The organism is Kordiimonas sp. (assembly GCF_048264555.1).
In the GTDB taxonomy this organism is placed as follows: Bacteria; Pseudomonadota; Alphaproteobacteria; order Sphingomonadales; family Kordiimonadaceae; genus Kordiimonas.
Window position 1 is genome coordinate 113510 of record NZ_JBLXCX010000006.1, and the last position, 56174, is coordinate 169683.

The following is a 56174-nucleotide window of genomic DNA, read 5'->3' on the forward strand; positions in this document are numbered from 1 at the left end:
GAGGTTACACAGGTTGCTGTCGGTGTGATCCGCACGATTGGTGAAGCAAACGAGCGTTTGAATCACGTGATGGTCAATGTTTCCTCTGCCGTTGAGGAGCAGCAAGCGACGACCAACGAGATCAGCAGAAGTGTGCAGTTCACCTCTGAGGGAACCCAGCGTGTGACGGCTGAAATCCATGAAGTCGCTGCAGGCGCAGAGAAAACAGGCTCGGCATCTGCCGATGTGATGTCTGCCGCTGAACAGCTTGAGCTTCTGGCTGCGAGCATCAAACGCGAGGTGGACAAATTCCTCACAGATGTACGAACCGTTTGATAAAGGCCAACCTCAAGGGAGGCCGTTTCCTAGGTGTTTCTGTTTTGTGATCTTTTTGTGATTCGGGTGTCACAAATCGGACGTGGGACGATAAAGCAAGGTCTGGTGACGCCTGATTTCGCTCAGGTGACATATTAAGTTTTCTTTAAAAACAATATGATATGAGAAATGTCGCGGTTTCGTAACAAATGTCATAAATCTTAAACATAAATAGACATCAATGCGCGTCGACACACAACGCGAATATCTTATGGAAGACCGGAAAAGGTCATCCGCTATAGGATAAATTGCGGTCTTACCGAGCGGAGAGGCAGTTGGGTGCCGACCGCTGCCAAAGAAGGAATAGGACAAGAAGATGATGAACCGGAAAAGACTGTCCGTGTTGCTTGGCGCAACAGCTATCACAGCAGTCCTGGCTCAGCCAGCTGGCGCACAATCCATTGACGAACTGAAGCAACAACTGGCGTCACTTGCGAAGCGCATTGAGGAGCTTGAGGCTAAACAAGCTGCCGCTGATAAAGCCGAGGTAAAGCGCCCGAAAATCTCGAAAGATGAGCCAGCATTCGGATTGGCGACCGATGACGGGCTTTTTGAGGTGAACCTTCGCGGCCGCATCATGGCGGATGCTGGCTGGGTAACCGATGGCGACGATAGCATGAATGTGAAGGCGACCGAAATGCGCGCTGCGCGCATCGGCGTCGAAGGTAAAGCTTGGAAAGACGTTAAATATGTCATCGAAGCTGAGTTTGCCGGAAACGAGGTTAGCCTCGCGGATGCGATCATCGAATATAAGACATCAACGGGCACGTGGAAGTTTGGCCACTACAAGCCACCTGTATCGCTCGAAGAGATGACATCAAGCCGCCACACCACCTTTATGGAACGTGCGTCCTTTACCGATGCGTTTGGCCTCGGTCGCAACGTCGGTATCGGCTACAAAAATGGCGGTGATACCTGGACGTTCAACCTTGGGGCTTTCCGCGGCAAGAACGATGGCGGTCTTGAGGACGAAGGTTACCTGTTTGCCGGTCGGGCGACTTATGGTCAGGAGTTTGAAGGCGGCAAATGGTTGCTTGGTGCATCTGCGCGTGTACAGGACGCAGGTGACGGGGCTTACCGCTACCGCCAGCGCACACACTCTCACCTCGCTGGGCGTCTTGTGGATACTGGCACGATCACGGGTAAGGACGCGCTCTTTGTGCTCGAGGGCGCTATGCAGTATGGCCCGTTCCATGTGGCGTCTGAATGGGCGAACCTGACAGCTAAGGACGCTGCAGCAGATGGCGGCAACGCCACACTGTGGGGCGGCTATATTGAAGCTGGTTGGTTCATCACGGGTGAGTCCAAAACGCTAAATCTTGGCAAGGGCGCATGGGATCGGCCTAAAGTGAACAACCCGGTTCACAAAGGCGGCATGGGTGCATGGCAGGTCGCAGCACGTTTTGACCGGCTTGACCTGACGGGTGACGGTGTGTACGGCGGCGAACAGGATACATACCTCCTGGGCGTGAACTGGTACCTGAACCGTCACACGCGTTTCACGGCAAACTATGCCCACATGACAATTGATAAAGCATTCAATGTTGCTGCTAATGGCGGCGACGGAGAGAACGACGCTGATGCCTTGACGCTTCGGTTCCAGATCGACTGGTAACCAAGGCTTAGGTGCAAGCGATAAAGGCGACGGCTCTCCCCGGGCTGTCGCCTCTTTTTTTATCAGGCTTACCCAAGTATTAATTCGCAACCATGGGTGATGAATGCCGAAAGAAAATGTCACTTGAACTAAGCTATAAGTAATTATAAATACGCAACTTCTTGAACACAAAACTGTCATGGAAGCCATGGTAAAGACCTCTCATATCAACCGGCATAGCCGAATGCGACGACACGTAAGATCCTGATCTTAAACGTGTTGTAATGCTCTTGGTGCTTTTTGCACCGCTGATATGGGAAAAGCCGATGATCAATTTTGATCAAGAACGGCCCTTTGACGGAGTGCAGATTGAAGCACTTCTCGATGCGGCTTTTGGACCTGACCGGTTCAACAAATCCTCTTATAGCCTTAGGGAAACTGTCGCACCACTTGCGTCGCTCTCGCATGTTGCGCGCGCAGAAGGTCGTATCGTCGGTACAGTGCGGTTTTGGCCGGTGCTGATCAAAGACCTCTTGCGGGGTTCCTGTGAGAAGGCATTGCTTCTGGGGCCACTGGCTGTTGCACCATCCATGCAGAAATATGGGATTGGTAGCCAGTTGATGAACCGCTCTCTGGCGGCGGCATCGCTTGCTGGCCATAGACGTATCCTGCTGGTCGGTGACATCGACTATTACTGCCGGTTCGGATTCAAGAATGTATTGCCAAACTATATCACCATGCCGGGCGGCAAGGATGCTCGTCGGCTTCTGGTGCGGCAAAACACGTCATTGCCCTCTCTTCCAGCTGTAGGGAAGATTATCTCTGCGGATTCGGTATCTGTTATGCCTGTGGGGTCAATAGCTGCGGAATACGAGCGCGGCCTGCCGGTCGCAGCAGCATAATATTATCGTGGGTCTGTGTATTGTATGACCTGCTCCTTTCTATACAATAGGGGCAGGAGATAGCTATGGCACCGGATCGCACGAGCGCAAAAATCAAGCTTGAGGACATCATCAAACAGGTGGAAGGCCAGCGCTTCCCACCCGTTGAGAAGTGGAATCCTGAGTTTTGCGGTGACATTGATATGCGTATCGCCCGAGATGGGACATGGTTCTATATGGGAACGCCGATTGGCCGCGAACGCATGGTTAAACTGTTTTCCACAGTCCTCCGAAAGGACGATGATGGTAAAACCTATCTGGTTACGCCCGTCGAGAAGATCGGTATTACGGTTGAGGATGCCCATTTCATTGCGACCAGCATGGAGGTTATCGAGGAAGGTGGACAACAGCTCCTCAAGTTTACGACAAACGTGGGTGATGAGGTGATCGCGGGCGAAAAACACCCCATCAGAGTTGAGGTTGACGATGAAAGCAAGGAACCACGACCTTATATCCTTGTACGTGGCAGGTTAGAGGCTCTTATATCCCGCAACGTTTTCTATGAGCTTGTAGATCGCGCCGAGACGAGGAAAGAGGGCGGAAGAACCTATCTTGCGATCAAAAGCGGAGATACGACTTTCTCTTTAGGTCAACTTGATGATGGTGATGTGTGAAGAACTGGCTTGCAGATGCTCTGAAAGACGATAACCCGGCGGCCAGAGGCCGACGTTCTGACTATGACCTCAACCGCGATGCAAAGCTACTTCTGCAAAAGGATAAGCCAATCCGGGATGCGGCGGTGTTGGTTCCCATCGTTGACCATGCGGAGCCCACCATTCTCTTGACCAAGCGTACCGAACATCTGAGCAAACATGCGGGCCAGGTCAGTTTTCCTGGTGGAAAAATAGATGATACCGATGCTGACGCCGTTGCCGCTGCTCTCAGGGAGGCAGAAGAGGAAATAGGCCTAACCTCAAATCACATAGAGGTCTGCGGTTTTCTCGATACCTATCGTACGGGGACGGGGTTTGAGATTGTACCTGTAGTGGCATTGGTGCAGCCCGGTTTCGAATTAATACTTCAGGAATCTGAAGTTGAAGCTGCGTTTGAGGTCCCGCTCGACTTTATTCTCAATAGGGATAACCACAGGCGGCAGAGTGCTGTTTGGCAAGGGGCCAGGCGAGAGTATTATGCGATGCCGTATGGAGACTTCTTCATTTGGGGCGCGACGGCGGCTATGCTTGTAAACCTATGTGAGGTAATGGAAGCCTCACTACATAAAGCGCCAGCAATGTGGGGGAACGTTTCGGTATGACCATCATTATACTCAGGATTGCCTTGCTGCTGATGCCACTCGTGGCTGTTATTTTTTGGCTGCGATGGCGGCTGAAAAAAGATCAAACCGAAGAGGAGCGCCAGCAAGACATCTCTCGCCTTCAGAAAACACTGGGGGTATTGGTGTTGGTGGCGTTAGTGGCGGGTGTATCCCTCCGGCTTCTGGATGACCGCACAGGCGATGCCCGAACCCGCTATATTCCGCCCCACAGTGAAGACGGTAAAGTCGTGCCTGGCCGTTTTGTGTCGGATGACGACGAAGAGCCAGAAGAGGGCAAAGAGGGTGGCGAAGAAGATCCACGCTGATTGGCTCGCTCGGCCACTTGTAAAGCAAGTTTTGGAGGTGTTGGGCCCTGACAATATGCGATTTGTCGGGGGTGCTGTCCGTGACACGTTTTTGGGGCGACCGATCAAAGATATTGACGCGGCTTGCCGGCATCATCCGCAAGTAACCATGAAGCTGCTTGAACGATCAGGTATCAAGGTTGTGCCGACGGGCATCGCCCATGGAACGGTGACAGCGGTGTTGGATGACGAGACAATAGAGATAACAACGCTTAGAAGTGACGTAGAAACCGATGGTCGCCATGCCAAGGTCGCCTTTACAGAAGATTGGCAGCAGGACGCTTCCCGGCGAGATTTCACCTTCAATGCACTCTATCTTTCGTCATGCGGGGAAATCTTTGACCCGTTCGGCGGTATCGCGGACCTGGAGGCGGGGCGCGTGAGATTTATCGGCGTTGCCGAAGAACGTATTTTGGAAGATGCGCTCCGGATCATGCGGTTTTTCCGGTTTCATGCGTGGTACGGAGCAGGGGCGCTCGATGACGAAGGGCTTGCCGCTTGCCAGAAGCATATTGCACTACTCGAAAGCTTGTCTGGCGAAAGAATTAGAGACGAGCTTATAAAGATATTTGCAGCATCTGACCCGCTAGCCAGCCTTTGTGCCTTCGTTGATATTGGAGGGGTGGATGTTCTGAAACTTGGGCCGGTTAACACGGCACGCTTGAAAACCTACATTGCTCGCGAACAACGACGACAACTCGCACCGGACCCCATCCTACGTCTTGCGTGTTGGCTTTCAGTGAAGCGAGGAGACGTGAAAGCGCTGGCAAGCCATCTTCGATTCTCAAACAAAGAGAGGAGCCGATTGCATGCGGCCCTTGAAGGGTTATCAGTCGCTCCTCTTCAAAGCCCATCTCAACTCCGCGCGCTCTACTATCGGTTTGGGCGCGACGCGGCTCATATTGCTGTCATGGCCGGTGATGAAGAACCAAGTGACCTGTATTTTGACGTTCTCGATAACTGGCAAGTACCAACCTTGCCGGTCAAAGGTGGAGATCTCGTTGCTCTCGGAAAGCCTGAGGGGCCAGAGATTTCGAGGTGTTTGAGGAAGTTAGACATGCTCTGGGTCGAAAGTGATTTTTCGCTTTCGAGGGACGACCTGCTAGCACAAATATAAAAGGCGGACATGTGCCCGCCTTCAGTCAAAAAAGGTTAGGTGAAGTTGAAGGTTACCTCGATTTCTCCAGCCTGTTCAGCTTCTTGTCTTGCCAGTATTTTGTGCCGTGTAATGAAGCCTGAAGCATCAATCCACCATCCGTGAACTGATAGACGCTCACCTTTTTGCGCACAGAGGCAGCTTCGCCGATCTCGCCGCCTTTGTCGCCGGAGCGGGCTGCTGCGTCGGCTTCGCCGGTAAAGTCCCATCCGTGTTCAATGAAATCATTCAGAGAATCACGGCTATGAAAAATAAATACAGCGCGGAAGTCTTTGATACCGAGACCAATGCCAACACTGGCCGTCGCCATTTTCATATAAGTATCGCTACCCGACTTCACGTCGCGAACCACACCACGACCACCACCAGCTCCAAGAAGGAAGATTTGTACCCCAACGTTGGAGAACACGGCATATCCCTCGGCTTCATCGATCTCTGCACGGGCCTGAGGGCGCTGGTCAAATAGCTCGGCCAACACTTCTTCGCGCATCACCTGGATCTTCTCGCGCTTCTCAGCCGGGCTATCCGCGCGAGCGGGCAGGGCGAGCATCATCGCAATTATAATACCGCCTAGTAATTTGTTGGTCATGTATCTACCTCGTTTGTTTCGGCGTAATTTATCACATATTTGACAAGGCTTATGACTATTTTGTGGCGGTATTAAACCGAGACCATGAGAGGTTAAGAGTGCTTTAAAATCTTGGTGAGAGCAGTTTCAAAAACCTCAGCGCTGCAAGCACGACGGATTTCGGCATATGCGTCTTGCTGAACTGTGTGCCATTTTTTGGGATCTGAATATAAGGAGATGCATTGACGAGCGAATTCCACCGGTTGATCAGGCGCGGTAACGAAGGGCTGGACATCGTTCGGGTGTGGCATTTGTGAGGCGAGTAGGTCCGTAATAACACAGGGAATTCCACCATTCATGGCGTGGCGTACCTTATACGGCACACCCGCAGCCACTCTCGTGGGCGCAACAAACACTCTATACTTGTCATAGTAGGGCTGAAGCTCATCCACCGGCCCGAGTATTTTGGCCTCGCGCTTCACCACTTCGGGGAAAACCACGTCTTTTCCGATGAACCCCGCAAGATGGAATTCAGCGGAGGGTAGAGCCTCCTTTACGATGGGCCACACTCGTTTCGAAAACCAATTGATCGAATCGATATTTGGATTCCGGTTAGTATGAACAGCACCGCAGAAAAAGAAATGTTCACGTTCAGCATATGACGATGTATCGAGCACGGGCCGGAAAATAGATTCAAGCTGATTGACGCTAACCTCAGGTAAGACTTCCTGAGCAAGATTCGCTTCGAACTCAGATACGCAGACGATGGCGTCAAAACCCTGTGATAGGGTTAATTCCTCTTTTGCCGCTGCAACGCATGATGCGCGGTTTTCTGCGAGTTGAATATTTTGTCGGAATGATAGAGGGCGAAGGCTTGCAATAGCTTCAGTATCTGAAATGAGACGTCGTTTTGATGGAGCCCGGCGTTTCCATTCAAGAAGTACATCTTTAAAAGCTTTAACATTTCGAGGGCGGGACACCCAAATGTGAGAGAGGTGAGGACCGAGGTTTCCAATCAATTGTGGTAGGTCGATGTTTTTAATGTACCTGATACGTGAGTGCCCACGTCCTGCTTCAAATACCTCTTTATCTGTTGCACGCCCGGCTTGAAGGTAGAGAGTGACATTGAAGCCACGATCTATGAGCGCATGGTATATATCGGCGGCACGGCAGCAACCCGCCCCATATTTGGGGTAAGGTGCTAGGTCATCGATAATAATTATTTCTTTACGCGGTGCCATGGTGAGGTCCCTTTGAGTCCTGGGAGGCAGTGGGTTACGAACACTATTATTGTTTCAGGTAAGTTTAAAGGCTTTTTAAAGGTCTAAGGTATTGATTCGTATAGGTGATTCAATACTTAACTTGATGTCAGGCTAAAAACAATAACTGCGTACCGAGCAGCTTTCCCAATGAACACCAGAGCCAGAAAAATGAGAAATTTAGTGCGTAGAACTCCAGCGACAAGAGTGAGTGGGTCGCCAACTACCGGAAGCCACGCAAAAAGCAGTGAGTATTTTCCGAATCTTTCGAAATATTTGCGCCCGCGCTCAAGTTGACTGGGAGTGAAAGGAAACCAGCGCCGGTTCTGGTATTGGGTGATACGGTGCCCGAGCCACCAATTGAGACATGAGCCAGTTACATTGCCAAGTGTGGCCACGATGAAAAGGCCGAGAGGGGCTCCAGTTTCAGCAAGAAGAAGCGATGCGAGGGTAAGCTCGGACATTGCCGGCAGCAGCGTCGCTGCCACAAATGCGTTGAGGAAGAGGGCGGCGTATATACTGAGCTCTGTCAGGGCCATTTGGCTTCAGGGGGCAGGGACATTAAGATGGCTTCTACATTGCCCCCGGTTTTAAGGCCAAAGGTGGTGCCTCTGTCGTAGACCAGATTGAACTCGGCATAATATCCGCGATATTCCAGCTGTTTTTCGCGCTCTTCGTTTGTCCAAGCTTCGTTCATATGTCGACGAATGAGCATAGGGTATACATCGTTGAAAGTTCGCCCCACATCTTTGGTGAATTCAAAATCTGCATCCCAGGCGTTGGTGTTTAACCTGTCATAGAAAATACCGCCTTCGCCCCGCGCGCGGTTCCTGTGCGGAATGTAGAAATATTCGTCGCACCATTTTTTGAAGCGCTCATAGTAGTCTGGTCCATGACTGTCACAGCATGTTTTGAAAGCTTTGTGGAAATCGGCGGTATCCTGTTCGATCGGAAGAGGCGCATTCAGATCGGCGCCGCCACCAAACCAGTGCTGAGTGGTCACAATAAAGCGGGTGTTCATATGCACAGCAGGTACACGTGGGCTGTTCATATGAGCGACGAGGGATATACCGGTGGCGAAAAAGCGTGGGTCTTTGTCCGCACCTGGTATGCTCTTGGCAAATTCCGGTGTGAAAGTCCCGTGCACTGTGGAGATATTTACACCCACTTTCTCAAAAACTCGTCCGCCCCGCATGATTGACATGGTGCCGCCGCCGCCTTCGGCGCCATCTGTTTGGTTGGTGCGATCCCAGGTTTTGCGTTCAAACCGTCCTGGCGTTCGATCTGATAGGGGACCTTCGTTGTCATCCTCTATGGCCTCGAAGCTGGCACAGATATCGTTTCTGAGTTTCAGAAACCATGCCGCAGCGGCCTGTTTTTTGTCTTCGATATCCATACTAATTTCCTTTGGGCCATGTGCCTGTTTGTCGTAGGGCTTCGCCTAGAACCATCCCCATTGAGATAGCGACGTTGATCGAGCGCATTTTTGCATCCATGGGAATCACAACACAGGCGTCTGCGGTTTTGTGTACGATTTCGGGGACACCTGACGATTCACTGCCCACCATCAGGATGTCATTAGTCGTAAATTCGAAGTCGGTGTATGCAGTCTCGCCTTTTGTGGTCAAGAGGATAAGCCGCTGTCCGCTGGCCCTCCGAGCTTCCTCAAACCCCTGCCAGTCAACATGCTGTATCATTATTACCGCCTCTGCGTAATCCATCGCCGAGCGCTTTAATGCCCGGTGGGAAAAGGGGAAGCCGCAGGGCTCGATAATATGCACGGGCACATCCATGCAGGCGCCGAGCCGCAGCAGCGTGCCGGTGTTTTGTGGTTGATCGGGTTGAAAAAGCGCTATTTCCATGGCGCGCAAGCTATATTCTCTCCCCTCATGATGCAATGACACACTATTCAAGCGGACAATTTTCTGCCATTTTTTTAGGAAATCGGAGGATAAACCCTTGCCTCTTTTCGCGCGTCCGACTAAACCAATCCCAATTCGCTGGGCAGGGGCTGTCTGGCGGTAGAGTTTATGGCTGGCGACGCTGCGGCCTTGTGACGCAGAGATTTGCCACCATGCAGAGGTAGAATTACGTTCGGGAATCAGACGACTGATCGCCTTTCGCATCACGTTCCTGTCAGGGAAGATTAGATGAGCACTATCAACGAGACTATCGAAGCAGAAGACGACGCCACACGGCGGGATTTTCTTCACGTAGCGGCCGCGGGTATGGCCGGTGTGGGCGCTGTAATGGCGGCCTGGCCTTTCATTGACCAGATGAACCCAGCGGCGGATACACTCGCGCTGGCATCGGTGGAAGTAGACCTCAGCGCTATTGGCGAAGGGGAAGCTGTGGTACTCAAGTGGCGTGGGAAACCGGTTTTTGTCCGGCACCGTACCGCTGCTGAAATTGAAACCGCACGCGAAGTTCCGCTGGAAGCGCTGGTTGACAAGCAAACCGATGCCGAGCGTGTTCAGGAAGGCCACGCTGACTGGCTCGTTGTCATGGGCGTGTGTACGCACCTTGGTTGTGTGCCTCTTGGCACCAAGTCAGGTGATGAGCGCGGCGAGTTTGGCGGTTGGTTCTGCCCTTGCCACGGGTCACACTATGATACCTCGGGCCGCATTCGGAAGGGCCCGGCACCAAAGAACCTTGAGGTGCCGACGTATACCTTCCTTTCTGATACAACACTCCAGATCGGGTAAGGGGGCAAGTCATGGCTGAATGGAATGCTGCAAAACCCAAAAATGCTGTTGCTGCATGGGTTGAAGAACGCCTGCCGATACTCTCGCTGGTGAATAATGTTGTAGGCCCTGATACGCCTACACCTCGCAACCTGAACTATTGGTGGAACTTTGGGTCCCTGGCGGGCCTGATGCTCGTAGTTCAGATCATTTCCGGTATCGTGCTTGCTATGCACTATACACCGCACACATCCATGGCGTTCGATAGTGTTGAACGTATCATGCGCGATGTGAACTACGGTTGGCTCATTCGTTACATGCACGCGAACGGTGCGTCCTTCTTCTTTATTGCCGTATACATCCACATTTTCCGCGGTTTGTATTTCGGCTCCTATAAGGCGCCGCGCGAAGTGTTGTGGATGCTGGGTGTTGTGATCTTCCTCCTGATGATGGCGACTGCTTTCATGGGGTACGTATTGCCTTGGGGGCAGATGTCCTTCTGGGGTGCAACTGTGATCACGAACCTCTTCTCGGCTATCCCTGTGGTAGGTGAGAGCATTGTGACCCTGCTTTGGGGCGGTTTCTCGGTTGATAACCCAACATTGAACCGTTTCTTCAGCCTTCACTATCTGCTGCCATTCGTGATTGCCGGTGTGGTTATTCTTCACCTGTGGGCGAAGAAAATCTCCGACAGTGGCAACCCGCTGGGTATTGAGGTGAAGTCAGGCGCTGACCAGATTCCGTTCCACCCGTTTTATACGATTAAAGACGCATTTGGTGCGGGCGTGTTCTTCCTCGTGTTTGCCGCATTCTTGTTCTATATGCCAAACGCGCTGGGCCACCCGGATAACTATATCCCTGCTGACTCGATGGTTACGCCGGACAGCATCGTGCCGGAATGGTACTTCCTGCCGTTCTACGCGATCCTGCGCTCGATCACGTTTGACCTGGGTATCCCGTTCACTGATATCGTGTTCATTGAAGCTAAGCTTCTGGGCGTGCTGGCAATGTTTGCGTCGATCCTTGTGTGGCTTTTCCTGCCATGGCTTGATACTTCCAAAGTGCGCTCCGGCAAATTCCGGCCAACCTTCCGCTGGTTCTTCCTCTTCCTCGTGATCGACATGTTCGTGCTCACGATCGTTGGCGGCAAGAAACCAGAAGGCATCTGGCCGCTCGTTGGTTTGCTTGGCACGATCTACTATTTCGCTCACTTCCTGGTTATTCTGCCGCTTCTCGGTAAGATCGAGAAAACGCTGCCACTGCCAGAAAGCATTGCCAACCCAGTTGTAAAAGCAGCTGAGTAAGGGGATTCACGATGAAACTAGTTAAGAACATTGCGATTGCCCTGACCGCTGCTGCGGCTTTTGCTGGGGCGTCTTTCGGGGCCGGTGCGGACAAGCACCCGATGCAGATGGAATGGGAGTTTGAAGGCCCGTTCGGCAAGATGGACATGTCATCTGCCCAGCGTGGTTGGCAGGTGTACAAGCAAGTTTGTTCTGCATGCCACAGCCTGAAGTACTTCCGCTTCCGTAACCTTGCTGATCTTGGTTACGAGGAAGATATGATCAAGGCATGGGCTGCTGAGTACGAAGTGGCTGGTGAAATTGATGATGCTGGCGACCCGACTGTTCGTGCAGCTCGTCCTGAAGACGCGTTCCCAAGCCCGTTCCCGAACGATAATGCGGCTCGTGCATCCAACGGTGGTGCGCTGCCACCTGATCTTTCACTGATGGCGAAAGCTCGTCACGACGGCCCAAACTATATCTATAGCCTTCTGGTTGGTTATGAAGATGCGCCGGCTGGCCGTGATATGCCTGCGGGTAAGCAGTATAACCCTTATTTCAAGGGTGGAGCGATCTCCATGGCGCCGCCACTTGCAGAAGGTATCGTTGAATATGAAGACGGTACTGCCGCAACACCTGAGCAGATGGCAAAGGATGTGACCAACTTCCTCATGTATGTGGCTGAGCCTAAGCTTACAGCGCGTCACCACATGGGCCTTAAAGTGCTGTTGTTCCTCGGCATCCTTACTATCATCCTATACTTCTCCATGAAGAAGATCTGGAAGCCGGTAAAGAGCGGTAAAAACTTCTACGAAGACAAATAAGTCTCCTGAGAAACTTGAGATAATAGGGGCTGCCCAGCGGGCGGCCCCTTTTCTTTTGGCACGACACTCGAAACCATTTAATCTGCCATAAACAGATTCAGGGGGAAGATATGAAAAATATTGTTCTGGCAGGTATGTTTGCAGTTATGGGCAGTTTTGGTGCGTTTGCCGAAAATGAACAGGCAAGCTTGCCTTTTTCAAAAGCGGTCCGGGTGGGGGACACGCTCTATTTATCAGGGGAACTTGGCGCAAAGCCGGGGACCATGTCACTTGTGCCTGGCGGCATTGGCCCAGAGACCAAACAGACAATGGATAATATCAAGGCGACGCTTGAAGCCAACGGTTCCGATATGAACCACGTGGTTAAATGCCTGGTTATGATGGCGGACATTAAAGAATGGGCCGCGATGAATGAAGTGTATCGCACCTATTTTTCAGGCCGGTTTCCCGCGCGCAGCGCGATGGGGGCTTCAGGTTTGGCGCTTGGCGCCAGGGTCGAGATTGAATGTATCGCGACGGTTAAAAAATAACTTCTGATCAGCCCGCCTTAATCGCGCGGGAGATGCCCGGGTGTTTAGCCTACGGACTTGGAGGGGATGTGCTTGCCTGTGCCGTCGCCCTTTGCGTGCCACTGCCGGCCACGGTTTTCAGCCATCTTGCGGGTTACTTCTTTGCTAAGGTCAAGCTGGTTTAGTTCCAGAAGGCGGTACAGAAGGATGACGATGTCAGCTGTTTCTTTCCCGATCTCGTCCTTGTCGCCCATCTCGGTGGCCGCAATAAGCTCTTCCATCTCATCCATCGCGCGCCGGACAAGAACGGTCTGATCCTTGACTGGGCCGAAGGTTTCTTCAGCCCAGCAAGCGATGCTTTCTTGGGTCTCAGCCACGGCCTTCAAGAACCGATACCAGATCAAAGGCGGTATCATGTTTCGCAACAACTTCGGCAAGGTCGCCTGTGTGAATGTCGAACAGTAGCCCTTCAACCGCAAGGCTGCCGGCACCAACTCTCTCCTTCACGAACGGGAAGGTCATAAGATTCTGCACCGACAGATGGATGGCCGCGCGCTCAAGCAGTTGTTTGCGCTTTTCGGGGTCCTTCGTTGCGAGGCTATCGCCATGGGTATCCATCCAGCTATGAAGAGGGCGCATCCATTGGCCTACAAAGCTGTCTGCGGGCATGTTGCGGTCAATAACGCTGGCAACACCGCCACACCCGGCATGGCCCATCACAACAACGTTCGCAACTTCAAGCACGGTAACCGCAAATTCGATCGCAGCGGATGTCCCGTGGTGCCCTTCATCCTGCTCGTAAGGCGGTACCATCGCGGCAACGTTTCTCACAACAAACAGGTCACCAGGGCCAGATGTGAGAATGTGTTGGGGTAAAACCCTGCTGTCAGAACAAGCGATAACAAGAGTATGTGGGCTTTGTCCTTCTGACGCTAGTTCTTCATAGCGGGCGCGATCACGTTCGAACGTTTCCTCGCGAAAGGTGCGGTAGCCTGTTAGCAGCCGTTCGTCGATTACCATGTGTCTAATACCTCGTGTTTTGTGATGCCCCTTCATAGGGCGGTTGCGAGTTATTCTCCAGCATTTTTAGCGGCGTGAAGCCAATGCACTGCATTGGAAGAACGTACGGCATCGAGCAGCAATTGGATCAGCGGTGAAATATGAAATTCTCAATACAGGCAGAAGGCGCCCCCGCGCCAAGGTCAATATAGTGCATGTCCTTGATGCTATCCCGGTGGAAGCTCGCGCTTTCGCGTTCGCTATTGTCATCATAGGGGATGCGTGCCCGGCCATACACCAGTAGGTATTTGGCTTCACCGTGGTCGTCCGCAAGAGGGTACTGCAGTGATTGATATTCGTATCTGGCGCCAGAAGGTGTGGCAATGACATCGCTCACAAAAGCACCGCAAGGAGTACCAAGAATATAAGCATGAAAAACCGAAAGTGGTTTCACAAAGGCCGAAGGCAGGAGATCATAATAATTCTTACCAGTTACCTTGATGCCTGAAACCCGCTCAATACCGGCCCCGTAGAACAGCACTTGCATATCTTCATGCCCCCGCATCTCGCCGATACCGATATAGTGCAACATTTCTCCCATGCGGGCAGGGGTGATATCTCGTTTGGCGGGTATTAGAGGGTGCGAGGTACGCGGCAGTGTTTCCCAACACTTTCGAAATTCGTCAAATTCCGGTGCAAGCTCAATCATTGATGAGGATTTCCTTCTTTCCCCATCATGCCCGCAATTGTCTTATTTTTCAATCTGGCGGAGGACAGCTTCGCGTTCTTCAGTATCTACGATGTTGAGAAGAACTTCCCAAAAGCCCGCCACAGCCTCAGGTCCGGCGCGCTTGTAGGCTTCAGCCACCCGGTGACGCTGACTTTCAAACAGCTCTTTTTCGAAAGCCTTGCCTTTCTCCGTGAGGTAAAGAAGTCTTTGGCGGCGGTCTTCAAGGCCAGCGTCTTGCTGGACATAGCCGTCTTCCACAAGTTGTCCCAAAACGCGTGACAGGCTCTGTTTAGTGATGCGTAACAGGTTCAATAGGCCTGATACCGTGGTGCCTGGGTTGCGTCCCACAAAATAGAGCACCCTGTGATGGGCGCGACCGAAGCGTGATTGCGCCAGAATTTCATCAGGATCCCGCGTGAAATCCCGGTATGCGAAATACAGAAGCTCAACCCCGCGGCGAAGCTCTTCCTCGCGTAAATAAAGGTTGGATTGTGGTAGTTTTCGTTGCATATCTGCTCAGATGAATTTATGTCAGCTTTGTTGACATAATAATGACAGAATGTTACACCGATCAAGTAAAAAGAGACATATTCTTATGTGTTTGGTGTTTTCGGAGAACAGAAATGGCAAGTGCGCCCTATAATGACCGTGATGGCTGGATGTGGATGGATGGCGAGTATCTGCCTTGGAGAGAGTGTAACGCGCATGTCCTGACGCACGCCTTGCATTATGGCGGCGCAGTTTTTGAAGGCCAACGTGCTTATAATGGCACCATCTTCAAGTTGAAAGAGCATACAGAACGGCTTTTTAACTCAGCAAAAATCCTCGGATATGAAATCCCCTATACGCAGGACGATATCAACAACGCCTGTAAGACCCTCCTTGAGAAGAATGAACTGGTTGACGCTTACTGCAGGCCGATTGTTTGGCGCGGTAGCGAAATGATGGGGGTTTCCGCCCAGCAGAACACCATTCATGCTGCAATCGCTGTATGGGAATGGCCGTCATACTTCTCGCCGGAAGCACGCCTGAAAGGGTTGAGGCTCGATATTTCAACCTGGCGTCGTCCAGCCCCGGATACAGCACCTACTAATGCGAAAGCGTCCGGCCTTTATATGATTTGCACCATGTCGAAACACGCGGCAGAGGCGAAAGGCTATCATGATGCGTTGATGTTCGATTATCGCGGGCAGGTAGCAGAGGCGACAGGCGCGAACATCTTTTTCGTGCAGAACGGTGAACTGCATACACCGAAGCCAGATTGTTTTCTTGATGGTATTACCCGCCGCACGGTGATTGACCTCGCTAAGAAGCGTCAAATCAAGGTGGTTGAGCGCGCGATTATGCCGGACGAGATGGCAGGTTTTGAGCAAGCCTTCCTGACGGGTTCGGCTGCGGAGGTAACGCCACTGTCCGAAATCGGCCCTTATAACTTTGAAGTTGGGGAAATGACCAAAACGCTGATGTTTGATTACGATGCGTTGGTCAAAGGGAAAGCCTGATAGGCCTTCCCTGAACTGCTGGTTAGCTCAGCATCTTTGATTCTTTGATAGCACGTACGAGGTCGCTCAGCGCATCTCGTACGTTTGCGCTCGGCAGTGTCTCAAGTTCGGGGATAATGAGGTCCATCTCCGTGATCCTACCGGAGAGGATCTCGTCCCCTGAAGGCAAGCCCTCATAGAAATACCCAACATCCGTGTGCATGATGTGCGCGAGCAGATACAGACGCCCCGCGCTCACCCGGTTGAGGCCGCTTTCATATTTCTGCACCTGTTGGTATGAGATGCTCAGAATGTTGGCGATATCCTGCTGTGAAAGATCAAGTGTACGGCGCCTGTCGCGAAGACGACGCCCAACGTGTTTATCAATAAGGTCAGCTTTTCTGGCAGAAAGTTCCAGCATGCCGTCCTCAATTTCGTCAATTTGTCTGGCCATAGATTTTGCTCCAGTTTTGCCGATGGGATTCTCCGTTGGCGCGTGCGACTTACTGTGCTAGAGATTTCGCCAACGCCGATGCGGCCAGTTTCTCCTTCAGTGGTTGGTGAAATTATACCATTGGTTGCATGAATACGAGATTATAACCTTATGGGGGAAATGCAAGGGGACATTTCTCTCATTACGGGAGTGAAAGACTGCCATGACAGCGAATTGGCTGAAGAAAACTGTACTGAGTTTGCTTGTTTTAAGCGTCGTTGCGTGCAGTTCCAAAGATGATGAAGACCGCTATGTGGCTCGGGATGTTGAGGTTTTGTATAACCTTGCGCAGGATAGCCTTGAGAAGAAGCGCTACAAGCTTGCAGCGGCGGCGTTTGATGAAGTTGAGCGGCAGCACCCGTATTCGGTGTGGGCGCGCCGTGCACAGCTTATGGCTGCGTACTCTCATTACATGACCAACTCATATGATGACGCGATTCTCGCGGCGCAGCGGTTTTTGCAATTGCATCCCGGCAACCGCGGTGCCCCATATGCCTATTATCTGATCGCTCTTTGCCACTATGAACAGATATCGGATGTCGGCCGGGACCAGAATAAAACGACAGAGGCTGAAAACTCGCTCGTTGAAGTTATTCGGCGCTATCCGGACTCCGCTTACGCGAAAGACGCGAAGCTGAAGCTTGACCTGACCCGCGATCACCTCGCCGGGAAAGATATGGAAGTTGGTCGGTTCTACCAAAGCAGGCAGGAGTTTCTGGCGGCTGAGGGTCGTTTTCGCAGCGTAATTGAGAAGTATCAAACCACAAGCCATACGCCTGAGGCGCTCCACCGTTTGGTCGAGGTCTATCTGGCGCTTGGGATCAACGACGAAGCGAAAATGGCTGCGGCCGTTCTTGGGCACAATTTCCCGGGTAGCAAATGGTACCGGTACAGCTATGCGCTGTTGAGCGGGGAAGACATGGTGCCAGAATACAGCGAAAAATCCTGGCTAAGTAAAATCTGGCCATTTTAATACATCAGGGGGGACGCGATGCTGACAAGCCTCAGCATTCGTGACATCGTTTTAATCGATAAGTTGGACCTGTCGCTTGCGGCAGGTCTTACGGTTTTGACCGGTGAAACCGGTGCAGGGAAATCCATTCTTCTTGATAGCCTTGGGCTCGCCAGTGGCGCGCGCGCAGACCGCGCGTTGGTGCGGCAAGGGCAAGAGAAGGGGGTGGTTTCTGCGGTTTTCTCTGTTGAACCGTCCCATGCTGCTTGTGCTCTCTTGGAAGAGCAGGGCATGGACGGTGGTGATGGCCTTATTATCCTTCGGCGGCAGATTACGTCAGATGGGCGCAGTCGAGCGTGGGCGAACGATCAACCAATCAGCCAAAGCATGCTTGCGGATCTCGGTGCATTGTTGGTGGAAGTACATGGCCAGCATGATGATCGTGGTCTTCTAGACGCTTCTGCGCACCGTGCGCTCCTTGATGCATTTGGGGGCTATGGAGAGGAACTGCGCGCCGTGGCATCCGCATACGATGACCGCCGTGCTGCCGCAAAAGCGCTAGTGCAGGCGGAGCGCGACCTCGCTGACGCCAAGAAAGATGAAGAGTTTCTCGCGCACGCTGTGAAAGAGTTGAGGCAGCTCAAACCTCAGCCAGGTGAAGAAACGGAACTGGCTGATCGCCGCGCCCTGATGATGCAAGGTGAAAAGCTCGCGGAAGACCTCGGTGGCTATCAGGAAACGTTAGCTGCAGACGGCGGGGTTGATGCCATTGTGCGCGGTGTTTTGCGCAGGATGGAACGTACCGATACGCAGGTAGCAGAACTTCTTGCACCTGTGATGGAGGCTCTGGATCGCGCTGCGATCGAACTTGGTGAGGGCTTGGCCGCACTTGATGCGCTCGCACGAGATCTGGAGTTCGACCCAGATGAGCTGGAGCGAGCTGAAGAGCGGCTCTTTGAAATCAGGCGACTTGCGCGAAAACATAACTGCCAGCCGGATGATTTAGCTACTCTGCTAGACGGCCTTGAAAATAATTTGAAGGCTGCTGAAGCCGGGGATGAGATGGTGGCGGAGGCCCGCCGGAGGGCAGAGGCTGCAAACGCACTATACTTGGAAACTTCAGCTAAACTAACAGGGGCGCGACAGGCAGCAGCGGCAAAACTAGACAAGGCCGTAACAAGCGAGCTGCCGCCCCTTAAGCTTGAGAAAGCGATATTTCGCACAGCCATCGAGGCCTTGCCAGAGGCAGAATGGTCCGCGCTTGGCGCAGACCGGGTCTCGTTTGAGGTGAAAACCAACCCAGGCACACCGTTTGGCCCACTGGTCAAGATTGCGTCAGGCGGTGAGCTCGCGCGCTTCATCCTCGCGCTCAAGGTCGTATTGGCGCAAGGTACAAGTGTGCCGGTTATGGTGTTTGATGAGGTAGATCGAGGCATTGGCGGTGCTACCGCTAGTGCGGTCGGCGAACGCCTGAAACGGCTAACCGAAGGGGCACAGGTACTTGTTGTGACCCATAGCCCCCAAGTGGCTGCGCGAGGTGATAGGCAACTACAGATATCCAAACGCGATATAGATGATGGCACACGAACCACGGTGGTGGAACTGACGAATACTGAGCGCCGTGAAGAGATTGCACGCATGCTGGCAGGTGAGGTGATCACCGATGAGGCGCGTGCTGCGGCTGATAAGCTGCTGACGAGTAACTGACGAGGATAGCATGGCGGAAGAGAGCAACATTCCAGTCGAAAGTTTGGATGAAACACAGGCCCGCGCAGAGCTCGCTCGCCTTGCCATGGAAATCGCCTACCATGACCAGCGCTATCACGGCGACGATAACCCTGTGGTTTCTGATGCAGAATATGATGCGTTACGGAAGCGAAATGAGGCAATAGAACAGCGCTTTCCCGCGCTCATCCGTTCCGATAGCCCTTCAAAACGTGTGGGCGCAGCGGTGCGTGCCAGCAAGTTTGACAAGGTCACACACTCGAAGCCTATGCTGTCACTTGAGAACGCCTTTAGTGGCGAAGATGTGACGGAATTCGTGGCGCGAGTGAGGCGTTTCTTGGGGCTAGGTGAGGCGGAGAGTGTGGCGCTCACCGCCGAACCGAAAATCGATGGTCTCTCCCTCGCCCTTCGCTATGAAAAGGGCGAGCTTGTGCAGGCCGCTACCCGCGGTGACGGTGCCGTTGGGGAGAATGTAACCGTCAATGCGCGCACCATTGATACGATCCCTGAAAAGCTCTCGGGAAGCGATTGGCCTGACGTTATCGAGGTGAGAGGTGAAGTTTATATCGGCAAAGCCGATTTTTTTGCCCTTAACAAAGCCCAAGAAGAAAAAGGCGGCAAGGTGTTTGCCAACCCACGCAACGCCGCTGCCGGTAGTCTGCGTCAGTTAGATAGCAGCATCACAGCCGCTCGCCCTTTGAAGTTTTTTGCCTATGCCTGGGGGGAGGTGTCTGAAATGCCAGCCACGACCCAAATGGGCATGATTGAGCTTTTCAAAGCCTGGGGGTTTGATGTGAACCCCTTGATGCAGATATGTGACGGAGCCGAAGCCGCTATCGCTCATTATACCATGATCGCGGAGCAGCGTGCGTCGCTCGATTATGACATTGATGGTGTTGTTTATAAGGTGGACCGGCTTGACCTACAGGATAGGCTGGGCATGGTGGCGCGGGCGCCGCGCTGGGCGATTGCCCACAAGTTTCCTGCGGAAAAAGCGACAACTATTCTTCGGGACATCGATATCCAAGTGGGCCGAACAGGTGCTCTCACACCTGTCGCGAAATTAGAGCCTGTTACCGTGGGCGGTGTGGTTGTCTCCAACGCCACCCTTCATAACAGGGATGAGATCGCCCGCCTTGGTGTGCGAGTTGGTGACACAGTTATCATCCAGCGTGCCGGTGATGTGATCCCGCAGGTGGTTGCGGTTGTCGCTGAGAAGCGACCGGCAGGCGCGGTACCTTTCGCCTTTCCAGAGGAATGCCCGGTTTGCGGCTCTCAGGCCGTAGCAGAAGGCGATGATGTGGTGGTGCGATGCACCGGTGGCCTGATTTGCTCGGCCCAACTTGTTGAACGGCTCAGGCATTTTGTTAGCCGCAACGCGTTTGACATCGAAGGGCTGGGCAATAAACAGATTGAAGCTTTTGTGAACTGGGGCTGGGTGAGTGAGCCCGGTGATATTTTTGAGCTTTCCAGCAAAGTAGATGAGCTGAAAAACAAAGAAGGATGGGGCGACAAATCAGTCGACAACCTTATTGCCGCAATAGAAGAACGCCGGAGTATCGATTTTCATCGTTTCCTGTTTGGCCTTGGTATCCCCAGCATTGGCCAGGAAACGGCCAAGCTGTTGGCGCGTCACTTTGGTGGGGTCGAGGCTTTGGTTGCTTACCTCAAAGACGTGCTTATCCATATTCAAGCACTCGAGGTTGACTTCAGCCCGCAGGAGATCTCTTCCCTCAATTATGTGCTGATGAAGTTTGGCTCTCTGAAGGCGTTTGAGGATGCCCTGCGCCCGGGCGATCTCCTTGCAGACCCTAACGCCTATGTTGGCTTGGTGAAAGAGCGGGTGGACCGCATCACATCCGGCCAGCTTAAGGGGGACAACATCAAGCTGGCTCATCTGGAAACCGTGGCAGCGTTTCTTGAGCGCGATAATTTCCGCTTTCCCGCCGATGTGGCGCGGGCACTTTTCAATATAAATCAGGAACTGGCATCGATCGATGGAATCGGTGTGGATGCCATCCTGAATATTGAGGACTTTTATACCGAGCCGAAAAACCGGGCAGCTTTTGAGCGCCTTATCGGGCTCCTTTCCATCAAAGAAATGGCCGGGCAAGCAAGCGATAGCCCCGTCACTGGTCTCACTGTCGTGTTTACCGGTAGCCTCGAGAAGATGACGCGCAACGAGGCGAAGGCGAAGGCTGAAGCACTGGGCGCGAAGGTCGCGGGTTCAGTCTCCAAAAAAACAGATATTGTTATTGCCGGGCCAGGTGCTGGCTCGAAGCTCAAAAAGGCGGCAGACCTTGGTGTCCGCACCATGGATGAGGATGAGTGGCTGGCCTTTATCGCAAGCTAGCATCAGGCAGCTTGTGAAGCTGCATGAGCTGCATTAGGCTTCTCGGGAAGCAAGCACGGGGAAGCTTATGTCACTCAAGATGTTGCAGGTAACAGCACCGGTATCCGCTGAGGCCAATATCAAATCTATCGCAACATCGCATGAATGCGTGATCTCCTACCATAAGGGCGTCGCGCTTGATGAAGATCATGCGCTCTTTTTTTTGCTAACCCGGTCGGGCGACAGGCAGAAAGTTATTGATGCCTTGCAGCAGCTTCTCAGTATCTCGTCAAAAGCGCGCATATCCATCCTGCCCGTGGAGACCACTCTGCCGCATGTGGATCAGGAAGGAACGACAGATACACGCGAGGAGCTGTTCCAGAAAATGGGGCAGGGTGCGCGGCTGGACATGAATTTCATGATTCTCACCTTCCTGTCCACGATCGTGGCGTTGATCGGTCTGATGCAAAACAACGTTGCCGTGGTGATTGGTGCGATGGTGATCGCGCCGCTTCTGGGCCCCAACCTTGCTTTCGCCTTTGGTACCTCGCTTGGCAACAAAGAGCTTATGACCCAGTCATTTGTGACCGCCTTTTCCGGTATTTCACTAGCGGTTGCCGTGTCGGCGGTTATTGGATTCGTATGGCCAGAACTCCCGGATAGCTGGGAACTTATGAGCCGGACAGAGGTGGGGCTTGGTGGTGTGGCGCTGGCTGCGGCATCTGGCGTTGCCGGTGTACTTTCCCTGACCTCGGGCCTTTCCATGACGCTGGTTGGCGTGATGGTGGCCGTTGCATTGCTGCCGCCTGCCGCTACCTTCGGTTTCATGCTTGGGCAAGGTGAGCTCAAGCTGGCTTACGGTGCGCTTCTCCTCCTGGTGGTTAACGTGGTGTGTGTAAACCTGTCTGGCCTCCTGGTTTTTCTCGCCAAGGGCATTCAGCCGCGCCTTTGGTTTGAGCGGAAGATGGCAACCCCCTATGTGATGGGCGGTATTGCTCTGTGGACCATACTACTTGCCATGCTGATGTTTGTGATTGGGTTTCGGCCAGTCTGATCAAAACATTTCATTTCTTTCGCTGAAATGTCATCTCATCGCCTTTTTATTACCAAAATGTGACCTGCGTATTGCGAGAAGGTTAATCGCAATAGCTATGCGTTTTATGCATATCTAATACGCAGTTTTAACGCCTTCTTAATCATAACAAACAGGCCTATCTAGGCGGCGTCAGCAAGGGCTGATGAAATAAAAATAAACAGCGAGATTGGTTAAGGAGATTACCGATGGCAAAAGCAGCAAACGAATTTGTAACACTGGATGCATTCAGCTTCATGGGTTTGATGGCAGCGAACGGCAAAGTGCCTGGCGCCGTGTGTGGCCGCAAGGACAAAGAATTCTTTCTGGTTACCGCAGAAGAAACCGTATCAGAGCTTGCACTGGACCTGACAGCCAAAGGTGATTTTTTCACGCTGATGACAGCAAACGGCATGATGCGCGCTGAGCCTGTGCGTAAGCCTGTTCAGTTCAAGATCACCCGCCCACGCAGCCTTGGTGGTGGTTTTGGCGGCATGGGTGGTGGCGCCTTCGGCGGCGGCGCACTGGCCCACTAAGAATTTTCCAAGCAGGGCAGCGACTGAGCCGCTGGCCTGCGATCCTCAGGTCTCTGATGAGATCTATGGCTTGCGCAATGTAAGCGCGAGCCACTCCCCTTTCTCTACTCTGCCCAGAGTTACTAGTCCTCGAGCCTTATAGGCGTCGAGGACTTCTTTTTTCTGAGTTACGAGAAGGCCCGACAAAACAAGGGTGCCGCCCGGAGCCAATGCGTCGGTGATGTCGCCGGACAGGTCAATCAACGGCCCAGCAAGGATATTGGCGACAATAAGATCGAAGGGGCTGTCACCGCTAAACGCCGGATCATCCAATCCGGCCGCTACAACCGTTGCAATGCCTGCTTTATCCTGCCCTGGTTGACGTGGCACGCCTGCGTTGATTTCGATGTTTTCATCGGTCACGACGATGGCGATGGGGTCAATATCGCTAGCCACAACGTGGGCACCTGACCAGACTTTATGTGCCGCGAGAGCAAGAACGCCGGAGCCTGTGCCAAGATCGAGTACCTTGTGGGGAGTTATCTCGTTCGCGAGGCTATCGATCACTTCAAGGCAGGCTGCTGTTGTTTCATGTTTGCCTGTGCCGAAAGCCTGCCCAGCGTCTACCTGCAGGTTGATGGCATTGGTGCGGGCTTTGTTTTTGTCGTGCGCGCCAAACACAAAAAAGCGACCTGCCTCAACCGGCGAAAGCAGTTTTTGGCTTTCACTGACCCAGTCTTTGTCTTCAACCGCGGCGAAGTCGTGTTGCCAAGTGGTGAGGTCCGCACGCTCGAGCAGCTCCGGCACAAATGAACCATCGGGTTTTTCAGCAAAAAAAACTTCCACGACCCAGAGGGGCTCGCCCGGCTGTTCAAAATAGGACAGGGTAGGAGGGAACTCTCCGCGTTCATCCCCCATGACCGACAGAAGTTCTTCAAGCGCTTCTGCGCGCTCAAGTGTAAGTTCGCCTTTCAGGCACCAAATTTCAGACATGAAAACTCCTTTGGCCCTCAGGCACGGGTAACATAGGTGTCGACAACGCGCTTGCTGCCAGCCTTATCAAAAGCAACCAGTAGCTTGTTGCCTTCAACATCCTCAACGATGCCATAGCCAAACTTATCGTGGAAAACACGCTCCCCCACGGCGATATCGCTAACCAGCGGTTTTGGTTTGGGCTTTGGTTTGCGGCTTGAAGTTGTAGGCATATCAATGGTTTTGGCGGTGCGGTTGTATCCGGCTTGCTGTTGCCGCCAGTTTTGAGCCCGCTGCCAGCCAGGGCCATATTTGTCGCCGGAAGAAGTGTAATAACCACTTGAGCCGCCCGAGCCGAAGTCGTCATAGGTGTCCCCCCAGCTTCCGCGATTGCTGCGGCCGCTATAGAGCCCTTGGGCCGATTCCATTTCCACATGCTCGCCGGGTAGTTCTTCGATGAAACGGCTGGGCAGGCTGGATTGCCACTGGCCAAATACCTGCCGGTTGCCCGCAAAATAGATATAAGCTTTTTGCTTGGCGCGTGTGATGCCCACATAGCCAAGCCTGCGCTCTTCCTCGAGCCCACGAACGCCAGTTTCATCCAGCGCGCGTTGGTTGGGGAATAAGCCTTCCTCCCATCCGGGCAAGAAGACCGTATCGAACTCAAGCCCCTTTGCTGCATGGAGGGTCATGAGCGTGACCTTCTCTTGGGTCTCATTGCTGTCGTTTTCCATAACGAGTGCAATATGTTCAAGATATCCACCAAGATTCTCGAATTCACCCATCGAGGAAACCATCTCCTTGATGTTCTCGATTCTGCCTGCAGCATCTGGTGAGGTATCGTTTTGCCACATCTCCATATAGCCTGATTCTTCAAGTAGCATTTCGGTGACTTCGGTGTGGCTGTGGCTATGCAGCAAGCCGCGCCAGCGATCAAAGTCATCCATCAGCCGAGTGAGCGACTTACGCGCTTGTGGTCTTAGCATATCAAGCCCGGTGATCTGCCGTGCGGCCCTTGTCATGGAAATACCGTGTGAGCGCGCGAGATGATGTACCTTTTGTACCGCCGTGGTACCAAGCCCGCGTTTGGGTACGTTCACTATACGCTCAAACGCGAGATCATCGTCCGGCTGTGAGATGACGCGCAAGTAAGCCATTACGTCCCGAATTTCCGCGCGTTCATAAAAGCGTGGGCCGCCGACAACGCGGTAGGGCAGGCCAAGCGTAATCATACGTTCCTCGAACTCACGCATCTGAAAGCCGGTGCGGACAAGGATCGCAATTTCGCTGAGCTTGTTGCCCTTATGCTGCAGGCTCTCAATCTCTTCGCCTATGGCGCGGGCTTCTTCAGGGCCGTCCCAAACACCACGGATGTCGAGCTTCTCGCCGTCGTGCTGGTCGGTCCATAGCGTTTTACCGAGCCGGTCTTCGTTGCCTGCGATCAACCGTGACGCGGCGGCAAGGATGTGTCCGGTCGAACGATAATTCTGCTCAAGCTTAACGACCTTCGCACCGGGGAAATCGGTTGAGAATTTGAGAATGTTGCCGACCTCAGCGCCGCGCCAGCCATAGATGGATTGGTCGTCATCACCCACACAGCAGATGTTCTTTGAGGCTTGGGCCAGAAGACGAAGCCAAAGATATTGCGCAACGTTGGTATCCTGATACTCATCCACCAGAATGTAGCGGAACTGATTGTGATACTCGCGCAGCACATCCGGGTTGTTTTGAAAGAGGGTAATGACGTGCATCAGCAGGTCGCCGAAGTCGCACGCGTTCAATATCTGTAAGCGTTCCTGATATTGTTCATAAAGCGTGCTGCCAAGCCCGTTCGCAAAAGCGAAGGCCTCGCCTTGGGGTACTTTTGGGGGTGTAAGGGCGCGGTTCTTCCAGCGGTCAATCAGCCCCGCGAGCGTTCGTGCGGGCCACCGCTTTTCATCAATATTTTCTGCCTGAATGAGCTGTTTCAGAAGCCTGATCTGGTCATCGGTATCGAGAATAGTGAAATTGGACTTGAGGCCCACAAGCTCAGCATGACGACGCAGGATTTTCACGCAGACGGAGTGAAATGTACCAATCCACATACCTTCAACCGGTCGCCCGATTACGCGCGCTACCCGGTCTTGCATTTCTTTCGCGGCCTTATTGGTGAAGGTCACGGCCAAGATGTTCCAGGGTGCTGCCCGACCCGTTGCCATCAGATGACCAAGGCGGGTGGTCAGCACACGGGTTTTGCCTGTACCAGCTCCTGCAAGCACCAGTAGGGGGCCATCTGTCGCCAGCACGGCCTCACGCTGCGGTGGGTTCAGGCCTTCAATATAAGGGGGCGGCGCATCCGCATGTGGTGCTTGGGGTATAGACGGCGCTTGGGTATCGCCATCGTCCAGATCATCAAGGTCAAAAGGGTCGCTCATCATTGGGGGTCTATAGCACCCAATGGGAAGCACGAAAAGAGCGTCAATGGCGCAGGCTGAATTTCTTCAGAAAAAGGGCTTAGACACGGCGGCGTAGCCGGGTGTCGCCGCCTTGGCTTTCGAGCAAGGCCCGGTTATATTCCTGCATCACATCCCGGTGGCGAATAAGGCCTACAACCGTGTGGCTGTTATCCGATGAGACCACAGGCAGGGTTTCTTCACCACTGACATCCAGCTTATGAAGCGCTACCTGAAGCGGTTGGTTTGCTTTCACTGTTTGTGGCATATCGCGCATATATTCGCGCACCACATGCGTGCGCGCGGTGTCACCCTCGAAGATATCCGCAGGTAATTGCCCAAAACTTAAAACACCAACCATCGCACCAGCTTCGTCTGTCACAATCAGCATGCCGCCGCCTTGGGTGACAAGAAGTTCACGTGCCTTGATCGCGGGTTCGGTGTCGCGCACCGTAAAAAAGTCACGGGTCATGTGGTCTGCCACACGAGCGGATTTTAACAGATAGGTCGCTTTGCCGCCCTCAAGCCGAATGCCTCGGTTCGCGAGTTGCATCAGGAAGAAAGAACGTTCGTAAAACGCGCTGGTGACCATGCTGGCAACGGCAGATGCGATCATAACGGCAATGGTCACGTTATAGTCACCGGTGATTTCAAACACGATAAGCATGGTTGATATTGGTGCGCCCAGCACGGCTGAGGCGACAGCCCCCATGCCAACAACAGCATAAAGGCCGGGTGTAGATGCAAGCTCTGGGAAAACCGCACCGGCTGCTATACCAAACGCGCCGCCGACCATGGCGCCAAGGAAAAGCGATGGGGAGAATACACCGCCACCAAATCGACCACCGTAACAGATCACGGCTGCGACCATTTTTGCGATCACGAGTGAAATTAGCAGTTCAAAACCGTATTCGCCATTGAGGGCTTTGCTGGTTGCTTCATATCCGACGCTCAGCACCTCCGGGAAATACAGCGCGATCAAACCGACCCCAAGGCCAGCGATTGCAGGTTGCAACCAGTAAGGAATCTGACTGATTTTCCCCCGTATCTTGTCTGCCCAGTCGAGGCCGGACATGAATATCACCGCGGCCAGGGCAGACGCGATGCCCAAGATGAAAAATGCCGGAAATTCCCAGAAGCTGGCGATGGCATATTCGGCTGTGTGGAACGCGGGGAAGTCGCCAAGGTGCGCGCGGCTCACGAGGGTACCGGCGATTGCAGAGATAACCACAGGCGCAAAGGCGTGCAATGCATAGTGCCCGATGATAACTTCCAGCGCGAAGAAAACGCCAGCAATGGGCGCGTTAAAGGATGCAGCTACAGCCGCAGCCACACCGCAACCAAGTAAAGTCCGCGCGACGGATGGGTTGAGGTGTAGGACGCGTGTGACAGCCGCCGCAAGGGTCGCACCGATGTGCACCACAGGGCCTTCACGCCCCAGCGACGCACCTGAGCCGAGTGAGATAACCGTAACACCCGCGCTTAAAAAACCTTCTTTGAGGTTTAGTTTACCCTCCCTGATCGCTGCTGCCTCAATCACATCTGCAACGGCACGGGTCTGGTGTTTGGGCAAAAAACGGAGCAGTTGCCCGACAATCAAACCGCCGATCACAGGCACTGCAATCAGGTGATACCATGGAAGCGTAGCGGCTCCTGTTGCCAGTTCGGCCTCTTCCGGGCCAAAGCCGATGGTAAGAAGTTCACCAATCGCCAGATAAAACCCGATTGCGGCATAGCCTGAGATAACACCGATAAAACCTGCGATGACGGTGATGGCGCCAAACTCATAGCCGCCTGCACTGAAGAGCGAAGCCCGTATACGTCTTCTAAGCCGCTGAAACCAGTTTCGTTTTATGTGCCCGCTTGGCATGCCTATGCTTCCCCGAATCTGAATGAGTGCATTGCGCTCAAGGCAAAACCTAGGGGTGCAGGTGATAGGGAAGGTTGGAGTATTCTTCTGGTGTTCATAGTGCTCAAATCAAGGCCGTTTTCTGCACCTTAGTGTCAGAATTTCAAAAGGTTAAGAATTTTCGCCGCAAGCTTGCCAAATTGATATGGATACTTGGGAAGGTCACTTGCAATCAGCATCAGCTTTGCGCACTCTGGGCTAATGATGCGCACGGCGTGCAACGGAGGACGGGAATGAAAAAGGGCAAGATCACAAAAATCCTGACGTGGCTGGTTGGAAGCTTGGTCGGGCTGGTGGTGATAGCTTCCGTTGCAGTCGGTTTTCTCGACTGGAATCAATATCGGGGCACGTTGGCTTCTCTTATCTCAGAGCAAACCGGCATGAGGGTTGAGCTCGCCGGAGATATTCGCCTCGGTCTGTTGCCGCGTCCGTCGATGTCGGCTGAACAGGTTCGGATGTTCCCAATGCAGGAAGGTGTTGTAGAACCTGTTGCGACCGCTGAGCTGATTGAAGCCCGGCTTGGTATTTCTGCACTTCTCAAAGGTGCGCTTGATATCCAGCATTTGGGCCTGACTGGGCTGGATGTGACATTGGAGGAGCGCACGGATGGCAGCATCAACTTGCGGGGCTGGCCAGAGGCTAATGAGGACGAAACATCTGAATCTGCCGCTGCAATAAAGTTAAATCGCTTAGAGCTACAGGGCGGCAAGATCACACTGGTGAATGCGGATGGCACCTCCCGCATATTTGAAGAGATTCAGCTTAATTTTTCCGGGACATTACCGACGGGCCCGTTTGAGTGGGATGGCGGGCTTAAAACAGCGGGGGAAAAGCTCACCACTGAAGGGAAGTTGCGACCGTCACGGGAAGAAGGGGTGACCTCGATTAAGGTGCTGGCCGCAGTGGCTGGCGGGTCCGCAGATATTTCGGGACGACTTGACGACGGTGCTTTCGCTGGACGGGTCCAACTGAACGGCAGTGAGTTAGGGAAATTCGTCGCCGCGGCAACTGCTATGGGCACTGGCGAACCAGGTCCTTCTATGTTGCCTAATGAGGCATTTGAGCTTGACCTGCAGGTCGAGCCTACGGCTGGTGTGACCCGAGTAACCTCCCGTACCTTGAAGGCCGCAGAGACCTTGGGGCGGGTGGACCTTACACTCGCAAGCCGTATGGAGAAAACCCATGTAGGCGGCACCCTCTCGCTTGGTATTGTTGATCTTCAGCCTTGGATGGAGGCAGCCCAACAGGCGGGCTCTTCCTCTACTACTGATCAGAATACCAGTGCAGCATCAGCGCCTGAGTTGCCGGTCTTTGGAAATGTAGACGTTACAATCGAAGGCATCCGGGTGTTGGACGGTTTGATCCAGCAGGTTGATTTTGCACTTGGTGTTGGTGATGAGGGCCTGTTCATTGGGGACATGCAGGCACTTTTACCCGGCGCGACGAGTGTTAGCTTCAAAGGTCGCCTTGGGGCCGATATGCGCGGCAAAGGTACGCTCAACGCCACCTCGGGTAACTTGCAGGATATGCTGCGTTGGCTCGGTTATGACCCGAGCGGACAACTTGCACCAGGCCGTCTTGCGACAGCAGATTTCGCCGGGACGCTCGAGCTTGATGGTGACAGGTGGTTGGTCTCGAATATCAAGAGCCGGTTGGATACGACAAATATCACGGGCGGTGTGGTCGGTACACTCACGGGAGGTTGGCCGACCAACGTGTCGCTTAATGCTGACAATATCAATTTGGATGCCTACCTGCCCGAACAAACTGCAGCGGACACTAATGCGACGGACGGGTCCTCACGGAAACCTTCAAAATTCTTCGCCATGTTGCCGGAAACAGCGTCGCGCTTAGACTTTAAGGCCGGTGCAGTGCAATGGGCCGGTCAGTCCTTCAGAGACATTAGTATTGATGCGCAGCTCGCCAGCACAGGCGTGAGGGTGACATCTCTAACGCTAAAAGGTGGTAAAGGAAGGCTGCAAGCGGCGGCGCAAATCCGTCCTTCCGGCTCTGAGCTGGAGGTAGACAGCGATGTTAAACTCACCGATTGGCCCATGCCATTTGTGCTGGCTGTTATGCCCGATATGCAACCCTTCATTCGCGCGAGCGGCATGAGCGGGTTTGATGGCAACCTGAGGCTCACAGGTCCTTTGTCCAATTTGCATCTCTCAGCTTCCGCCTCCAATGGCGCGGCGCGTCAAATAGCAGCCAACGGGACCGTTGCCTATGTGGCGGACAGGCCGCTGGCGTTTGATGTGCGGGGAACGCTCAAGCACGACAATCTACGTCCGTTGGCTTCTCAAACTGGTTTTGAGATCAACGGTGGTGCCTCGGCTGACCTGACTTTTAGTGCCAGTCAGAAGATTAATGCGCCGATCAAAATGGATGTCAGCGGCGAGTTTGCTGGTGGTCAGTTGCTTGCAAAAGGGGAGCAGGGTGACAGCAAAAGCAACTGGCAGGTAACCTATGACCACAAACGAGCCCAAGCTGCAGCGCGCAAGTTTTTGCCTGCGCTAACCGTGCCGGCACCAGCGCAGCCGCTCCGTATTGCTGCAAACGTTACGCTTTCCGAAGGGGCGTGGGCGCTTGAGAGCCTGGATGTCAGAAACGGGGAGGCTCAAATCGCTGGCAATGTAGGCTCGGACAACAAGAGCCGACTGTATGGCAAGCTAAAGGGCTCTGGGTTTGTGTTCAATAATCTGACTGGCAACGCAGATAAACAGCAGGCAACTGAGCCGGAAGGGGAACCCTTCAGTTTTGAGACGCTGAGGGGGTATAGTGGACAAGTTGATCTGGCGCTCGATGGGGTCACGCTCGCTGGTCAACGAGTTCAAGCTCCTGCTGCGGCGCTCACGGCTGGTGATGGGTTGATCCGGCTCGATCTTGGTAGCAGTGCGCAATTGAATGGGCAGCCTGTGACAGTTGCTGTCGATCTTGACGTGAGTGGTACTCCCGCGCTTAAGGGCAATATCGTGATCAAGGAGTTGGATATAGCGTCCATGCTGCTTTCCGAAGGGTTCGGGAAGGTGGCCGATGGTGTGGCTTCCTTCAACTTCAACTTCAATGCCAGCGGCGAAACCCCGGAAGCGATGCTTGCGAAGCTCAGAGGGCGTGGCGAGATAACCGGACGTGCGGGTGCGCTTAATTTCCTGAGCGTGCCATCCCTCGTGCGCGAGATGTCACAGGCGTCTACACCCACGGGGTTCCTGACCTCTATTGGGGGCTTCTTACGGCAGGGGAAAACCAACTTTGCCGCCCTTGAAACACGTTTCACACTTGATGGTGGCGTTGCTCTCGTTGAGGCGCTTTCGGCAAGTGGCCCTTGGGGCGCCTTGTCGCTCGATGGTCAGGTTAACTTCAGTGAAAGCCTGATGGACCTCAAAGGGCAACTAAACCTCACCAGCCCGCAGGATGCGCCGGTTATTCCTGTAAAATACTCCGGTTCACTCAACAACCCCTCCGCCAACTGGACAAGCCGTGCGCTTGAAAGTTTCGTGATTGCGGGCATTGAGCGCCGCATCCGCACAACTTTGTTCAAGGAACAGGAAAACCGGGAAGCGACCACTGGGGAGGCTGCCACAAACCCGGCGGGCGAGGTGTTTAGCCGCGCGTTTGGTTTCCTGAACAACCTCAAAAAAGCGCAGGAAGAGAAAAGGAAAAAAGAAGCCGAGGCCAAGAAGGCAGAGGAGGACAAAAAAGAGGGCGACGGGACCTAATCGGTACGCGCTTGTTTTTCCAGCATTTGCAGTATGAACGCCCGAATGGCGCCTGATAGCGAGCCGTTTCTCGCTTCATCAAGTTGACGTACAAGCTCGTTCACGGACGTGTTGCGGTCTTTGGCAATTTGCCTGAGATGTCGCCAGAAACAAACTTCAAGCGAAATCGAAGTACGGTGCCCGGATAGGGTGACCGAATGTTTTTCCAATTTAGCGTCATCAAGGTCGTACATGACGTGATCTTGCATCATGGAGGCAACCGGTCAAGTTACTTGACGTGATGCAGCGAAAACAATAAGAACAAATATAGAACAAATAAATGCGGATGGCGGCGAGACAGGCAATGGAACCCTTTAAAAATTATTTTAATCAAGACCTTATAGAGAAAACTGCTGATATCTTTGATCGTGGCCCAGCCCGCTTTGACAGGAAGCATTTTGTGACCCTCGCGGCGGCGGAGCTGGAAGGTCTTGAGTTGAAGGAGCGTGCTACCCAGATCATGCACGCGCTCGACCAAACACTGCCTGCGGGGTTTGATGAATTTGAAGAAGCTGTGCTTGCCAGCCTTCATAAAAGTGAAGACCCGAGCGGAGAGGGGCTGACTTTCGACGGCAGTGGGTTGATGGGCTTTGCCGCATGGCCGATTACTGATCTTGTGACCCATCGCGGGTTGCGTGCGCCGGAGCGGGCCTTGCCGCTCCTCAAGGAAGTCACCAAGCGGTTTACCGCCGAGTTTGCGATCCGCCCGTTTCTTGTGGAACATCGCGACTATACGCTTTCAGTGCTCAATGGGTGGGTGGATGACCGCAGTCGTCATGTCAGGCGCCTTGTGAGTGAGGGCACACGCCCTCGTTTGCCATGGGGGTTGAGGCTGAGTGAGTTTGTTGCTGATCCCGCTCCCATACTCCCGTTTCTCAAGGCGCTGAGGGACGATAAGGAAGACTATGTTCGGCGTTCCGTCGCTAACAGTCTGAATGACATCGCGAAGGACCACCCGGATATGGTGGCCGAGATCGCCCATGACTGGCTCAAAGATGCATCCATAAACCGCACCCGTCTGGTTCGTCACGCGTGCAGGACCCTTTTGAAAGCTGGGCACGGGAAAACACTAGCCGCCTTTGGATATGAACCTGTGGCCGGCCTGACTTGCGATTTATCACTTCTCACGCCAAAAGTTGTTTTTGGCGAAGCTCTTGAGTTTGAGGCCATCATCAAAGCGCCAGTTCAAAAAGCGCCTGTGATGGTGGATTACGCAATCCATTTCGTTAAAGCCAATGGTGGTACTGCGCCCAAGGTTTTTAAATGGAAGGACGCCAAGTTGCAGGGTGGCCATCTCTGCGCTACACGCCGCCATGCGATCAAACCTATAACCACACGACGCTATTATGAGGGTAGTCATAAGCTAGAGCTGTTCGTGAATGGTGTCTCTGTCGCAACCGCTGATTTTGAACTTTGCATTTAGCTGCCTGGCCCTCTGGGGGCTGGCGAATAAGAAATCCTATTCTTTGCGGGCAATAGTTCTCACTTGATTACAATATCGCCATATAGCAATTAAGCTATATGGCTATGCATTTGAATATGGAACTGGGGCTCAAGGCGCTTGCAAGCGATAAACGCTTGTATGTGCTGGAGCTTCTTAAAGACCCTACAGCGAACTTTCCGCCTCAGGTGGACGGCGATCTCATCATCGATGGGGTATGTGCGAACTGGTTGACAGAGCGGCTGGAAGTGAGCCAGCCAACAGCTGCACGCCACCTGAAGGTGCTGACAGACGCTGGTTTTATTATACCAACCCGAAAGAAGGGCTGGGTGTTTTATCGCCGCGATGAAGACGTCATCAGCAAGTTCAAATCAATGATAAGCGAGATAGTTTAATGGACACGACGTACGAGCGCGATTTGCAGCACGCTGCCCGGTTGGCGCAGGATTATCTGGCGCATGTGCCGGACATGCCCGTTTTCCCAAGTGCTGAAGCACTGGCGGGCCTATCGGATTTTGATGAACCTATGCCGACGCATGGCATAAGCGCGGAAAACACGCTCGATTTACTGCACCGTGTGGGCAGCCCTGCGACGGCTGTCACGACAGGTAGCCGCTATTTTGGTTTTGTCGTTGGAGGTGCGCTTCCGGCAACTGTGGCGGCCAACTGGATCGCCACGGCATGGGATCAAAGCCCGTCGTCCGAGATGAACTCTCCGACAGGTGTGAAACTTGAAAGTGTAGCGGGTAGTTGGCTCGTTGATCTTTTTGGTTTGCCGGAGGCCACCGGTGTGGGCATGACCACCGGGGCAACAATGGCCAACTTCACTGGGCTTGCTGCAGCTCGAACCGCGCTGCTATCCCGAGCGGGCTGGAACGTTGAAGAGCAGGGCCTATACGGTGCGCCGGAGATCAAGGTGGTGGTGTCAGAAGAGGTGCATGTGACCGTTGAGAAAGCGCTCTCCATGCTTGGCTTCGGCAAACACCGTGTTGTGAGGGTACCCACGGATGCGAACGGTGCCATGATTTTTGATGAGCTGCCTGAATTGGATGCCTTGACGCTTGTTTGCACTCAAGCCGGAAACGTGAACACAGGCGCTATCGACCCGATAGGGGAAATCGCGCGCGAGGCTGAGAAGGTTGGTGCCTGGGTGCATGTGGACGGCGCCTTCGGTATCTGGGCTAAGTTGCTGGAAAGCCATCAACGTTATTTCACCGGTATTGAGCTTGCGCATAGCTTTGCGACTGATGCGCACAAATGGCTCAATACGCCCTATGACTGTGGCATTGTGCTGTGCAGGGATGCATCAATGTTGCATCAGGCCATGGCGACAACCGCACCCTACTTCAGGGCAGATGGCCAGAATGCCCCGAAAGATATGGTGCCTGAGTTTTCCCGGCGCGCGCGGGGTGTGGAGGTTTGGGCAGCGCTCCGTACATTAGGCCGAAGCGGGGTCACGGAGATGATTGAGCGCTGCTGTGCTCACGCCCGCCGGTTTGCCGAGGGGCTGCGGACGGTCGGTTTCGACGTTCTGAATGACGTGATGCTCAATCAGGTGGTGGCGACCATAGGCAGTGCTGAAGAGCTAGCTGCCATTCGCGCACATGTTGAAGCTTCGGGTGAATGCTGGTTCGGCCCCACGGTCTGGAAAGGCAGGCACGCCATACGGATCAGTGTATCAAGTTGGCGTACGACCGAAGCGGACGTTGATCGTTCGCTTAAGGCGATTGAAGCTGCAAAGAGAGCTGTACTTGGCTAATCAGGCGATATTCTCCGGACGCCAGAAACAGATGCCGCGCTCAGAGTAGTCAGCCCCGATGCGTTTATAGAGCCGGATTGCGCCCTCATTATCGGTGTTGACCTGCCATTTAACTGGCAGGTCACGCTTCTTGGCAATATCACCAATGGCCTCAAGGAGCTTGTTGCCAAGCCCCATGCCACGGGCCGTTGAGGCAACATATAGATCATCAAGAACAAGCACATCCTTGCCAGACCAGATATGGAAGCGACTGGTGTAGGTCATAACGCCAACAACAGCACCGAGCTCTTCAGCCACCACAACATGAAAACGTGGTGGCTGTGCAAGTGCGCCCTCGATGAAAGCGGCTTCCGTGATTTTAAGGTAGTGGCTGGAATTCTCGTGCGCGGCCAGCGCTGTAATGAGCTTATAGGCCGCCTTGAGGTCTGCTTCAGATACGGCGTTCCTGATGGTCACTGTCATGGATGCACGCCCTTGGCTTATAGGTCTTTGAAGAAATCGTTACCTTTATCGTCGACCACGATGAAGGCTGGGAAATCTTCAACTTCAATCTTCCACACGGCCTCCATGCCCAGGTCTTCAAAGTCGAGTACCTCAACCTTGCGGATGTTGTTTTTGGCGAGGATCGCTGCTGGACCGCCGATAGAACCAAGATAGAAACCACCATTTTCACCACAGGCTTTTGTAACCTCGCGGGAGCGGTTGCCTTTGGCGAGGCTGATCATGCTGCCGCCCAGTTTCTGGAATGGTCCGACATAGCTGTCCATGCGGCCCGCAGTGGTGGGGCCGAAGGAGCCGGAGGCATATCCCTCAGGTGTTTTGGCAGGCCCCGCATAATAGATGATATGATCTTTGAAATAGGCGGGCATCTCAGCCCCGTCTTCCATCATGGCTTGAATGCGGGCATGCGCCAGGTCTCTCGCCACGACAATAGTGCCAGATAGGCTAAGTCGGGTCTTGATTGGGTACTGTGTTAGCTGCGCCAGTATTTCTTTCATGGGTCGGTTGAGGTCAACCTTCACCACTTCTTCCGAGAGATGCTCATCGGCCACTTCTGGCAGGTACTTAGCGGGATCTGTCTCGAGTTGCTCGAGGAAAATACCGTCTTTGGTGATCTTGCCTTTGGCTTGACGATCCGCTGAACAGGAAACACCAATACCAACCGGCAGGCTGGCACCGTGCCGGGGCAGGCGAATGATGCGCACATCGTGGCAGAAGTATTTACCCCCGAACTGCGCACCAATACCCATCTTTTGAGTCATTTGATGGACTTTTTCTTCCATCTCAACATCACGGAACGCGCGGCCTGTGGCGTCGCCTTCCGTCGGCAGTTCGTCATAGTATCGCGCGGAAGCCTTCTTTACGGTTGCGAGATTTTGCTCGGCTGACAGGCCGCCGATGACGATCGCGAGGTGATAAGGAGGGCAGGCGGCGGTGCCAAGGGTTTTGATCTTTTCTTCCAGGAAAGCAAGCATGCGGTCTTCGCGGAGCGTGGCTGGTGTTTGCTGAAACAGGAAGGTCTTGTTCGCACTTCCGCCGCCCTTGGCGAGGAACAGGAACTTATACTCGTTGCCTTCATTCGCGTAGATATCAATCTGCGCCGGTGTATTATTCTTGGTGTTCACTTCCTTATACATGGAAAGTGGTGCCATCTGGCTGTAGCGCAGGTTGGTTTCGGTGTAGGTACGCATAACCCCTTTGGTCAGCGGGGCAGCATCATTGCCTTCCGTCCAGACATGCTGGCCTTTGTTACCGACAATGATGGCAGTGCCCGTGTCCTGACAGCCGGGCAGTACGCGACCGGCAGCGATGTTCGCGTTTTTGAGCAGTTCCTTCGCGACAAACCGGTCATTCTCGCTGGCTTCTTCATCCTTCAGGATATTCGCAAGCTGCTGCAGGTGCCCGGGCCGCAATAAATGCGCGATATCTGACATCGCTTCTCGCGCCAAAAGCTCGAGCCCTTCATCTGCAACCTTCAATATCTCTTTTCCGTCAACCTCGATCGTGGATACAAATTCTGACGTGAGTTTGCGATAGGGGGTTTTATCCTTCCCAACCTGGAAAAGATCGCTGTAAGACCAGTCGCTCATGGTGGACGTCTCTTTCTTTATGCTGACGGAGGGCGCCGAGCCGATGGCCGGCGCGGAATTGTTCTATTTTTTGCGGAAAGCGTCGAGCGTTACCACATTGTCCGTGCCGGTTTGAGTGCCGCCTTGGCTTGCAGCAGGCTCTTCGACTGCCGGCTCGTTATCACCTGCAGTATCCTGGCTGCTGACGTCAGCTATAGGGCCTTCTGAAACGTCTTCAAAGTCCGCTGCATCAGCGTCTTCATCATCAAAATCAGCGTCGTCATGGAACTGAAGGGCAAACTGAACGCTTGGGTCTACAAAGCCAACAACCGCGTCAAAAGGAATGCGCAGATGTTCGGGTTTTTGGTTGAAGGAGAGGCCAACCATAAAATGGTCTTCTTCCACCTTCAGGCCCCAGAATTTATGCTGGAGAACAATGGTCATCTCATCGGGGAACCGGCTTACCAGATGAGCGGGGATGTCCACACCCTCAGCCTGGGTTTTGAATGCGATATAGAAATGATGCTCGCCTTGCAGGCCGTTTTTTTCGGTATCGGTCAACACCGCGCGAACTACGCCGCGAAGTGCTTCCTGCACCTTTGCATCATAATCGATATAAGTATCTGACATGCTGGCCAAGCTCCCCGTTACAATACACTCGGTTTGGGCTTCTTATAATGCCAAGGCGTATTGGGGTGAAGGGATATTTCAGGCTTTTTACGGGCATCGCCAAAAAAAAATGGTTGAGAAAGTGGAGAGAATTAAACGTATAGAGTGTTATATAATCGCAAAACGCTAGTTGGTGTAAAAAGACCTGTTTCTGCGTTGTGCTTTCGGCGCTAAGGTTCATGCTATTGACGATATGCTCCTTTGATGCGCTTTTCTTCGATAATCCTCAATAGCTTAGGCTATGCACCAGCGATAATTGAACCTCGCTGTGAATTGAAAGAAACGGATGGGGCGAGGAGCCTGTTAATGGCTGATACAACACACTGGTAAGCGAAACTGGCGTATGGACCTCGAATATTTTCGGTTAGCAGTGGAATTCATTGAAGCGTCTAAAAAGGTCAAGACGCTGGAGGCGCTTAGCGCTGCATTCCAGAAATCTTATCGCCCACTTGGCTTTGATCACTATGCCTGCATATCGTGCGTGGAGTTTGGCTCTATGCCGGAAGGGGCTGTTTTTATCGCCGATTATCCAGCCGATTGGTCCAATCACTATCTGGAAGAGCATTTTGGCCGTACGGACCGTATTTTGCAGGTCTCATTGAAGGAGCATATGCCTTTCAACTGGGATAGTTCTGGCGCCCTTTTTAACGCGCCGACGAGTTCTGCAGATCCGGAAACTGAAGCAAAATCGACCAACCACGAAGGCATGCTGTTTGGTATTACGGTTCCCATTCATATAGTGGGGTCTTTCCCCGGAGCGGTGAATGTCGTTGGCGCCAACCGGCAGGTGGACCCCGCAGCCGAACATTCAATTCATCTCATGAGTGTCTATCTTCATGATGCGGCGCTTAGGCTCGCAAAAAAAGAGAAGCGGGCCATGCGCCCCCTCATCAGGCTCACGCCGAGGGAGCGTGAATGTCTGCAATGGGTGGCGGCGGGTAAGACGGATTGGGAGATTGCAGCTATTCTGTCGATCGCAGAACGCACGGTCCATAATCACATCGAAGGAGCCAAGGCCAAGCTTGAGGTTAACTCTCGCGTGCAGGCTGTCGTCAAAGCCTTCCTGAGTAATTTAATTTACTGACCATAGCCCCGCGGGCTATAAGATATGCACGATTGGGGAATCGTGCATTGAAGATAAACCTCTCTGTGTTTGAGGTTGGGAGCTGGTGAGAGAGGCGCTGCTTGACAGGTGGCGCTGTGATGACGTGCTTGAAAGGTCAGATATGGGTAGCCTTCAAAGCTTTCAAACTGCACTGGATTTTATTGAGGCGGCTAAAAAGACCGGTGACCTTGAAGGTCTCGGACGGCTGTTTCACAAAAGCACGGCCCGCCTCGGCTTTGATCATTATGCCTGTGTCTCATGCGTCGCTTTTGACACCTTGCCCGAAAACGCTGTCTTCCTTGCACATTACCCAGACGACTGGACCAAATATTACCTAGAGAAAAAATACGACAGGATTGATAAAATCCTTCAGCTTTCTCTTGGCACCAGCATGCCGTTCAACTGGGAAAATGAAACCGTTGTGAAGGGACGCACCGGGGAACAGCAACGTTTTTTTGATGAAGCTGAGGATGCGGGTCTGGTTTACGGGGTGACGGTGCCCATCCATGTGGTGGGGTCGTATCCGGGGGCTGTGAACATCGTAGGTGAATATAGTCAGACTGATCCATCAGTTGAACATGCCTTACACCTGATGAGCGTTTACATGCATGACCGGGCCGTAAAACTCGGGGAAGAGGGGCAGCGTTCGGCCGCAGACCGTCAGGAGCTCAGCCCACGGGAGCTTGAGTGCCTGCGCTGGGTCTCCGCAGGGAAAACAGACTGGGAAATCTCCAGCATCCTTCATATAGCGGAGCGAACCGTGCACGCTCATATCGAGAATGCAAAGCGCAAGCTTGGTGTTCATACACGCTTGCAGGCAGTAGTGAAGGCGTTTCTTGCGACTAATTTCTACTCAGGGTAGTTAAAATTCAACGCGGTGGAAAAACCTAGTCTGATTAGCTAATAGCCCACCAAAGCGGGAAAACCGATCATATAGGCCACCGAGATCACCAAGGAGGCAAATATGATCCACGTTGTGGGTGCTCATAACAAAGCCAGATACAAAGGGTATCTGAGGGAGCTTTGGCAGCAACGCTACAATGTCTTTGTAGAGAAGATGGGATGGACGCTGGACTGCGCTGACGGGATTGAGCGCGACCAGTTTGACCGTCCTGATACCATTTATCTTCTGTGCATAGATGATAACGGCAAACTCAAAGGTGCCATGCGCCTGCTTCCTACAACCAAACCACACTTGATGAGCGAAGTGTTCCCTGGGCTGTGTGCTGAGGGTGTACCGTCATCAGAAACCACGTGGGAAATCTCCCGCTTCTATAGCTTGACCGGGCGCCACCTGATGCTGGAGCGGGATCGTACTGTGTCCGAGCTGGTTTGCGGGCTTTATGAGTTTGCGCTTCTATCCAACATCAAGCAGGTAAGCTGCGTCGCGAGCATGGTTCTGTTTCCCACGATCCTGAAAGCAGGATGGGATGTCACGCCGCTTGGCCTGCCGTCGGTATCTGACGGGGAGGTCGTGCTTGCCTTCCTGATCGACCTGAATGAGAGCGACTACAAAACGGTTGCTAGCAACCGCAAGATTGGGGGCAGTGTGCTGCATGTGAGCTCGCTGCAGGAAGAGCAGTTGGAGATCGCAGTATGACAATAGCAGATACCAAACTCGGGCCAGTTCAACCGTCGATTATTAACAAGGCCGCGGACCAGCTTTTCTTCCTTTTTGGGCAGCTTGACCCTGCGCGTGTTGAAGCAATTGTGGAGCGCGTTGAATATGCCATTGGCGCACCGCATGGGGATGCCATTACGGCCATTGGCCTGAATACCCGCCGGGCAATTCTTGAGCAGGCCGTGGCCCGTCTCCTTTATGCCATCGCGGGCCTGCCGTACGAAGATATTCTATTTGCGCTTACCTACGCCGAAACACAGGCCATGATTGATGGTGCACAGGATGATGCCCCTGCGGAGGTGCGCTACTGCTGATCTAGTAAGTCTCTGGTGTCTCTATCCGGAAATTCAGGACCACCGGATAGGGATTTAGACCGCCGAGCCGGGAGTGGTGACCCGCGCTCGGCGGTTCTTATTTCAGCGAGCGCCAAAGGTCCGCGAAATGATCATCAGGGCGGGGCGTAGAAGGAAGAAAAGTGGGCCGTTCTGTTGCTAGGTGGCCCAACCCCCACCTGAAGGCGTCAACCCTCAGGAATTTATAAATGTAGTCCTTGTGACTGCTTACGCAGCAACAGCGAACTCGACGTCATTGTCGTTAGCATTTATTTAAGGTGGCCCATCACAGCGGTGCCATCCTGGGCGAAAGGCAAAACATCTTTCGATACACGTCGATCCTGGTTCGCCCCCGTCAGCAATGGTCAGAACACAGTCTGGCCGTTCCTGGTGGAGGCGCCGGGCACTGCCCCCGGGTCCGCAATACGTACTCAATGCGCCGTTTATCGCCATAGCTGGAAACCCAGCACAGTGGATATAAGCAATCTTTGCGGCGATTTAAAGGATAAAGGCGAGGGTGGCTCTTGTTTTTCTGATTCGAGAAAGCTCTCGTTTTGTGGCATAATGCTTCCATCTTGTGAACAAGTGATGGGAGAAAAACCATGACGGAGCAAGGACACTGGGAATGGTCTGACAGAGTAGGACCAAGAGGCAACCTGCGAGAAGCCGTTGCCTTGTTTGATACCGAAGAAGATATGCAATCAGCTGTTGATGACCTTGAATGTCATGGCTTTTCCAACGCCGCCATATCAAGGCCAGCTGACCCTTCGGTGATCGAAGCGGCGATCCAACATCCGATTGAAAATGTGAATGCGCTAGAGGACGATGCCCGTGTGCCACGCGAAGCCTTCGTCGACAAAGATAGTCGAACAAGCGGTTTCATGGTGATGGTGCTAACGCCGGTCTATGTCTTGCTACTGGCGGGTGCGGCGATCGCGTCGGGTCATGGGCTTGCAACATGGGAAGCCATTGTGCTGACTGTCGGCCTTGGCCTTATTGGCGTTGTTGGTGGTGGGTATTTTGCCACGCGCCGCGCTGGCGAAAGCAGGCGCCGTATCCGTAATGAGCAGGCACTGGGTGGGCTGCTATTGTGGGTAAGGACCGGCAGTCGAGAGCAGGAAAGCCGTGCGCTTGAAATCTTGCGTCGGCATTCGGGGCGCGATGTGCACCTGCATGGCCCTGCGCTGCAGCACTAGCGTCGGCAGAAATCCAGTGAACATGTTTGGCTGCCTCCCTAGGGCGGCCAAGGTGGTCTGTGGTCATATTCCTGATCAAGAGCATCTATAAAATGCCGTTTGCATGCTCCCGGCTATTGCCTCAGGAGTGACCACGTCCTATAGCTTTGGTTGATTATTTTCATGTCGGTCAAAGTTGTTCAGGGGGCACCATGCAGCAATACCTCGCGTTGCTTCAGCGTATCAGGGAAGAGGGAGTGTTTCGGGGGGACCGTACCGGCACTGGCACCTATAGCGTTTTTGGTCACCAGATGCGGTTTAACCTTGAAGAAGGCTTCCCGCTGGTCACGACAAAGAAGCTGCACCTCAAGTCCATTATCCATGAACTACTGTGGTTTATCGCTGGCGATACCAATGTGAAATACCTGAAGGACAATGGTGTTTCCATCTGGGATGAGTGGGCGGACGAGAATGGCGATCTTGGCCCCGTATATGGGCACCAGTGGCGCAGTTGGCCTACACCAAGCGGCGAGAGTGTAGACCAGATCACAGGGCTTCTTGACCAGATTAAAAACAACCCAAACAGCAGGCGATTGATTGTCTCTGCCTGGAATGTGGCGGATGTTGACCATATGGCGTTACCACCCTGCCACTGCTTGTTTCAATTCTATGTCGCGGATGGCAAGCTATCGTGCCAGCTTTATCAGCGTAGCGCTGATGTGTTCCTTGGCGTTCCGTTCAATATAGCGTCCTATGCGCTCCTTACCCATATGGTGGCCCAAGTGTGTGGTCTCGGGGTGGGGGACTTTGTTCACACTTTTGGGGACGCGCACCTCTATAGCAACCATATTGAACAGACTGACCTGCAGCTAAGCCGGGAGACGCGGCCGCTACCCAAGCTCTGGCTGAATCCAGATGTGAAAGATCTGTTTTCCTTCACTTATAACGATATCAGGATCGACGATTATGATCCGCATCCTCATATCAAGGCCCCGGTGGCTGTGTAGGTTAAGTAAACAGTGGCGCGCGATAACGATATTGATTTGAAGCAGTTGGCCCTTGTTGTTGTGGTCATACTGATCGGCGCTATTCTCACCTTCTCTGCAACACGAGAGAGTGTGCGCTCGGCCGATGATGAAGCCCGCGCGCGTTTTCAGTCTGCTACAGCGCTATATGTGAACAGGATCAAGAGTGAATTTGCTCACGGGCTGAACTCAGCGGAAGACCTGTTCCACTACTATGAAGCCTATGATGAATATAACGGCGTCACTTTCAACCGTATGGTCGAGGCATCAAGCGCGCTCCATCGCAACCGCAAGGTTGTTGGAGTTGTTATTGCGGTCAATGACAATAACCGGGCGGCGTTCCTTGACTATGCGCGGGAGAAAAACGGGGCTGACTTTGCGATCAGCAAACCGCAGAAAACAGAGATGCCCGTGGCAATGGGTGCCCGATCATTTCCGTTTCTCTACGCTTGGTCGGATGACAAGGAGCGGGCAGAGCGCTGGCGAGGCCTCGATTTTGGTGCACATGCCCAGATAAACGCATTTTTTGAAGAAACACTGGCGAGCGGAAAACCGTCAGGGATTTTGTTGCCGCAGCTTGAAAACAAAAAAGAGGGCTGTGTTCTGCTCGCCTATCCATTCATCCGTAGCCGAGAGAACGCCACGGGGCTGGTTATCCAGTTGGTGGACCTGCCGAGAATGGTGCAATACGCACTTGAAAGTGATCGGTTGGCCGGGCTGAACGCTACTTTTTCCTCCTTCTGGGCGGATGGGGCATTTCAGCAAACACTGGGCCTTGTTGACTGGAAACTTTCAGAACAAGCAGCACCGTCGCCTGATGAAAAACCCTGGGTGAGTGTGCGTGAAATGGAAGTGGGTAGCCACAAGTGGCGCGTTGCGGTCTGGGCACCCTATGATCAGTTTAAGGCTGACTATAGCGCGGCCTTCATTGCCGCGAGTGTCAGCTTGCTCCTGACCGGGCTTGTGGTTTTCATCGTTTGGTCACAGTCGCAGCGGGCCAAACGGGTAATTGATATCGTGAACCGGCGTACCCGCGCGCTCAAGGAAGCGCATGAGGAGCTGGAGCAGCACTACAAGCTCTTGCAAAACTTGAATAAGGACGTCGAGGAAGCCCGTCGGTCCGCGGAAACGGCAAACCGTGCCAAGTCTGAGTTTTTGGCCACGATGAGCCATGAGCTTCGCACCCCGCTCAATGCTATTCTTGGTTTCTCTCAGCTCCTGCAGGAGCAGGCGTTAGGGCCGATTGGTGACCCTCGGTATGTGGAGTATTCCAAAGACATTAACGCGAGCGGCACTCATCTTCTGTCCATCATCAATGATATCCTTGATCTCGCGAAGCTTGAGGCGGGCAAAATCCGGATCGAGCATAAGGTCCTTTCCACCCGGTCGCTTGTTGAACGCGCGATTGCGCTCATGTCGCAGCAGGCGAAAGGCAAGGGCATTGAGCTGCTCTCAGAGTTTGCTGATAACATGCCAGACCGTATTTTTGGTGATGAGCTGCGCTTGAGGCAAATTCTTATCAATCTCGGTTCAAACTCAATCAAGTTTACCAACTCGGGCAGTGTGGTTATCCGCCTTCACCCCAAACCCTTCCCCACAGGGCAGGCAGGCTGGGTGCTGGAGGTGCAGGATACCGGTATTGGCATCCCGGAAGAAAAACAGTCCACATTGTTTGACCGTTTCACCCAGGTTGATACAGCGCTCTCTCGTCGGCATGGTGGCGTTGGGCTGGGACTGGCGATCTGCCGCGAGCTGGTTGACCGGATGGAAGGCAAGATCAGCGTGCGCAGTACCCCAAATGTGGGCACAACAGTTCGTGCGCATTTGCCGCTAGAGGTTGCGGAAACCGACGATGACGATGACGGCATGATATGATACCCCGCACAAACACGGGTCAGGAGTTTTGACATGATTTCCATGATTGTTGCCATGGGTGAAAACAGGTTGATTGGTCGAGACAATGGCTTGCCCTGGCACCTTCCGGCCGATCTGAAGTTTTTTAAAGCCACCACTATGGGCAAGCCCATGATCATGGGTCGTAAAACCTTTGATTCTATTGGTAGACCGCTCCCGGGTAGACGCACCATTGTTGTGACCCGCAATGCTGACTGGAGCCATGAGGGGGTTGAGGTCGCACCATCTCTTGACGATGCCTTCAAGTTTACGGAAGGCGAGGACGAAGTGATGGTTGTTGGCGGCGCACAGATATATAAGCAAGCTCTCGCCAAAGCTGATCGCCTGTATGTGACGGAAGTCGCCTTAAGCCCCGAGGGGGACGCCTATTTCCCGGAGATCAGTGACGCTGAATGGGGCGTGGCATCACGAGAGAGCCATCCCGCTGAGGCTGATACGCCAGCATATTCGTTCGTAACCTACGACCGGATATTTTAAGCGCCACAAGAGCCTGTCTGGAAACTGGCGCGCAAACTCGTCTTTATGCGCTCAAACCCTCGGCTATTTGTTTCGCGATAGCGCGATAGGCCAAAGCGGGTTTGCCTTCTGGCTCGTGCAGTACAACCGGTGTGCCATCATCCGCGTGTTGGCGTACACTCATCTCAAGCGGGATACCGCCGAGGAAAGCACAGCCAAGCTCTTTTGCAGTTTCCTCTGCGCCGCCATGGCCAAAAATATCTGATGCCTCACCGCAATGTGGGCACAAGAAGGTGCTCATGTTCTCAATAATGCCGAGAATAGGCACCTTTACCTGCCTGAACATGGCGAGGCCCTTGCGGGCATCAATAAGTGCAAGGTCTTGCGGGGTGGAGACGATCACTGCGCCTGTGAGCGGTGCCTGCTGCACCATGGTAAGCTGTACATCGCCTGTGCCGGGTGGCATGTCGACAATGAGCACATCAAGAGGCCCCCAGGCCACATCACGCAGCAATTGTTGCGTGGCGCCCATCACGCGTGGGCCACGCCACACCACAGGCTGATCCACATCAACAAGAAAGCCAATGGACATCACCTTCACGCCATACGCCATGATTGGTTGAATGACCTTGTTTTTGATCTCGGGCCGGTCATCAACACCCATAAGCATGGGAAGGGACGGGCCAAAGATATCAGCATCCATAATGCCGACCTTAAAGCCCTGTTCCTTGAGCGCGAGCGCGAGGTTGACAGATGTGGTCGATTTACCCACGCCGCCCTTGCCACTCGCAACCGCGATGATGTGTTTCACACCGGGAATTTCAACTGGCGTAGGCGGTGCTTTGGCGGGAGAGGGGCCAGAGGGTTTGGTGTCAGGCGAAGCCTTGCGGGTCGCCGTTACGATCGCGTTTGCTGTATTAATGCCGTCAACCGTGCACGCCACAGCTTCAACACGAATGCGCAACGCTTCAATCTCAGCCGGGGGTGTATTGCCAAAATCAAGGATAATGCCCGCCTTGTCGCCATCAACAACGATCGCGCTTACGATGCCAGCGGTGACAATGTCACTCCTGCCATCCGGGCTTGGGACATCAACGAGTACTGCCTCAACTGCTTTTTTGAGCTTATCCTTGTGTTCAACCACCATAAAACCTCATTTTCGGGCGAAATCCGGCGCAATTTTGCCGACAAGCGTTGCAGCCACGGTGCCCCTACCATATATAGGCTAGCAAGACACGGTCTTTCTGTTCTCATAAGGACAGATGAGTTCTGAGGCGCAAAAGCGCAATAGGGGAGATATATATGCCTTGGCAAAATAACGGTGACGGCGGCAAGCCAAACCCGTGGGGCAACGGCCCACGGCGTGGTGGCGGCGGTGGTGAGCCACCAAATATTGATGAATATATCCGTAAAAGTCAGGATCGCCTTCGCGAGGCCTTGCCTGGTGGTAAGGGCGGTGTGTTTGTCATTCTTCTCGTCATCGTCGCGCTATGGCTTCTGGCTGGCCTTTACCGGGTTGAGCCAAACGAGCAGGCAGTGGTGTTGCGGTTCGGCAAGTGGACAGAATCCACGGGCCCAGGCCTTCACTGGCACCTGCCGTATCCAATCGAAACCGTTGAAGTGCGTGGCGTGACCGACGAAATCCAGGTTTCAATTGGTAACCAACAACAGGAAACGCGCAGAAGCGGGCGGCAAAGTTTCGCTCGCCTTGATGAAAGCCTGATGCTGACCAAGGATGAGAATATAGTCGATGTGCGCTTTAATGTGGCCTGGCGGATCAAGGATTTGGGGAACTATCTCTTCAAGCTGGAAGACCCGGACGGTACGATCAAGGCAGTAGCCGAGAGTGCGATGCGGGAACTGGTTGGACAGAACAGGATAACACCAATCATTACCACGGGCCGTGGCCTGCTTGAGCAGGATGCAAAGCTTCTTATCCAGACCACGCTGGACTCGTATGAAGCGGGGATTGATGTCCTCAGGGTGGAAATCATTGAATCTGAGGCACCAGCTGAAGTGAAGGACGCCTTCCTTGACGTTCAGCGCGCGGACGCAGACTTACAGCGTTTCAAAAACGAGGCTGAGGCCTACAGCAATCAGGTCGTTCGCGAGGCTGAAGGTCGGTCTGAGCGTATGGTGCAGGTTGCTGAAGCCTATCGAGCACAGACAGTGGCCCGTGCACAGGGTGAAGCGGCGCGCTTCCTCTCGGTTTATGATGAGTACGTGCAAGCTAAAGACGTGACCAAGAAACGTATCTATCTGGAAACCATGGAAGAGATTCTTTCAGGCATGGACAAGATCGTTGTGGACGGCAAAGCCGGCTCCGGCGTGGTGCCATACCTGCCGCTTGAACAACTGAAATCAAAATCAGCAGGCGAGGGGAAATAAGCCATGAATGCTAAGTCAATTGTAGCGCTCGTTCTTCTTGCGGTTCTGCTTTTTGTTGGCCTCAACAGTGTTTTTGTCGTTGACGAGCGCAAGCAGGCTATTGTGGTTCAGTTCGGTGAGCCAAAGCGCACGGTAACAGAGCCTGGCCTCCACTTTAAAACGCCGATGGTGGAACAGGTTATCCTGCTTGAGAAGCGGGCAATGAGCCTTGATGTGCCACCGCAAGAGGTGCTTGCAAGTGATCAGGTTCGCATCCTGGTTGATAGTTTTGCCCGGTACCGTATCAGCGACCCGCTAAAGCGGTATCAAGCTGCCCGTGACGAAAGAGGGGCAGAAAACCTTCTCCGAAGCGTTATGGAATCTACGGTACGTCAGGTTTTGGCGCAGGAACGTATGCCGGAGATCGTCTCTGGCCAGCGCGCAGAACTAATGAAGCGCATCAGTGACCTCACGAACGAGCGCGCTAAAACCTTTGGCCTTGAAGTTGTTGACGTGCGTTTGAAGCGGGTTGATCTGCCACGCGAAAACAGCGAGGCAATTTTCCGTCGTATGGAAACCGAGCGTCAGCGCGAAGCAGCCGACAAGCGGGCCAGCGGTCAGCGTGATGCCGTTAAGATCAAAGCTGCGGCTGACCGGCAGGTAGCTGAGCTGATCGCGGAAGCCGAGCGTCAGTCTCAAACCATTCGTGGTGAAGCCGATGGTCAGGCGGTGAAAATTTTCGCCGAAGCCTTTGGTAAAGACGAAGACTTTTTCGAGTTTTACCGTACCATGCAGGCCTACCGGGTTGCGCTTGGGAAAGACGATACCCGTCTTGTTCTCTCGCCGGACAGTGAGTTTTTCAAGCTGTTCATGAACGAGAAGAAGTAAGCCACACGGACGCAAAGTGGATTGGGAACCGTTACTTCTTGGTTTGGGCCTCGCTCTCTTTTTGGAGGGCGCGGCCTATGCCATTATGCCCGAAAGCTTTAAAAAGCTGCTTATCGCAGCGGCGGGGCAGCCCGCCGCAAAGCTCCGTATCATGGGCTTGACCCTGGCGGCGATCGGTGTTGCGATAGTATGGATGGTTAAAGGTGCATGAGTGCGCCTAACCGAAAATAAACCGGCCAACGCGAGTAACGGATAATAATTTGAAGGAGTATGTGCCTTGAGCACCAACTTAGTAAAAGCGATCGACACGAGACAATGGGCAGGCGCTATGCGTGCCCTTCTGACTGCTGTGCTTATTATTGCAGCGGCGACGGTCTCCATGCGGCCAGCTGCCGCGCGTGGCGCACCTGAAAGCTTTGCCGATCTGGTTGAAAAACTGTCTCCAGCTGTTGTGAATATCTCGACGGTGCAGACAATCCGCACACGTAGCAACCGCCGTGCCCCCCAATTGCCGGAAGGCATGCCTTTTGGCGACCTGTGGGATCAGTTCCGTGACCGTATGGATGAGGATGAAGAGCCTCGCCAGGCACAAAGCCTTGGTTCAGGTTTTATCGTTGATGCCAGCGGTATTGTGGTGACGAACAACCATGTTGTTGAAGACGCGGACGAAATCACGGTTATCACCGCTGATGGTGAAGAGTTCCCGGCTGAACTTCTGGGCCGTGATGCTCTCTCTGATATCGCAGTCCTCAAAATCGAGCACGAAAACGGCGAGCAGTTCCCCTTTGTAAAATGGGGTGACAGCGACGTTGAACGCATCGGTGACTGGGTGATGGCGATCGGCAACCCCTTTGGTCTTTCCTCCACAGTGACAGCCGGTATCGTCTCGGCGCGTAACCGCAGCATCAACAACAATGACGTTGAGTTCATTCAAACTGATGCTTCGATTAACCGCGGTAATTCCGGTGGCCCACTTTTCAATATGGAAGGTGATGTTATCGGTGTGAACACAGCGATCTTTTCACCATCCGGCGGCAATGTTGGTATCGGCTTTGCTATTCCGTCCAATGATGCATCTCGCGTGATCCGCGAACTGCGTGAACATGGCAAGGTACGCCGTGGCTGGCTCGGTGTTGGTATCCAGCCTATGACCAAGGAAATTGCTGAAACCCTCGGCATCGAGCAAACCGAAGGTGCCATGGTGACACGGGTTGAGCCTGAAAGCCCTGCAGCAAAAGCAGGCATCAAAGACGGCGATATCATTGTGAAATGGGACGGCAAAGAGATTGAGAACAGCAACCGCCTGAGCCTTCTTGTGAAGCGCACTGACATCGGCAAACCGGTGGATGTGATCGTCCTTCGCGGCAAGGAAAGAGTTACTCTTCAGGTAACGACAGGTGAGCTGCCTGCTGAACTTGCTCAAGCGACAACCGGTGACGATGCCGACCGTGGCGACCGTGACAATGACCGTGCCGACCGCCAGTTGGTTGAAGGCATGGAGCTTGCACCACTGAATGATGGCCTGCGTCGTCAGTATGAGATTGATGAAACGGTTGAAGGTGTTGTTGTGCTTCGTGTAGCGCGCCGTTCACCTGCTGCACGGGCACGTATCCGCCCGGGCACCGTTATCATCAGCGTCAACCAGCAGGATGTATCAAGCGCTGCTGACGTGGTTGATATCATTGAGGAAACGCGGGATGCTGGTCGTGACCGTATCCTTGTCCTCGTGAACTTCCGCGGCAATACAGTGCACATACCGCTCCGGTTGATGGATGACGAAGAATAAGCCGCAGCACTATTATCAGCGCGAGAAGGGGCCGGTTATCCGGCCCCTTTTTCTTTGCCTCGCTTGAGCCACTACCTTCGGTCATATTCCTGTAAATTGTATAAATACATCATATGATTTAAACTGCGGTTGCAAATCTTATGAGGGGGCTACTCATGCAGGTCGGTGATACACGGTTTATCGCATACTCTAGTGCTGTGCATTATGGTGAGGCGGGTGATCAGGCCAGCTTCAAGGGCAAACAGGCGATCAACCAGCTTTTGTGGGGTGACTATGCCAAAGTGCTTGAAGTTGATGGGAACTGGATCAAGGTCCGGGCGCGGGGACGAAACGGCTGGGTCCGGCGTGAGGACCTGCAGGAAAACCGCATACTGGAAGTAAACTTTGTCGACATCGGGCAGGGGGATGGATGCCATATCCAGACGCCTGACGACCGGGCGATTGTGATTGACGCGGGCGAGGGCGATAATATGTACCGCTTCCTTCGTTGGCGCTTCGGGCGTTTCTCCCACCCCTTCACCTTTGAAAGTTTTGTCATCAGCCATCCGGACAGTGACCATTATTTCGGCTTCAAGTCACTGTTTGAAGAAGCCAACGTGCGCGTGGAAACGGTGTTTCATAACGGCCTTGTTGAGCAGAAGCGGGCGGGCAAGAAAACTTTGGGAGATGAGGTGAAGCTTGGCCGCACACGCTATATCACTGGGCTTGTGCGTACGAGGGATGCGCTCAAAGCCATTACGGATGATGACAACCGGCGCGCGGCCTACTGGTATCCGAACATGCTGAAAACAGCAGTTGATGAGGGGCGTGTTGATGATATTCGGGGTGCCTTTGCGCCCACAGACTGGCAGGAGACAGCCTATCTGCCCGGTTATGCACCTGCTGACAATCGTGGTTTGACGTTGCGTCTGCTCGGCCCTGTGCCCGTTGAGATTGGCGGGCAGCAAGGGGTGCCGTGGCTCGGCTCGGCGGGGGAAACTAAAAACGGTCATTCGGTGGTGCTGCTCCTTGAAATCGGCGGCATCAAGATGTTGCTGGGTGGGGACTTGAACGAGCCGTCACAGGAATATTTGCTGGAACATTACACGGGCCTCAGCGCACACCCTAAGTCCGTGGATGATGAAAAACTTCTGGTGGATGAAGCCCGGAAAACCTTTGAGGTGGATATCGCCAAAGCCTGCCACCACGGCAGCGCGCATGTTTCCCCGCATTTCCTGATGGCAACCAATCCGCTCGCCACCGTGATTTCGTCAGGTGATGCCGAGCCTCATTCCCATCCGCGTCCGGATACGCTTGGCCTCATAGGGAAACACAGCAGGGGGGCGCGACCACTGATTTTCTCGACCGAGCTTGCCCGGTCTGGCAACGAACATATCAAGCACCCCAATCAGGTACGGCGGGAGCTTCGCGCGAATATGGAGGCTGAGCTTGCCATTATTCACGACCCACAGGCTACGGATGCGCAGAAAACCAAGGCAGAAGAACGGCTTGAGAAGCATCTGTCGGTGATCCAGCGCTCTGTCGCCAACTATGGCATGATCAATGTGCTAACCGATGGCACCCGGCTTATCGTGGCCCAGCGGCTTGAGCGGGAACGCTCAAAATCCAAGCGCTGGGATATCTATCATTTTGAGCCGGACAGCCACGGCAGGTTAACCTTCGTGCCGTAGAAAGTGCTTAAATAACAAAGTCCTGGTCCCGATAGCCCTGGAAATACAGCAGGCTGGTGAGGTCACCGTATCGTACCGATGCCGCTGCCGCAGCCTGGGTTTTAGGCTTCGCATGATAGGCGACACCAAGCCCAGCCGCTTCAATCATCGGGATATCATTGGCACCGTCCCCAACCGCAAGGATGTCATGGACCTTGAGGCCCAATTTATCCTTAAATTCCAACAGGGTATCTAGTTTGGTCTGGGCGCCACAGATAGGGTGCTGCACGGTACCCGAAAGCGCGTCACCATCAAACTCCAGCACATTGGCGCGGTGTACGTCAAAGCCGATGGCCGCTGCTACCCGTTCCGTGAAATAGGTGAAACCACCAGAGACAAGAACCGCCTGCGCGCCGTGTTTTTTCATGGTTTGCACCAGCGTCCGCGCGCCAGCCATTAGCGAAATTCTCTCGCTATAACAGCGCTCTAACGCGTCCCTGCTTAGGCCTTTCAGGAGCGCTACACGCTCTGTCAGCGCGCCTTCAAAGTCCAGCTCACCCCGCATCGCGGCTTCCGTGATCGCTGCCACTTTGTCTTTCAGGCCCACGAAATCGGCCAGCTCGTCAATGCACTCCACCGTGATCATGGTCGAATCCATGTCCGCTAAAATAAGGCGTTTTTTCCGGTATTTTTCTGGACCAAGGCACCAGTCGAGGCCAGAAATACTATTAAGGTGTGGCGAAAGTGTGCGCGTAAATGAGGCGAGTTTGGCGGAATCTGTGGCCGAATCTGTGGCGTCTTTCGCCACACTTTTGAAAATGAGGTCTGCGGCACGACCTTCGCTCAGGGCCTGAATGTCAGCCGCGTGCCCAATGAGCGCGCAAGCATGTTTCGCGATCTTTTCAAGCGAGAATGAACAGCCGGGGTTGACGACAAGGGTCAAAGCGATATCCATGGGGGGGAAGTCCTTCAATTGGCGAGGTTGCCTTGAAACGAGCCCTTTTTATTGCAGGTCCGACCGCAAGCGGCAAGTCGGCATTGTCACTTCGTCTCGCAGAAGATCTTAACGGTGTGATAATTAATGCTGACAGCATGCAGGTATATAAAGGCTTGCGTGTCATCACAGCCCGCCCGAGCGAGGAGGATGAAGCCAAGGCACCGCATAGGCTCTATGGCTTTCTGGACGGCTCTGAAGTTTGCTCAGCCGCTTTCTGGGCAGAGCGCGCGATGGAGGAGATCACGAAGGCATGGCAAGGTGACCAGACGCCCATCGTGATCGGCGGTACTGGTATGTATTTCAAGGTGCTGATCAGCGGTATCGCCGTAATCCCCGATATACCGGAAGATATCCGCGCGTCGGTACGGGAACGCTGCGCCAGTGAAGGCAGTGAAGCACTGCATGCGGAATTGATGCCGCTTGATGAGGCAACCGCCACCCGCCTCGCGCCGGGGGATAGCCAGCGCATATGCCGCGCGCTGGAGGTAGTAAAGGCAACCGGCAAGCCGATCAGCGCATGGCAGCTTGAGACCAAACCCGGTCCCATGCAGCGCTATGACGAAGACGGTGCGCTCATCAAGCTGGTGCTGGACCCACCACGGGATGTTTTATACGACCGCTGTAATCGGCGTTTTGACCTGATGCTGGACGAGGGAGCCATGGACGAAGTGCAGGCCCTTATGGAGAGAAAGCTCGACCCGACCCTGCCGGTGATGCGTTCGCTGGGGGTGCCGCAGTTGATGGCTTACCTGAAAGGGGGGCTGCCGCTTGAGGATGCTGTTGAGGACGCCAAGATGCAAACACGGCGTTTTGCCAAGCGCCAGCTCACGTGGTTCAGGAACCAGTTTGGCGACTGGAAAAGGTTACCTGCGCAACTTTCGGAAAGTGAATACCGGGATTTTTTGAATAAAAAGATCAAAAAAGCCGTTGACTGAGTAATTTTCATACCATAAAAAGTCCAAATCGGCACCAAGCCAGCCCAGGTGCCGGTACGGGAATCCTCCGCCCAAGAGGGTTCTAACTGTGACGAGACCCACCCCCTGGGGGCGCTCTAGTAGCGCCCCCAACTACTATAAAGGGCGGCGCTCTAGTAGCGCCCCCAATTACTATAAACGGGGGGCGGGCGCTCTAGTGGCGCCCCCAATTACTATAAACGGGGGCGGTGTGCGGGAAGGCACACCAGCGTCACAAGATATAAGGGCAGGCAAAGACAGATGATTACGGGACAACGGTCAAACGGATAGAACAATGACGGTAACAAAGACCAAACCAACAGCTGACGAAGCGACCATGAAGGCAAATGACGCGCCCGAGATGAGCGGTGCACAGATGATCCTAAAAGCGCTAACGGAGCTAGGTGTGGAAGTCGTCTTTGGCTATCCCGGTGGTGCCGTGCTGCCCATCTATGACGAAATTTTCAAGCAAAGCGATATCAAGCATATCCTTGTGCGCCACGAGCAGGGGGCAACCCACGCGGCGGAAGGCTATGCCCGCGCGACCGGCAAGCCCGGCGTTGTTCTCGTAACCTCCGGCCCCGGCGCCACCAATGCGGTGACAGGCCTGACGGACGCGATGCTCGACAGCATTCCGATAATCTGCCTCACAGGCCAGGTAGCGCGGCACCTGATCGGGAATGATGCGTTCCAGGAAGCAGACACGGTTGGTATCACACGGCCCTGCACCAAGCATAACTATCTGGTGAAGGAAACCGAGCATCTGCCGGATGTGATCTATGAAGCCTTTTATGTTGCCACCAATGGCCGTCCCGGTCCTGTGGTGATTGACCTGCCAAAAGATGTGCAGATCGAGAAGGGGCGCTATATGCGCTCCGGCCACCGGGAACACCGCACCTACCGCCCGCAAGTGGATGGCGATGAAGCGGCGCTGCGGGAAGCCGCGCGTGCGTTTGCAAGCGCTGAACGCCCGATCATTTATTCCGGCGGTGGTATCATTAACGCTGGGCCCGAGGCGTCTGAACTGTTGACAGAATTCGCCCGCCTGACCGGCGCGCCGGTGACCAATACGCTCATGGGCCTTGGCGCATACCCCGCCAGTGACGAGCAGTTCCTTGGCATGCTGGGCATGCACGGCACATGGGAAGCCAACCACGCGATGCATGACTGCGACGTAATGCTGGCCGTTGGTGCGCGCTTTGATGACCGCGTAACAGGGCGGATTGATGCTTTCTCGCCGGGGTCAAAGAAAATCCAGGTGGATATTGATCTGTCCTCCATCAATAAAAACGTGCCGGTTGATATCCCGGTGATTGCGGACGCTGGCCGTGCGCTCAAACGTTTCATTGAAATCTGGAAAGAGGAAAACCTCGGCAAAACCCAGCCCAAGCTGAAACCATGGTGGGACCAGATTAACGGGTGGCGCACGAAAAAATGCCTGAGCTATACGGATTCTGATACCGAGATCATGCCGCAAAAAGCGCTTGAGCGTCTCGCACATTTCACAAAGGGCCGCGACGCCATCATCTCCACGGAAGTGGGCCAACACCAGATGTGGGCGGCACAGTTCCTTGGTTTTGACCGGCCAAACCGCTGGCTGACCTCCGGTGGCCTTGGCACCATGGGTTACGGCCTGCCAGCCGCCATTGGCGCACAGATCGCCCACCCGGACCGTTTGTGCATTGATGTGTCTGGCGAAGCATCGTTCCAGATGAACATGCAGGAACTGGGTACCATCGCGCAGTATAACCTGCCGGTTAAAATCTTCATCATGAACAATGAATATATGGGCATGGTCCGCCAGTGGCA

The 56174-nt window shown here is 53.7% G+C and carries 55 protein-coding genes and 1 other RNA gene (2 of these 56 running past the window's edge); 36 read left to right on the forward strand and 20 right to left on the reverse strand.

Annotated elements, in window-relative coordinates; all coding sequences use genetic code 11:
• The 7 genes from ACN0XZ_RS15555 to ACN0XZ_RS15585 form a co-directional block, all read left to right on the forward strand.
• A protein-coding gene (locus tag ACN0XZ_RS15555; protein WP_417458712.1) for a methyl-accepting chemotaxis protein crosses the window boundary here: on the forward strand, nucleotides 1-315 show its 3' end. 1737 nt of this gene lie to the left of the window's left edge; only the last 315 of its 2052 coding nucleotides appear in the window; its start codon lies beyond the left edge, outside the window; the stop codon is at nucleotides 313-315.
• 355 nt (nucleotides 316-670) lie between these two features.
• Nucleotides 671-1969, forward strand: coding sequence for an OprO/OprP family phosphate-selective porin (locus ACN0XZ_RS15560; RefSeq protein ID WP_417458713.1), 1299 nt, complete (start codon nucleotides 671-673; stop codon nucleotides 1967-1969).
• A 305-nt stretch (nucleotides 1970-2274) separates the two neighbouring features.
• Entirely contained in the window at nucleotides 2275-2850 is a 576-nt protein-coding gene (locus ACN0XZ_RS15565; RefSeq protein ID WP_417458714.1) for a GNAT family N-acetyltransferase, read from the forward strand.
• 65 nt (nucleotides 2851-2915) lie between these two features.
• Entirely contained in the window at nucleotides 2916-3503 is a 588-nt protein-coding gene (locus ACN0XZ_RS15570; protein WP_417458715.1) for a DUF1285 domain-containing protein, read from the forward strand.
• Nucleotides 3500-4144, forward strand: a complete 645-nt coding sequence (locus ACN0XZ_RS15575; protein ID WP_417458716.1) for a CoA pyrophosphatase — start codon at nucleotides 3500-3502, stop codon at nucleotides 4142-4144. Before ACN0XZ_RS15570 ends, ACN0XZ_RS15575 begins: the two co-directional genes overlap by 4 nt.
• The gene (locus ACN0XZ_RS15580) at nucleotides 4141-4470 is read left to right on the forward strand and encodes a hypothetical protein (protein WP_417458717.1); all 330 of its coding nucleotides are present in this window, start codon (nucleotides 4141-4143) and stop codon (nucleotides 4468-4470) included. Before ACN0XZ_RS15575 ends, ACN0XZ_RS15580 begins: the two co-directional genes overlap by 4 nt.
• A gap of 55 nt (nucleotides 4471-4525) precedes the next feature.
• Complete coding sequence (locus ACN0XZ_RS15585) at nucleotides 4526-5626, forward strand: CCA tRNA nucleotidyltransferase (protein WP_417458718.1); 1101 nt, start codon at nucleotides 4526-4528, stop codon at nucleotides 5624-5626.
• Between the two features lie 52 nt (nucleotides 5627-5678).
• Here the strand turns inward: ACN0XZ_RS15585 and ACN0XZ_RS15590 are convergent, their stop codons facing one another.
• From ACN0XZ_RS15590 to ACN0XZ_RS15610, 5 genes are all read right to left on the reverse strand, one after another.
• A complete protein-coding gene (locus tag ACN0XZ_RS15590; RefSeq protein WP_417458719.1) occupies nucleotides 5679-6254 on the reverse strand; it encodes a YSC84-related protein in 576 nt (191 codons plus the stop codon).
• Between the two features lie 92 nt (nucleotides 6255-6346).
• The gene (locus ACN0XZ_RS15595; RefSeq protein ID WP_417458720.1) at nucleotides 6347-7474 is read right to left on the reverse strand and encodes a glycosyltransferase; all 1128 of its coding nucleotides are present in this window, start codon (nucleotides 7472-7474) and stop codon (nucleotides 6347-6349) included.
• A 116-nt stretch (nucleotides 7475-7590) separates the two neighbouring features.
• Nucleotides 7591-8031 carry a YqaA family protein gene (locus ACN0XZ_RS15600; RefSeq protein ID WP_417458721.1) on the reverse strand — a complete coding sequence of 147 codons (441 nt, stop codon included), beginning with the start codon at nucleotides 8029-8031 and terminating at the stop codon, nucleotides 7591-7593.
• Nucleotides 8022-8888, reverse strand: coding sequence for an oxygen-dependent coproporphyrinogen oxidase (gene hemF, locus ACN0XZ_RS15605; RefSeq protein WP_417458722.1), 867 nt, complete (start codon nucleotides 8886-8888; stop codon nucleotides 8022-8024). Before hemF ends, ACN0XZ_RS15600 begins: the two co-directional genes overlap by 10 nt.
• A 1-nt stretch (nucleotide 8889) precedes the next feature.
• On the reverse strand, nucleotides 8890-9618 hold the full coding sequence (locus ACN0XZ_RS15610) for a tRNA (cytidine(34)-2'-O)-methyltransferase (protein ID WP_417458723.1): 729 nt from the start codon (nucleotides 9616-9618) through the stop codon (nucleotides 8890-8892).
• A gap of 24 nt (nucleotides 9619-9642) precedes the next feature.
• Here ACN0XZ_RS15610 and petA point away from each other — a divergent pair, with 24 nt between their 5' ends.
• From petA to ACN0XZ_RS15630, 4 genes are all read left to right on the forward strand, one after another.
• The gene (gene petA / locus ACN0XZ_RS15615) at nucleotides 9643-10197 is read left to right on the forward strand and encodes a ubiquinol-cytochrome c reductase iron-sulfur subunit (RefSeq protein WP_417458724.1); all 555 of its coding nucleotides are present in this window, start codon (nucleotides 9643-9645) and stop codon (nucleotides 10195-10197) included.
• Between the two features lie 11 nt (nucleotides 10198-10208).
• Nucleotides 10209-11480 (forward strand): cytochrome b, encoded by a 1272-nt coding sequence (locus ACN0XZ_RS15620; protein WP_417458725.1) that lies wholly within the window; start codon nucleotides 10209-10211, stop codon nucleotides 11478-11480.
• Nucleotides 11481-11491: 11 nt separating this feature from the next.
• Nucleotides 11492-12283 carry a cytochrome c1 gene (locus ACN0XZ_RS15625; protein WP_417458726.1) on the forward strand — a complete coding sequence of 264 codons (792 nt, stop codon included), beginning with the start codon at nucleotides 11492-11494 and terminating at the stop codon, nucleotides 12281-12283.
• A gap of 134 nt (nucleotides 12284-12417) precedes the next feature.
• Nucleotides 12418-12813, forward strand: coding sequence for a RidA family protein (locus tag ACN0XZ_RS15630; RefSeq protein ID WP_417458796.1), 396 nt, complete (start codon nucleotides 12418-12420; stop codon nucleotides 12811-12813).
• A 44-nt stretch (nucleotides 12814-12857) separates the two neighbouring features.
• On the opposite strand, the gene ACN0XZ_RS15635 is transcribed toward ACN0XZ_RS15630, so the two are convergent.
• The 4 genes from ACN0XZ_RS15635 to ACN0XZ_RS15650 all read right to left on the reverse strand — a co-directional run bounded on the left by ACN0XZ_RS15635 (nucleotide 12858) and on the right by ACN0XZ_RS15650 (nucleotide 15031).
• Nucleotides 12858-13169 (reverse strand): nucleotide pyrophosphohydrolase, encoded by a 312-nt coding sequence (locus ACN0XZ_RS15635; protein ID WP_417458727.1) that lies wholly within the window; start codon nucleotides 13167-13169, stop codon nucleotides 12858-12860.
• A complete protein-coding gene (locus ACN0XZ_RS15640) occupies nucleotides 13162-13812 on the reverse strand; it encodes a carbonic anhydrase (protein ID WP_417458728.1) in 651 nt (216 codons plus the stop codon). Before ACN0XZ_RS15640 ends, ACN0XZ_RS15635 begins: the two co-directional genes overlap by 8 nt.
• 127 nt (nucleotides 13813-13939) lie before the next feature.
• Complete coding sequence (locus ACN0XZ_RS15645) at nucleotides 13940-14500, reverse strand: hypothetical protein (RefSeq protein WP_417458729.1); 561 nt, start codon at nucleotides 14498-14500, stop codon at nucleotides 13940-13942.
• A gap of 42 nt (nucleotides 14501-14542) precedes the next feature.
• Nucleotides 14543-15031 (reverse strand): MarR family winged helix-turn-helix transcriptional regulator, encoded by a 489-nt coding sequence (locus ACN0XZ_RS15650; protein ID WP_417458730.1) that lies wholly within the window; start codon nucleotides 15029-15031, stop codon nucleotides 14543-14545.
• Nucleotides 15032-15144: 113 nt separating this feature from the next.
• Between ACN0XZ_RS15650 and ACN0XZ_RS15655 the strand changes: the two genes are divergently transcribed.
• Entirely contained in the window at nucleotides 15145-16023 is an 879-nt protein-coding gene (locus tag ACN0XZ_RS15655; protein ID WP_417458731.1) for a branched-chain amino acid aminotransferase, read from the forward strand.
• Nucleotides 16024-16045: 22 nt separating this feature from the next.
• Here ACN0XZ_RS15655 and ACN0XZ_RS15660 read toward each other — a convergent pair whose 3' ends face one another.
• The gene (locus ACN0XZ_RS15660; RefSeq protein WP_417458732.1) at nucleotides 16046-16456 is read right to left on the reverse strand and encodes a helix-turn-helix domain-containing protein; all 411 of its coding nucleotides are present in this window, start codon (nucleotides 16454-16456) and stop codon (nucleotides 16046-16048) included.
• A 202-nt stretch (nucleotides 16457-16658) separates the two neighbouring features.
• Here ACN0XZ_RS15660 and ACN0XZ_RS15665 point away from each other — a divergent pair, with 202 nt between their 5' ends.
• The 5 genes from ACN0XZ_RS15665 (at nucleotide 16659) to ACN0XZ_RS15685 (ending at nucleotide 23112) form a co-directional block, all read left to right on the forward strand.
• On the forward strand, nucleotides 16659-17468 hold the full coding sequence (locus ACN0XZ_RS15665; protein WP_417458733.1) for an outer membrane protein assembly factor BamD: 810 nt from the start codon (nucleotides 16659-16661) through the stop codon (nucleotides 17466-17468).
• Between the two features lie 18 nt (nucleotides 17469-17486).
• Nucleotides 17487-19154, forward strand: a complete 1668-nt coding sequence (recN, locus tag ACN0XZ_RS15670) for a DNA repair protein RecN (RefSeq protein WP_417458734.1) — start codon at nucleotides 17487-17489, stop codon at nucleotides 19152-19154.
• Between the two features lie 10 nt (nucleotides 19155-19164).
• A complete protein-coding gene (ligA, locus tag ACN0XZ_RS15675) occupies nucleotides 19165-21525 on the forward strand; it encodes an NAD-dependent DNA ligase LigA (protein WP_417458735.1) in 2361 nt (786 codons plus the stop codon).
• A 67-nt stretch (nucleotides 21526-21592) separates the two neighbouring features.
• A complete protein-coding gene (locus ACN0XZ_RS15680; RefSeq protein WP_417458736.1) occupies nucleotides 21593-22558 on the forward strand; it encodes a TIGR00341 family protein in 966 nt (321 codons plus the stop codon).
• 227 nt (nucleotides 22559-22785) lie between these two features.
• Nucleotides 22786-23112, forward strand: a complete 327-nt coding sequence (locus tag ACN0XZ_RS15685) for a hypothetical protein (protein WP_417458737.1) — start codon at nucleotides 22786-22788, stop codon at nucleotides 23110-23112.
• A gap of 63 nt (nucleotides 23113-23175) precedes the next feature.
• Here the strand turns inward: ACN0XZ_RS15685 and ACN0XZ_RS15690 are convergent, their stop codons facing one another.
• The 3 genes from ACN0XZ_RS15690 to ACN0XZ_RS15700 all read right to left on the reverse strand — a co-directional run bounded on the left by ACN0XZ_RS15690 (nucleotide 23176) and on the right by ACN0XZ_RS15700 (nucleotide 28365).
• The gene (locus tag ACN0XZ_RS15690; RefSeq protein WP_417458738.1) at nucleotides 23176-24084 is read right to left on the reverse strand and encodes a 50S ribosomal protein L11 methyltransferase; all 909 of its coding nucleotides are present in this window, start codon (nucleotides 24082-24084) and stop codon (nucleotides 23176-23178) included.
• A gap of 17 nt (nucleotides 24085-24101) precedes the next feature.
• Nucleotides 24102-26477, reverse strand: a complete 2376-nt coding sequence (locus tag ACN0XZ_RS15695) for an ATP-dependent helicase (RefSeq protein ID WP_417458739.1) — start codon at nucleotides 26475-26477, stop codon at nucleotides 24102-24104.
• Between the two features lie 79 nt (nucleotides 26478-26556).
• Nucleotides 26557-28365, reverse strand: coding sequence for a chloride channel protein (locus ACN0XZ_RS15700; protein WP_417458740.1), 1809 nt, complete (start codon nucleotides 28363-28365; stop codon nucleotides 26557-26559).
• A 272-nt stretch (nucleotides 28366-28637) separates the two neighbouring features.
• Here ACN0XZ_RS15700 and ACN0XZ_RS15705 point away from each other — a divergent pair, with 272 nt between their 5' ends.
• On the forward strand, nucleotides 28638-32120 hold the full coding sequence (locus ACN0XZ_RS15705; protein ID WP_417458741.1) for an AsmA family protein: 3483 nt from the start codon (nucleotides 28638-28640) through the stop codon (nucleotides 32118-32120).
• Here ACN0XZ_RS15705 and ACN0XZ_RS15710 read toward each other — a convergent pair.
• Nucleotides 32117-32371 carry a ribbon-helix-helix domain-containing protein gene (locus ACN0XZ_RS15710; protein WP_417458742.1) on the reverse strand — a complete coding sequence of 85 codons (255 nt, stop codon included), beginning with the start codon at nucleotides 32369-32371 and terminating at the stop codon, nucleotides 32117-32119. The two genes, ACN0XZ_RS15705 and ACN0XZ_RS15710, sit on opposite strands and share 4 nt — an antisense overlap.
• Nucleotides 32372-32463: 92 nt before the next feature.
• On the opposite strand from ACN0XZ_RS15710, the gene ACN0XZ_RS15715 reads away from it, so the two are divergent.
• The 3 genes from ACN0XZ_RS15715 to ACN0XZ_RS15725 all read left to right on the forward strand — a co-directional run bounded on the left by ACN0XZ_RS15715 (nucleotide 32464) and on the right by ACN0XZ_RS15725 (nucleotide 35359).
• Complete coding sequence (locus ACN0XZ_RS15715) at nucleotides 32464-33582, forward strand: DNA alkylation repair protein (RefSeq protein WP_417458743.1); 1119 nt, start codon at nucleotides 32464-32466, stop codon at nucleotides 33580-33582.
• Nucleotides 33583-33680: 98 nt separating this feature from the next.
• Nucleotides 33681-33995 (forward strand): ArsR/SmtB family transcription factor, encoded by a 315-nt coding sequence (locus ACN0XZ_RS15720; protein WP_417458744.1) that lies wholly within the window; start codon nucleotides 33681-33683, stop codon nucleotides 33993-33995.
• The gene (locus tag ACN0XZ_RS15725; protein WP_417458745.1) at nucleotides 33995-35359 is read left to right on the forward strand and encodes a pyridoxal phosphate-dependent decarboxylase family protein; all 1365 of its coding nucleotides are present in this window, start codon (nucleotides 33995-33997) and stop codon (nucleotides 35357-35359) included. Before ACN0XZ_RS15720 ends, ACN0XZ_RS15725 begins: the two co-directional genes overlap by 1 nt.
• On the opposite strand, the gene ACN0XZ_RS15730 is transcribed toward ACN0XZ_RS15725, so the two are convergent.
• The 3 genes from ACN0XZ_RS15730 to ACN0XZ_RS15740 form a co-directional block, all read right to left on the reverse strand.
• Nucleotides 35360-35821 (reverse strand): GNAT family N-acetyltransferase, encoded by a 462-nt coding sequence (locus ACN0XZ_RS15730; RefSeq protein WP_417458746.1) that lies wholly within the window; start codon nucleotides 35819-35821, stop codon nucleotides 35360-35362.
• Nucleotides 35822-35838: 17 nt separating this feature from the next.
• Nucleotides 35839-37449, reverse strand: a complete 1611-nt coding sequence (locus tag ACN0XZ_RS15735) for a fumarate hydratase (protein WP_417458747.1) — start codon at nucleotides 37447-37449, stop codon at nucleotides 35839-35841.
• A 63-nt stretch (nucleotides 37450-37512) separates the two neighbouring features.
• On the reverse strand, nucleotides 37513-38058 hold the full coding sequence (locus tag ACN0XZ_RS15740; protein ID WP_417458748.1) for an SspB family protein: 546 nt from the start codon (nucleotides 38056-38058) through the stop codon (nucleotides 37513-37515).
• Nucleotides 38059-38440: 382 nt separating this feature from the next.
• Between ACN0XZ_RS15740 and ACN0XZ_RS15745 the strand changes: the two genes are divergently transcribed.
• The 4 genes from ACN0XZ_RS15745 to ACN0XZ_RS15760 all read left to right on the forward strand — a co-directional run bounded on the left by ACN0XZ_RS15745 (nucleotide 38441) and on the right by ACN0XZ_RS15760 (nucleotide 41137).
• Nucleotides 38441-39181 carry a helix-turn-helix transcriptional regulator gene (locus ACN0XZ_RS15745; protein ID WP_417458749.1) on the forward strand — a complete coding sequence of 247 codons (741 nt, stop codon included), beginning with the start codon at nucleotides 38441-38443 and terminating at the stop codon, nucleotides 39179-39181.
• A 142-nt stretch (nucleotides 39182-39323) separates the two neighbouring features.
• Nucleotides 39324-40064 carry a LuxR family transcriptional regulator gene (locus ACN0XZ_RS15750; RefSeq protein ID WP_417458750.1) on the forward strand — a complete coding sequence of 247 codons (741 nt, stop codon included), beginning with the start codon at nucleotides 39324-39326 and terminating at the stop codon, nucleotides 40062-40064.
• A gap of 102 nt (nucleotides 40065-40166) precedes the next feature.
• The gene (locus ACN0XZ_RS15755; RefSeq protein ID WP_417458751.1) at nucleotides 40167-40802 is read left to right on the forward strand and encodes an acyl-homoserine-lactone synthase; all 636 of its coding nucleotides are present in this window, start codon (nucleotides 40167-40169) and stop codon (nucleotides 40800-40802) included.
• Nucleotides 40799-41137 carry a hypothetical protein gene (locus ACN0XZ_RS15760; protein WP_417458752.1) on the forward strand — a complete coding sequence of 113 codons (339 nt, stop codon included), beginning with the start codon at nucleotides 40799-40801 and terminating at the stop codon, nucleotides 41135-41137. Before ACN0XZ_RS15755 ends, ACN0XZ_RS15760 begins: the two co-directional genes overlap by 4 nt.
• A 160-nt stretch (nucleotides 41138-41297) precedes the next feature.
• On the opposite strand, the gene ssrA is transcribed toward ACN0XZ_RS15760, so the two are convergent.
• Nucleotides 41298-41662, reverse strand: a transfer-messenger RNA (tmRNA) gene (gene ssrA, locus ACN0XZ_RS15765).
• 95 nt (nucleotides 41663-41757) lie between these two features.
• On the opposite strand from ssrA, the gene ACN0XZ_RS15770 reads away from it, so the two are divergent.
• The 4 genes from ACN0XZ_RS15770 (at nucleotide 41758) to ACN0XZ_RS15785 (ending at nucleotide 45746) form a co-directional block, all read left to right on the forward strand.
• Entirely contained in the window at nucleotides 41758-42351 is a 594-nt protein-coding gene (locus ACN0XZ_RS15770) for a hypothetical protein (protein WP_417458753.1), read from the forward strand.
• A gap of 191 nt (nucleotides 42352-42542) precedes the next feature.
• Complete coding sequence (locus ACN0XZ_RS15775; protein WP_417458754.1) at nucleotides 42543-43337, forward strand: thymidylate synthase; 795 nt, start codon at nucleotides 42543-42545, stop codon at nucleotides 43335-43337.
• Between the two features lie 12 nt (nucleotides 43338-43349).
• Nucleotides 43350-45230, forward strand: coding sequence for an ATP-binding protein (locus ACN0XZ_RS15780; protein WP_417458755.1), 1881 nt, complete (start codon nucleotides 43350-43352; stop codon nucleotides 45228-45230).
• A 33-nt stretch (nucleotides 45231-45263) separates the two neighbouring features.
• Nucleotides 45264-45746, forward strand: a complete 483-nt coding sequence (locus ACN0XZ_RS15785; protein WP_417458756.1) for a dihydrofolate reductase — start codon at nucleotides 45264-45266, stop codon at nucleotides 45744-45746.
• Between the two features lie 43 nt (nucleotides 45747-45789).
• Here ACN0XZ_RS15785 and ACN0XZ_RS15790 read toward each other — a convergent pair whose 3' ends face one another.
• Complete coding sequence (locus ACN0XZ_RS15790) at nucleotides 45790-46872, reverse strand: P-loop NTPase (RefSeq protein ID WP_417458757.1); 1083 nt, start codon at nucleotides 46870-46872, stop codon at nucleotides 45790-45792.
• 155 nt (nucleotides 46873-47027) lie between these two features.
• On the opposite strand from ACN0XZ_RS15790, the gene hflK reads away from it, so the two are divergent.
• The 5 genes from hflK to ACN0XZ_RS15815 all read left to right on the forward strand — a co-directional run bounded on the left by hflK (nucleotide 47028) and on the right by ACN0XZ_RS15815 (nucleotide 52436).
• Nucleotides 47028-48113, forward strand: a complete 1086-nt coding sequence (gene hflK / locus ACN0XZ_RS15795; protein ID WP_417458758.1) for an FtsH protease activity modulator HflK — start codon at nucleotides 47028-47030, stop codon at nucleotides 48111-48113.
• Nucleotides 48114-48116: 3 nt separating this feature from the next.
• The gene (gene hflC, locus ACN0XZ_RS15800; protein WP_417458759.1) at nucleotides 48117-48980 is read left to right on the forward strand and encodes a protease modulator HflC; all 864 of its coding nucleotides are present in this window, start codon (nucleotides 48117-48119) and stop codon (nucleotides 48978-48980) included.
• Between the two features lie 16 nt (nucleotides 48981-48996).
• Nucleotides 48997-49191 carry a DUF2065 family protein gene (locus tag ACN0XZ_RS15805; RefSeq protein WP_417458760.1) on the forward strand — a complete coding sequence of 65 codons (195 nt, stop codon included), beginning with the start codon at nucleotides 48997-48999 and terminating at the stop codon, nucleotides 49189-49191.
• 66 nt (nucleotides 49192-49257) lie between these two features.
• A complete protein-coding gene (locus tag ACN0XZ_RS15810) occupies nucleotides 49258-50766 on the forward strand; it encodes a Do family serine endopeptidase (RefSeq protein ID WP_417458761.1) in 1509 nt (502 codons plus the stop codon).
• 155 nt (nucleotides 50767-50921) lie between these two features.
• On the forward strand, nucleotides 50922-52436 hold the full coding sequence (locus ACN0XZ_RS15815) for a hypothetical protein (protein WP_417458762.1): 1515 nt from the start codon (nucleotides 50922-50924) through the stop codon (nucleotides 52434-52436).
• A gap of 7 nt (nucleotides 52437-52443) precedes the next feature.
• Here ACN0XZ_RS15815 and serB read toward each other — a convergent pair whose 3' ends face one another.
• Nucleotides 52444-53370, reverse strand: a complete 927-nt coding sequence (serB, locus tag ACN0XZ_RS15820; RefSeq protein ID WP_417458763.1) for a phosphoserine phosphatase SerB — start codon at nucleotides 53368-53370, stop codon at nucleotides 52444-52446.
• A 32-nt stretch (nucleotides 53371-53402) separates the two neighbouring features.
• Here serB and miaA point away from each other — a divergent pair, with 32 nt between their 5' ends.
• Nucleotides 53403-54347: a tRNA (adenosine(37)-N6)-dimethylallyltransferase MiaA gene (gene miaA, locus ACN0XZ_RS15825; protein ID WP_417458764.1), complete on the forward strand. Its 945-nt coding sequence runs from the start codon at nucleotides 53403-53405 to the stop codon at nucleotides 54345-54347.
• Between the two features lie 313 nt (nucleotides 54348-54660).
• On the forward strand, nucleotides 54661-56174 hold the 5' portion of the coding sequence (locus tag ACN0XZ_RS15830) for an acetolactate synthase 3 large subunit (protein ID WP_417458765.1). 295 nt of this gene lie beyond the right edge of the window; the window shows 1514 of its 1809 coding nt (coding positions 1-1514); its start codon is at nucleotides 54661-54663; the stop codon falls past the right edge of the window.

Bases quoted from the DNA above. Each gene is read 5' to 3' on its own strand.
- ACN0XZ_RS15590 (WP_417458719.1), bottom strand. From the start codon at position 6,254: ATGACCAACAAATTACTAGGCGGTATTATAATTGCGATGATGCTCGCC.
- ACN0XZ_RS15680 (WP_417458736.1), top strand. From the start codon at position 21,593: ATGTCACTCAAGATGTTGCAGGTAACAGCACCGGTATCCGCTGAGGCC.
- ACN0XZ_RS15565 (WP_417458714.1), top strand. From the start codon at position 2,275: ATGATCAATTTTGATCAAGAACGGCCCTTTGACGGAGTGCAGATTGAA.
- ACN0XZ_RS15585 (WP_417458718.1), top strand. From the start codon at position 4,526: ATGCGATTTGTCGGGGGTGCTGTCCGTGACACGTTTTTGGGGCGACCG.
- ACN0XZ_RS15695 (WP_417458739.1), bottom strand. From the start codon at position 26,477: ATGAGCGACCCTTTTGACCTTGATGATCTGGACGATGGCGATACCCAA.
- hflK (WP_417458758.1), top strand. From the start codon at position 47,028: ATGCCTTGGCAAAATAACGGTGACGGCGGCAAGCCAAACCCGTGGGGC.
- ACN0XZ_RS15775 (WP_417458754.1), top strand. From the start codon at position 42,543: ATGCAGCAATACCTCGCGTTGCTTCAGCGTATCAGGGAAGAGGGAGTG.
- ACN0XZ_RS15655 (WP_417458731.1), top strand. From the start codon at position 15,145: ATGGCAAGTGCGCCCTATAATGACCGTGATGGCTGGATGTGGATGGAT.
- ACN0XZ_RS15560 (WP_417458713.1), top strand. From the start codon at position 671: ATGATGAACCGGAAAAGACTGTCCGTGTTGCTTGGCGCAACAGCTATC.
- hflC (WP_417458759.1), top strand. From the start codon at position 48,117: ATGAATGCTAAGTCAATTGTAGCGCTCGTTCTTCTTGCGGTTCTGCTT.
- ACN0XZ_RS15715 (WP_417458743.1), top strand. From the start codon at position 32,464: ATGGAACCCTTTAAAAATTATTTTAATCAAGACCTTATAGAGAAAACT.
- ACN0XZ_RS15720 (WP_417458744.1), top strand. From the start codon at position 33,681: ATGGCTATGCATTTGAATATGGAACTGGGGCTCAAGGCGCTTGCAAGC.
- ACN0XZ_RS15785 (WP_417458756.1), top strand. From the start codon at position 45,264: ATGATTTCCATGATTGTTGCCATGGGTGAAAACAGGTTGATTGGTCGA.
- ACN0XZ_RS15640 (WP_417458728.1), bottom strand. From the start codon at position 13,812: ATGGTAATCGACGAACGGCTGCTAACAGGCTACCGCACCTTTCGCGAG.
- ACN0XZ_RS15735 (WP_417458747.1), bottom strand. From the start codon at position 37,449: ATGAGCGACTGGTCTTACAGCGATCTTTTCCAGGTTGGGAAGGATAAA.
- ACN0XZ_RS15755 (WP_417458751.1), top strand. From the start codon at position 40,167: ATGATCCACGTTGTGGGTGCTCATAACAAAGCCAGATACAAAGGGTAT.
- ACN0XZ_RS15630 (WP_417458796.1), top strand. From the start codon at position 12,418: ATGTTTGCAGTTATGGGCAGTTTTGGTGCGTTTGCCGAAAATGAACAG.
- ACN0XZ_RS15815 (WP_417458762.1), top strand. From the start codon at position 50,922: ATGCAGGTCGGTGATACACGGTTTATCGCATACTCTAGTGCTGTGCAT.
- ACN0XZ_RS15760 (WP_417458752.1), top strand. From the start codon at position 40,799: ATGACAATAGCAGATACCAAACTCGGGCCAGTTCAACCGTCGATTATT.
- ACN0XZ_RS15770 (WP_417458753.1), top strand. From the start codon at position 41,758: ATGACGGAGCAAGGACACTGGGAATGGTCTGACAGAGTAGGACCAAGA.
- ACN0XZ_RS15740 (WP_417458748.1), bottom strand. From the start codon at position 38,058: ATGTCAGATACTTATATCGATTATGATGCAAAGGTGCAGGAAGCACTT.
- ACN0XZ_RS15610 (WP_417458723.1), bottom strand. From the start codon at position 9,618: ATGCGAAAGGCGATCAGTCGTCTGATTCCCGAACGTAATTCTACCTCT.
- hemF (WP_417458722.1), bottom strand. From the start codon at position 8,888: ATGGATATCGAAGACAAAAAACAGGCCGCTGCGGCATGGTTTCTGAAA.
- ACN0XZ_RS15750 (WP_417458750.1), top strand. From the start codon at position 39,324: ATGGGTAGCCTTCAAAGCTTTCAAACTGCACTGGATTTTATTGAGGCG.
- ACN0XZ_RS15650 (WP_417458730.1), bottom strand. From the start codon at position 15,031: ATGCAACGAAAACTACCACAATCCAACCTTTATTTACGCGAGGAAGAG.
- serB (WP_417458763.1), bottom strand. From the start codon at position 53,370: ATGGATATCGCTTTGACCCTTGTCGTCAACCCCGGCTGTTCATTCTCG.
- ACN0XZ_RS15730 (WP_417458746.1), bottom strand. From the start codon at position 35,821: ATGACAGTGACCATCAGGAACGCCGTATCTGAAGCAGACCTCAAGGCG.
- recN (WP_417458734.1), top strand. From the start codon at position 17,487: ATGCTGACAAGCCTCAGCATTCGTGACATCGTTTTAATCGATAAGTTG.
- ACN0XZ_RS15620 (WP_417458725.1), top strand. From the start codon at position 10,209: ATGGCTGAATGGAATGCTGCAAAACCCAAAAATGCTGTTGCTGCATGG.
- ACN0XZ_RS15665 (WP_417458733.1), top strand. From the start codon at position 16,659: ATGACAGCGAATTGGCTGAAGAAAACTGTACTGAGTTTGCTTGTTTTA.
- petA (WP_417458724.1), top strand. From the start codon at position 9,643: ATGAGCACTATCAACGAGACTATCGAAGCAGAAGACGACGCCACACGG.
- ACN0XZ_RS15645 (WP_417458729.1), bottom strand. From the start codon at position 14,500: ATGATTGAGCTTGCACCGGAATTTGACGAATTTCGAAAGTGTTGGGAA.
- ACN0XZ_RS15725 (WP_417458745.1), top strand. From the start codon at position 33,995: ATGGACACGACGTACGAGCGCGATTTGCAGCACGCTGCCCGGTTGGCG.
- ACN0XZ_RS15660 (WP_417458732.1), bottom strand. From the start codon at position 16,456: ATGGCCAGACAAATTGACGAAATTGAGGACGGCATGCTGGAACTTTCT.
- ACN0XZ_RS15745 (WP_417458749.1), top strand. From the start codon at position 38,441: ATGGACCTCGAATATTTTCGGTTAGCAGTGGAATTCATTGAAGCGTCT.
- ACN0XZ_RS15705 (WP_417458741.1), top strand. From the start codon at position 28,638: ATGAAAAAGGGCAAGATCACAAAAATCCTGACGTGGCTGGTTGGAAGC.
- ACN0XZ_RS15595 (WP_417458720.1), bottom strand. From the start codon at position 7,474: ATGGCACCGCGTAAAGAAATAATTATTATCGATGACCTAGCACCTTAC.
- ACN0XZ_RS15690 (WP_417458738.1), bottom strand. From the start codon at position 24,084: ATGTCTGAAATTTGGTGCCTGAAAGGCGAACTTACACTTGAGCGCGCA.
- ACN0XZ_RS15790 (WP_417458757.1), bottom strand. From the start codon at position 46,872: ATGGTGGTTGAACACAAGGATAAGCTCAAAAAAGCAGTTGAGGCAGTA.
- ACN0XZ_RS15710 (WP_417458742.1), bottom strand. From the start codon at position 32,371: ATGATGCAAGATCACGTCATGTACGACCTTGATGACGCTAAATTGGAA.
- ACN0XZ_RS15570 (WP_417458715.1), top strand. From the start codon at position 2,916: ATGGCACCGGATCGCACGAGCGCAAAAATCAAGCTTGAGGACATCATC.
- ACN0XZ_RS15580 (WP_417458717.1), top strand. From the start codon at position 4,141: ATGACCATCATTATACTCAGGATTGCCTTGCTGCTGATGCCACTCGTG.
- ACN0XZ_RS15600 (WP_417458721.1), bottom strand. From the start codon at position 8,031: ATGGCCCTGACAGAGCTCAGTATATACGCCGCCCTCTTCCTCAACGCA.
- ligA (WP_417458735.1), top strand. From the start codon at position 19,165: ATGGCGGAAGAGAGCAACATTCCAGTCGAAAGTTTGGATGAAACACAG.
- ACN0XZ_RS15685 (WP_417458737.1), top strand. From the start codon at position 22,786: ATGGCAAAAGCAGCAAACGAATTTGTAACACTGGATGCATTCAGCTTC.
- ACN0XZ_RS15625 (WP_417458726.1), top strand. From the start codon at position 11,492: ATGAAACTAGTTAAGAACATTGCGATTGCCCTGACCGCTGCTGCGGCT.
- ACN0XZ_RS15700 (WP_417458740.1), bottom strand. From the start codon at position 28,365: ATGCCAAGCGGGCACATAAAACGAAACTGGTTTCAGCGGCTTAGAAGA.